This window comes from Janibacter zhangyanbonis, assembly GCF_050507325.1.
GTDB lineage: Bacteria > Actinomycetota > Actinomycetes > Actinomycetales > Dermatophilaceae > Janibacter.
Window position 1 is genome coordinate 2,193,709 of sequence record NZ_CP191481.1, and the last position, 55,794, is coordinate 2,249,502.

Below are 55,794 nucleotides of genomic sequence, written 5' to 3' on the forward strand. Positions count from 1 at the left end.
AAGGTGCAGGTGTTGTTGCAGCCGACCGAGATCGACGTCCAGCCCGAGTAGGCCGAGTCGCGGCGGGTGGGCAGCGTCGAGGGGAAGGTCTCGAGCGACTCGAGGATCTCGACCTGCGCCTCCTCGTTGTGCCGGGCGCGGTCGAGCAGCGCGGGCAGGCTGCCGATGTTGTGCGTGCCGAAGACGACGTCGACCCACGGGGCGCGCTCGACGATCGTCGCGCGGTCCTTCTGCGCCATGCAGCCGCCGACGGCGATCTGCAGGTCGGGGTTGCGCTGCTTGAGCGGGCGCAGCTGGCCGAGGTTGCCGTAGAGCTTGTTGTCCGCGTTTTCGCGCACCGCGCAGGTGTTGAAGACGACGACGTCGGCCACCTCACCGCGCTCGTCGGCGGGCAGGCTCGCGAGGTCGACGTACCCGGCGGTCTCGAGGAGGCCGGCGAGCCGCTCGGAGTCGTGCACGTTCATCTGGCACCCGTGGGTGCGCACGTCGTAGGTCTTGGCAGTCGCAGTCATGACCCGACAAGGGTACGTCGGGACGAAGGGGGTGCCCCACCCCCTTCGTCCGTCGTCACCCGATGCGGGTGTAGGTGATGTCGAGCTCGAGGTCGGTGACCTGCGGGCCGACGAACATGCCGCGGAAGGGCGCGACGTCGTCGTAGTCGCGGCCACGGCCGACGACGACGTGGTCGAGGCCGACCGGCCCGAGGTTCGTCGGGTCGAGCGGGTGCCAGCCGCCGTCCCACAGCTCGATCCACGCGTGGTTGCGCGCCGGCACCGTCGTGCCGCGCTCGATCTCGGCCTCGTCGACGGTGAGGTAGCCGCTGACGTAGCGGGCGGGCACGTCGATGGCCCGCAGCGCACCGAGGACGACGTGGGCGAAGTCCTGGCAGACGCCCCGGCGTCCCTCCCAGACGTCGGCCGCCGTCGCCTGCCACCCGGTGATGCCGCGCTCGTAGGTCATCGCGTCGTGGATCCGCTGGACGATGTCCATCGCCGCCTGGCGCGGGGTCGCGGCATCGGCGAACTCCTGCGCGAGGGCGACGACCTGCGCCGGCGGCTCGGTGCGGCCGGTCTGCGCGAGGTACTCGCTCAGCCGGTCACGGGTGGACTCCTCGCGCACGGCGTCCCAGCCGCTCGCCTCGACGTGCACGGGCAGCTCGGAGCGCTCGACCGTGCTCGTCGCCTCGATCTCGAGGACGTCGTGAGGGGTCTGCGACTCCATCGCCATGACCTGGGTGCCCCAGTGGTCCTCGTAGACATGGCTCCAGGTGAGCGGCTTGACCCGCACGCGCGCCTCGAGGGTCGCCTGGCCGGGCTCGGTGACCGGGATCATCCGCAGCTCGTTGTGCGCTGCGGTGACCTCGCCGTCGTAGCGCATCGTCGTGCGGTGGACGATGCGGTGTCGCCTGGTGCTCAAAGGATCTCTCCCGTCCACTCCTGGACCGGCGCCGACATGAAGTAGCGCGCGCCGATCGCATCGGATGCCTCCACCACTGCGTCCTGGACCTCCTGCATGCGCCCGTGGAGGTCCTGCAGCACCGAGTCGGGGTTGCTGAACTCCAGCGAGGTGCGGGCCTGCCCGAGGATGCGTCGGGCCTCGTCGGAGAAGCCGACCCGGTCGTCGTCGGGCGAGAGGACCGTCAGGCGTTCCTCCGCCTCGCGCAGGGCCGCGATGACCGAGCGCGGGAAGCGTCGGTCGAGGGTGAGGAAGGCCGCGGCCGTGCGATCGGTGACGACGCCGCGCATCGTGCGCAGCATCGCCTGCTGGGCGCCGCAGCTGGCGAGGACCGAGCCCCACCCGGGGCCGAAGTCGCTCGCGCCCGTCGCCACGAGCCGGGCCGTCATGTCGGCCCGCTCGAGAGCGCGACCGAGGACGAGGAAGTCCCAGGCGTCGTCGTGGCTCATCGTCGTGTCGGCCAGCCCGTCGACGAGGGCCGAGCGCTCGCGGACGTAGCCCAGGTGGTGCTGGGTGGCCGAGCCGCGGCGGAAGGAGTTGAACCGGTGGTAGGTCGTGTTGATGGCCTCCCACATCTCGGTGGAGACCGTCTCGCGGGCCCGCCGCGCGTTCTCGCGAGCCGCGTGCCACGAGCCGGTGACCGAGTTGGGGTTCGTCGCGTCGAAGACGAGCATGCGGCTCGTCCCCTCGTAGTCGACCTCGCCCACGTCGTCGTAGCCCATGATCCCGCGCAGCACCATGGTGCAGGCGGTCTGCTCATCGGCGGCCGGGTCCTCGAGCAGCTGCAGGCGCAGCACGTCGACGATCCGGGCCGTGCCGTCGGCGCGCTCGACGTAGCGACCGATCCAGAAGAGCGAGTCGGCGATCCGGCTGAGCATCAGATGCCCTCCTCGTCCTCGGGCTGGTCCTGCGTCTGGGTCTCGCTCTGCGTCTGGCCCTGGGTCTGCACGTCACCCCGCTCGTGCGAACCGGAGCCGGTGCCGAGGAAGATCACCTCGCGCTCCTCCATGTCGTGGGGCAGACGGTTGTAGCGGCCGGCGAGCACCCAGGTGTCCTTGGAGCCGCCGCCCTGGCTGGAGTTGACGACGAGCTGCCCCTCGGGCAGCGCGACCCGGGTCAGGCCACCGGGCAGGACCTCGACGTCCTGGCCGTCGTTGACGGCGAAGGGGCGCAGGTCGACGTGGCGCGGGCGCAGCTGACCGTCGATGAGCGTCGGCACCGTCGAGAGCTGGACGACCGGCTGGGCGATCCACCCACGCGGGTCGTCCTGCAGCTTGCCCCGCAGCTCGTCGAGCTCGGCTCCGGTGGCCTTGGGCCCGATGACCAGGCCCTTGCCCCCCGAGCCGTCGACGGGCTTGACGACCATCTCGTCGAGGCGAGCGAGCACCTCCTGCAGCGCGTCGGGCTCGTTGCACCGGTAGGTGTCGACGTTGGGCAGGATCGGGTCCTCGTCGAGGTAGTAGCGGGTCAGGTCCGGCACATAGGAGTAGACGAGCTTGTCGTCGGCCACGCCGTTGCCGACGGCATTGGCCAGGGTGACCCGGCCGGCCCGCACTGCCGAGATGAGCCCGGTGACGCCGAGCATCGAGTCGCGGCGGAAGTGCACCGGGTCGAGGAAGTCGTCGTCGATGCGTCGGTAGATGACGTCGACGCGCTCCTCGCCGTGGGTCGTGCGCATGCGCACCTCGCCGCCGCGCACGACGAGGTCACGTCCCTCGACGAGCTCGACTCCCATCATCCGGGCGATGAGGGTGTGCTCGAAGTAGGCGCTGTTGTAGACGCCCGGGGTGAGCACGACGACCGTGGGGTTGGCCCGGCCCTCGGGAGCCGAGGCCCGCAGCGCGCGCAGCAGCATGCGGGGGTAGTCGTGGACCGGCCGGATGCGCATCGTCGCGAAGGCCTCGGGGAAGACATTGGTCATCGCCCGGCGGTTGGCGATGACGTAGGAGACCCCCGAGGGCACGCGCACGTTGTCCTCGAGGACGCGGAAGGTGCCCTCCTCGTCGCGGATGAGGTCGATGCCGCTGACGTGGGCACGCACGCCGCCCGGCGGGCGCAGCCCCGTGACCGCGCGGTGGTAGTGGCTCGAGGTGGAGATCAGCTTCCACGGGACGATGCCGTCCTCGACCGCCCGCGGCAGCCCGCTCGGGCGGCTGTAGATGTCGTCGAGGAAGGCCTCGAGGACCTTGACCCGCTGGGCCACGCCCTCCTCGACCGTGTGCCAGGCCTCGGCGTCGATGACGCGCGGGACCGCATCGAGGGGGAAGGGCCGTTCCTCACCGGCGTGGTCGAAGGTCACGCCCTGCTCGAAGAACATGCGGGCCAACGCGTCGGCCCGCTCCTTGAGCTCGTCGGGCGCCATCGCGCGCAGCGTGTGGTGGATCGGCTTGTAGGGCTGTCTCGGGTCGCCCGCGTCGTCGAGCATCTCGTCCCACGCCGCACCGCGTGCGTATGTCCCGAAGAGAGAGTCGCTGTCAGTCACGACGCCCACCCTACGCACGCGACACCCCCTGCGGTGCGCACCCGAAGCCCCGGGCCGGGGCTGCTAGTCGCGCTGGTGCTCCGGCTGCGAGTCGAGGGCCTCGGTGATGACCACCCGGGCGACGTCGTGGCCATAGCCCTTGCGGGCGAGCAGGCCCGCCAGACGCCGGGTCTGGGTGGCGCGGTCCAGCCCGTGCATGGTGCGCAGCCTCTTCGCGACGAGCTCGTGCGCGCGGGCCCGCTCGGCCTCCGGGTCGACGTCCTCGAGCACCGAGGCGGCGAGCTCCTCGTCGACACCGCGCTTGCGCAGCTCGTGCGACAGGGCCCGTCGGGCGAGCCCGCGGCCGGCCTGCTGGGAGCGCACGAGCGCCTGGGCGTAGGCCTCGTCGTCGACGAGACCGACCTCCTCGAAGCGGTCGAGGACCTCGCTCGCGACATCGGGCGGGCAGCCCTTGCGGGTCAGGGCGTCCTGCAGCTGCTTGCGGCTCTTGGGCGCGCCGGTCAGCTGACGCAGGACGACGGCACGTGCGACCGCGTGCTCGTCGGCCTCGGGGTCAGCCTGCGGCCCCTGCGGGTCGGGCGGGGGGACCCTTCGAGACGGTCGCTGCGCGACCTCCTCAGGGGCCGTGGATCCGGACTCGATGGCGGAGACCGCCGCGCGCAAGCTCTCGAGCTGGCCCGCGGCGGTCTCGTCGTCGTGACGCTCCGGCATGACGATCAGAAGTCGACGGGGACCTCGGCCGGGGTCTCCTCCTCGACCTCCGGCTGCACGCCGATGCCGAGCTTCGTCTTGATCTTGGACTCGATCTCCTCGCCGAGCTGGGGGTTGTCCTTGAGGAACTTGCGGGCATTTTCCTTGCCCTGACCCAGCTGGTCGCCCTCGTAGGTGTACCAGGCCCCGGCCTTGCGGATGAAGCCGTGCTCGACGCCCATGTCGATCAGCCCGCCCTCGCGGGAGATGCCCTGGCCGTAGAGGATGTCGAACTCCGCCTGCTTGAAGGGCGGGGAGACCTTGTTCTTCACGACCTTGACGCGGGTGCGGTTGCCGACCGGCTCGGTGCCGTCCTTGAGCGTCTCGATGCGGCGGACGTCGAGACGGACCGAGGCGTAGAACTTCAGCGCCTTGCCACCGGTGGTCGTCTCGGGCGAGCCGAACATGACACCGATCTTTTCCCGGAGCTGGTTGATGAAGATCGCCGTCGTGCCCGAGGAGTTGAGCGCACCGGTGATCTTGCGCAGGGCCTGGCTCATCAGGCGGGCCTGCAGACCGACGTGGCTGTCACCCATCTCACCCTCGATCTCGGCGCGGGGCACGAGCGCCGCGACGGAGTCGATGACGATGATGTCGAGCGCGCCCGAGCGGATGAGCATGTCGGCGATCTCGAGCGCCTGCTCACCCGTGTCCGGCTGGCTGACGAGGAGGGCGTCGGTGTCGACACCCAGCTTCTTGGCGTACTCGGGGTCGAGCGCGTGCTCGGCGTCGATGAAGGCGGCGATGCCGCCGGCCCGCTGGGCGTTGGCCACCGCGTGCAGGGCGACGGTCGTCTTACCGGAGGACTCCGGGCCGTAGACCTCGACGACGCGGCCGCGGGGCAGGCCGCCGATGCCGAGCGCGACGTCGAGGGCGATCGCACCGGTCGGGATGACCGCGATCGGGGGACGCACGTCGTCACCCAGACGCATGACCGCGCCCTTGCCGTGGGCCTTCTCGATCTGGCCCATGACGTTGTCGAGGGACTTGAGCTTCTGCTCGTGGAGCTTGCTGTCGATGGCGGTGACCTCAGCCATGCCACACCTTCCTTGTCATCGTGTCGTGCGCGTCCACCGGCGACCAGGTCCCACACGGTCGGACGTGTCGTGCTGTCTGGTCAGACGCTAGGAGCCGCCACCGACAACCGTCCGCAGCTGCCGTGGGGCTGTGGACACCGGCGCTGTCGGTCGGGCACCTGTGGACGACACTACCGAACACCTGTTCGAGACATGGGAGGTGACGTGCCGACACGCCGCGCACTCCTCCCCCTTCGTCCCTGCGTCAGGACCGCAGGAGGGTCTCGATCCGCCTCGAGGTCGCCCAGATGCCCACCGCACCGAGGACGACGAGGTAGGCGATGTGCCACAGCAGGCCCCACCCGACCTCGCCGAGCATGAGCCCCCGCTCGAGCGCGACCCCGTGGTAGAGCGGCGTCGCCTGGACGATCGGCTGCGCCCACCCCGGGTAGGTCGCGAGCGGGAAGAAGGTCGCCGAGAGCAGGAAGAGCGGCTGGATGACGAGCATGATCCAGTCGAAGTCGACCCACGAGCGCATGAAGGTCGTCGCGAACATGCCGACGGCCGAGAAGGCCAGCCCGATGAAGACCGCCGCGGGCACCGCGAGGAGCGACCACCACGACTCGACGACGCCGACGGCGAGCGCCACGAGGTAGAAGACGAGCGCGTAGACCCCGCCCCGGATGAGCGACCAGACGACCTCGCCGACGGCGATGTCGCGCGGGCCGAGGGGTGTCGCGAGCATCGCGTCGTAGATGCGGGCGTAGCGCAGCTTGAAGAAGACGTTGAAGGTCGAGTCCATGATCGCGCCGTTCATCGCCGACGCAGCGAGCATGGCGGGCGCGACGAAGGCCGCGTAGCCGACCTCCTGCCCACCGTCGGTCACGACGACGGGCACGAGCGACCCGACCCCGATGCCGAGGGAGAGCAGGTAGAAGACCGGCTCGGCGAAGCCCGTGACGAAGGCGGCCCACTGGCGCCGGAAGCCGACGACATTGCGCTCGACGACCGAGCGCCACATCGCCAGGCCGGGCGTGAGGACACCGGTGCTCACGAGACGAGCCTGCGGGTCATGCCGGTGCGGGCGTAGACCCAGCCGGCGCCGACGAAGAGCACGAGCACCGCCAGGTGCACGAGGTCGAAGGGGGCGAAGCCGCCGTGGGCCGCGGCCCGGCACAGCTCCACGCCGTGCCACAGCGGGGTCACCCAGGCGAGTACCTCGAGGACGAGCGGCAGGCGCTCGACGGGGAAGAAGGCGCCGGAGAAGAGCATGAGGGGCGTGATGACGAGGCGGTAGACGACGTTGAAGGCGGAGTCCCCCTTCGCCCGGGCCGTGAAGCCGAAGAGCGGTACCGCGAAGGCCAGCGTCACGAGGACCCCGATCGGCACGGCGAGCAGCACCCACCACGACGTGAAGCTGCCGAAGAGCGCGGCGACGAGCACGAAGGCGGCCGCGGCGAACCCGCCCTGCGCGGCGATGACGCCGAGGTGACCGAGGAGGAGGTCGCTCACGGTGAGCGGGGTGGCGAGCATCGAGTGGTACATGCGGTTCCACGTGAAGAGCCCGTAGACCGGGTAGGTCGACTCGCTCACCGCGGTCATCATCGCCTGCACCGCGATCATCGCCGGCGCCACGAAGAGCAGGTAGGGCACGCCGTCGACCCCGCCGGACGCGTCGTCGACGAGCGAGCCGAGCCCGATCCCCATGGCCAGCAGGAAGAGCAGCGGCATGACGAAGCGGCTGAAGACCGACCCCATCCACGTACGCCGGTAGACGAGACCGAAGTAGCCGGCCACCGCCGCCACCCGCTCCGCCGGACGAAGGGGGGACCGCTCGCCGTGCACGTGGCGCCCGGTGACGGCCGTCGTCTCCACGGTCGCCATCAGTCGACGAGGGTGCGGCCGGTGAGGTGGAGGAAGACGTCCTCGAGGCTGGAGCGCCGCACGATCGAGGAGACCGGCTGCAGACCGCGGGCGTGGACCGCCTCGAGGGCACCGTCACCGTGGTCGGTGTAGACGAGCAGGCGGTCGGGCAGGGCCTCGACGCGCTCGCCGACGCCCTCGACGAGGTCGGCGGCGTGCAGGTGGTCGTCCACCGGCAGGCGCAGCTCGAGCACCTCTCGCGTGGAGTGGGTCTCGATGAGCGAGCGAGGTGAGCCCTCGGCGACGATCCGGCCACGGTCCATGACGACGAGGCGGTCGCACAGCTGCTCGGCCTCGTCCATGTAGTGCGTGGTGATGATGAGCGTGACGCCCTGGCGCTTGAGGCGGAAGAGCCGGTCCCAGAGCACGTGCCGGGCCTGCGGGTCGAGGCCGGTCGTCGGCTCGTCGAGCAGGAGGATCTCGGGGTTGTTGATGAGCGAGCGGGCGATCGTCAGGCGACGCTTCATGCCGCCGGAGAGCGGCTCGACCTTGTCCTTGCGCCGCTCGGTGAGCTGGGCGAAGTCGAGCAGCTCGTCGGCGCGCTCGCGGATCACCTTGCGCGGCAGGCCGAAGTAGCGGCCGTAGACGTGCAGGTTCTCCTCGACGGTGATCTCCTCGTCGAGGTTGTCCTGCTGGGGGCAGTTGCCCAGGCGGGCGCGCACGGCCGCGCCGTCGGTCACCGGGTCGAGGCCGAAGATGCGCAGGTCTCCCCCGGTCGGCGGCGAGGTGGCAGCGACCATCTTCATCGTCGAGGACTTGCCGGCGCCGTTGGGGCCGAGGAAGCCGAAGGACTCACCACGGGTGACCTCGACGTCGATGCCGCCGACCGCGGTGAAGTCGCCGAAGGTCTTGGTCAGGCCGGTGGCGCTCAGCAGGACCTCACTCACTCCGGCACCTCGTTGGCGATCTCGGGCGGGACGGGCATCGGCTCGCGGTCGACCCCGAGCCGGCGGTGCGTCGGGATGTCGAGGTCCTCGCACAGGGCCTCCCACACGAGGCGAGGGGACTCCCCTTCGTCCAGGGCGGCGGCGACCGTGCGGTCACCGAGCGCCTGGACCACGTGGCCTCGCGCCAGCGTGTGGGCATAGGCCTGCCCGAACTCGTCCTCCATGAGGGTCCAGAAGTGACTCAGCCGCACTCGGCGAGTGTAGGTGCCTGCCGGCAGGCATACTGCAGCCACGACGACGAGGAGGCGCTCGATGCGCGAGCAGACCCGGTGGCGCATGCCCGCCGAGTGGACCGGCCACGAGCGCACGTGGATGGCCTGGCCCAGCAACGGCTACACGCTGGGCGACACCCCCGAGGAGGTCGCCAGCGCGCGGCAGACGTGGGCGGCGGTGGCCCGGGCGGTCGCGCGCTTCGAGCCGGTGACCATGGTCGTCGCCCCGAGCGACATCCACCGGTGCCGCGAGCACCTGCGCAACGACACCGCCCACCCCATCGACATCGTCATCGCCGACCTCGACGACGCGTGGATGCGCGACATCGGGCCGAGCTTCGTCCTCTCCCCCGACGGCGGGCTCGGCGCGGTCGACTGGATCTTCAACGGCTGGGGAGCCCAGGCCTGGGCCACGTGGGACCTCGACGCGCGGATCGCGGCACAGGTCGCCGACGCGGCCGGAGCCCACCACCTGCCGTCGTCGATCGTCAACGAGGGCGGCGGGATCCACGTCGACGGCGAGGGCACCGTGCTGCTCACCGAGACCGTCCAGCTCGACCCCGGTCGCAACCCCTCGGCGACGAAGGGGGACATCGAGGCCGAGATCGGTCGGCAGCTCGGGGTCGACACCTTCGTCTGGCTGCCCCGTGGGCTGACCCGGGACTACGACGAGTTCGGCACCCGCGGGCACGTCGACATCGTCGCGACCTTCACCTCGCCCGGCCACGTGCTGCTGCACTGGCAGGAGGACGAGTCGCACCCCGACCACGCGGTGAGCCGCGAGATCGAGCAGGTCCTGCTCGCCGCGACCGACTCCGCCGGGCGGCGCCTCGAGGTGACGCGCATCCCGGCGCCGCAGACCCTCACCGACGACGAGGGGCCGGTCGACTGGTCCTACGTCAACCACCTCGTCTGCAACGGCGGCGTCGTGGCCTGCGTCTTCGACGACCCGCACGACGAGCGCGCGCTCGAGGTGCTGCGCTCGGTCTACCCGGGGCGCGAGGTCGTCGGCGTCGACGCCCGGCCGCTCTTCGACCGGGGCGGCGGCATCCACTGCATCACCCAGCAGCAACCGGAGTCCGCATGAGCTTCTCGTCCTTCGTCCGCGAGCGCGCGGACCTGCTCGCCTATGCCCCCCTTGCGCTGGCGACGACCGCCGCCGACGTGCTCGGTCGCGATCGGGCGCACGTCACGACCAAGGTGGCGCTCGCCCCGACGCTCGCTGCGGGTGTCCTGGCCACGCGCTCGCAGCGTGGTGCCGGACGCACCGGCACGCTGCTCGCGGCGCTCGCCGGGTCGACCGTGGGTGACTGGTTCATGTACCGATCCAGCCGCAGCGAGGGTGACGAGTCCCGACGGTTCATGCGGATCGGGGCGAGCGCCTTCGGGGTGCAGCAGGCCGGGCTCGTCGCGCTGCTGCTGCGCGACGGCGCGCGCCCGCACCGGCGGCCGGTGGCCGTCACCGCGGCGACCCTCGCCGGCCTCGCGGTGCTCGACACCGACGGCGGTGCGCCCGACCCGGTGCTCACCGGCTACGGCCTGCTCCTCGGATCGATGTCGGCGTTGGCCATGGGCGACGGTGAGCGTCCGCGCAACGGTCGGCCCGTCGCGCTGGGCGGTGCGCTCTTCCTCGTGTCCGACGCGGCGATCATCGTGGGCCAGCAGTACGCGAAGACCCCTCGGGCGCAGGCGATCTCGTCCGTCGTGATCCTCACGACCTACACGGCAGCGCTGGGCCTGCTCGTCCACGGGCTGCGCGACGAGGGCTGACGTCCACGGCTGCGTGGGGCTGTGGACAACCGACGGGCGGGATGACGGATTTCCGCATACGTTCGTGGACATGGGGACACCACGACACCTGACTGCGGCGATGGCCGCCCTGCTCACGCTCGGACTCGTCGGCTGCACCGACGACTCCCCCGACAAGGACGGGACCGGCACCTCCACCAAGGACGGCTCGCGGACCACGGTCGAGATGACCGAGGTCAAGGGGACCGAGGCCCTCCGGCCCAAGACCACGGTCGTCGGTGGCTGGACCACCGTCGTCTCCGGCAAGCGGTCGGCCGTCGTCGCCGAGCTGACGGGCTCCGACGGCAAACCCACGCAGGTGTACGCCGTGGACCCGCAGACCCGCAGCCGGACAGCCCTCGACGTCACCGCCCCCATCGACTGGGAGCAGGCAGCCAACGACAAGGCTGCGGTCGTCGCGGGTGACGTGTCCACAGACCACAAGCGCACGCCCTTCGTGCGCGTCTCGTCCGACCTGAAGACGTGGCGGGACGTGCCGATCAGCTACCCGGACGCGGGCTGGTCCTTCTCCGAGGTCGGGCTCGACGGTGACGATCCCCTCGTCATCGCGGAGAAGCCCGACGGCAGCGAGGTCCTCATGCGGCGGGACGGCAACGACTGGTCCGTCCACGACATCCCAGCCGCGAAGGGACAGGAGATCTCACCCATCGGTCTCGTCGAGCACCGGGCGGAGCTCGTGCTCCTGGCCTCTGAAGGAAAGCGCGGCGGCGAGTCGGTCACCCGAGTGCTCACCTCCGCGGACGGGGGGAAGACCTGGGATCGTGGTCCACAGCTGCCGGGACCGAAGGGGAGCTACGGCATCGCTGGAGTGGTGAGCACGGGCACGCACCTCGTCGCGACGGGGTGGGCGGACAGGAAGGCCCCGATCGGCACGAGTGGCATGGTCTGGAGCTCTGGGGACGGCAGGTCGTGGAGTCGACAGCGCACCACCCCGATCTCCTGGGCCGACAACGTCCCGGTCACCGAGGACTTCCACCTCTCGGCGCCCTCACTGGTGGGTGGCCGAGCAGTCTTCGACCAGACGTGCGACAGCTGCACGTGGACCACCCGCCACGAGATGTCGGGAGCTGGCAAGCCCGAGGTCACCGACAACCAGAAGCAGATCGAGGCAGCCGGGCCGGACACCGCACAGCTGCCGGGTCGCAGCGCAGGGATCCGTCAGGAGCACGGAACTCTGCGGATCTTCGACGGTGGCCGAGTCCGCGATCTCATCCGGGGTGAGATCCCCGGCGAGGTCCAGCCCGTCGAAAAGGTCGGCGACACGGTGCTCGTGCCCGTCGGCCGCTTCACCTTCACGGCCGAAGACGGCGACAACCAGTGGCACACAATGACCAAGACCACCCCCTTCGTCATCGACGGACGGCTGAAGAAGCAGGAATGGCGCCCGAAGGCCTTGGGGCAGTGGTCCGATCTGGCGACGGCCTCTGACCCCCGCGGCCGGACCACTGTCGCGGCCGGGACACGCTACGACAAGGACTTCTCGGCGGCCACGATGGCCGAGACCAACGGCAGCTGGACGTCGGGCAGCGGGCTGGGCCGCTTCTGGTACGAGTCGGCCCTCGGTGTCGAGTGGGCTGGCGACGCCTTCCGCCTGCGGCTCGAAATCGAGGAGGAAGAGACGAACACGCGCCACCGGCAGGCGCGGCTCTACTCGTCGACCGACGGAGCCTCCTGGACGCCCGACCGAGGCGACTGGACGCGTCACCCGGATTCTGCCTCTGCCATCGAGTCGGTCTGCGAGCTCCCGGACGGCACCCCCTTCGCCGTGGGGTCCAGCCAGAGCGACCCCAATGCCGAGAGCGACGCCACGACGTGGACTCACCGGGACGGTCGGTGGAACATCGACGTACCCCGACTCGGAGGCGAGGGCGCCTCCATCTACTCGTGCGCCACGACCGGCGACGTCACCGTCGTCAGCGGATCTGTCGATGGCGACGGCACCGAGTGGACCACCAAGGACGGCAAGACCTTCACCGCCGGCGACCACCTGCCCCGCGGGAGGTATCGCGGCGTCCCCGTCGAGGTCGACGGCGGGCTCGTCGCCCCCGGGTGGCTGGACACCGCCGAGCACACCGCACCCGTGGTGTGGTTCACCCGCGATGGCAAGGCATGGCAGTGGGCCGCCCTCGACATGGCCGACGCGTCCTCGTCCGTCCAGGTCAGGGCGGCGGGCGAGGACGTCTACGCGGTCGTCTCGCAGGCCAGCGGCGACCGGATCTGGACGATCGACGAGATCGCCACGACGAAGGTCACCGGCGACGAGGGCTGAGGGGTCGCGGGACCGGGTGATCATTGTTACCGTCGGGTAATGAGCCTCTCACCCCGCCCGAAGTACACCCCGGCCCTGCGTGGCCGTCGCGTCCTCATCACGGGTGCGGCGCGCGGCATCGGCGCCGGCCTCGCCGACCTGCTCACCGCCCACGGTGCCCGCGTGGCGCTGGCCGGCCTGGAGCCCGACCTGCTCGCCGAGGTGGCGCAGCGCAACCACGCCCCGTGGCGTGAGTGCGACGTCTCCGACCCCGACCAGGTCGACCGTGCCGTCGAGGAGCTCGTCACCGAGCTCGGTGGCCTCGACGTCGTCGTCGCCAATGCCGGCATCGCCAAGCAGCTGCCGATCATCGGCGGTCAGCCCGACGTCATGGAGGCCCACCTGCGGGTCAACACGCTCGGCGTCTTCTACACCCTGCGCGCCGCCGGCCCGCACATCACCCACCCGAGCGGCTACGCCCTGGCCACGGCCTCGCTCGCCGCCGCCGTGCACCTCCCGCTGCTCGGGGCCTACAGCGCGAGCAAGGCGGCCGTCGAGGCGATCGGCAACACCTTCCGCCAGGAGGTCAAGCCCAGCGGGGCCAAGGTCGGCGTCGCGTACTACTCCGAGCTCGCGACCGACATGACCAGCCGGGGCTTCGACACCGTCGCGGGCAAGAAGCTCACCGGCGGTGGCACGGTCAGCGGCGTCGCGCCGGTCGAGGCCGGCCTGCGCGCCCTCGAGCGCGGCATCGCCAAGCGGTCGCGACGCATCGCCGCGCCGGGCTGGGTGCCGCCGGTGGTCCCCCTTCGTCACATGGCCCAGCGGGTCATCGAGCTCAAGCCGATGCCCGACCTCGAGGAGTCGCTCGAGATCGCCCGCAGCGAGCAGGTCGCCTACACGACCGAGCAGCCGACCGGCACCACCCGGACGCTGGGCTCGTGACCGCGCGGATCGGTCCCGGCAACCTGCGCGAGCTCGGACCGCTGCGGTGGGGATTCGCCCGGGCCGCCGGCCGGGTCACCGGCACCGAGCCGCCGGCGATCTTCACCACGCTCGGGCGGACCAAGGGCCTCTTCACCGGCTGGCTGCACTTCGCCGGGCGCCTCATGCCCTTCGGCTCCCTGGAGCGAAGGGAGTCGGAGCTGGTGATCCTCACCGTCGCCACCGCACGGGGCTGCGACTACGAGCGCGAGCACCACCGGTTGCTGGGTCAGCGGGCCGGACTGACGTCGGACGAGATCGAGGGGATCCTCGCTGACACGGTCGTCGACTCGCTCTCCCCGCGCGAGCGGGTGCTGCGCGAGAGCGCCCAGACGCTCGTGGCGACGAAGGACCTCGACGATGCGCAGTGGGACCGCCTCAGGTCCGTGGCGAGCGAGCGCGAGTCCATCGAGCTGCTCCTGCTCGTCGGCCACTACGACATGCTGGCGACGACGCTGATGACCCTGCGGCTCGAGCCCGACAAGCACCGCTGAGGGTTGTCCACAGATGTGCGACAGGCCCTCGGCGTGTCGGTCCGGGACGCGTATCGTCGAGGGATGACGGCGATGGACCTCGAGCGCAAGGTGCGGCAGCACGACAACGACATCTCGGCGCTCTACACGATGATCGCCGACATCCAGAACACGCAGCGTCGTCACTCCAACCGCTTCGACGAGCTGACCGAGGACGTCGGTGCCCTCGCCGACCGAATGGGCTCGCTGGAGAGCAGGTTCGGCTCCCTGGAGACGAAGGTCGTCTCCCTGGAGACGAAGGTGGGCTCGCTCGAGACCAAGGTGGGCTCCTTGGACACGAAGGTCGGCTCCCTCGAGACGAAGGTGGGCTCGCTCGAGACCAAGGTGGGCTCCTTGGACACGAAGGTCGACTCCTTGGACACGAAGGTCGGCTCCCTCGAGACGAAGGTGGGCTCGCTCGAGACGAAGATCGACCGAGTGATCGACCTCCTGCAGCGCTGACCTGTCGGTGGTCGGTGGCAGGCTGATCCCGACATGGCCGACATCCTCGAGAGCTTCTCCCCCGCGACCGCGACGTGGTTCCGCGACAGCTTCGCGGCGCCCACCGACGCCCAGGCGGGCGCATGGCGGGCGATCAGCGCCGGTAGCCATGCGCTCGTCGTCGCGCCGACGGGCTCGGGCAAGACGCTCTCCGCCTTCCTCTGGGCGCTCGACCGGCTCGCGTCGAGCCCTCCCCCGGAGGACCCGCAGGCCCGCTGTCGTGTCCTCTACATCTCGCCGCTCAAGGCGCTGGCCGTCGACGTCGAGCGCAACCTGCGCGCTCCCCTCGTCGGCATCGGGCACGCGGCCGACCGGCTCGGGCTCCCCGCCCCCCAGGTGTCAGTCTCGGTCCGCTCCGGAGACACCCCCGCGAGCGAGCGGCGCGCCTTTGCCAAGGCGCCGACCGACGTCCTCATCACGACCCCCGAGTCGCTCTTCCTCATGCTCACCTCCGGGGTGCGCGATGCCCTGCGCGGGGTCGACACGATCATCATCGACGAGATCCACGCCCTGGCCGGGACCAAGCGGGGCGCCCACCTCGCCCTCTCGCTCGAGCGCCTCGACGCCCTGCTCGAGCAGCCCGCCCAGCGCGTCGGCCTCTCGGCGACGGTGCGTCCGGTCGACGAGGTCGCACGATTCCTCGCCGGTGGCCGACCGGTCGAGATCGTCCAGTCCGAGTCGACGAAGCAGTGGCAGCTCGACGTCGTCGTCCCGGTCGCCGACCTCACCGAGCTCGGCGAGCCGACGGGCGACCTCTCCGGCGCCGCGGCGGGCGAGGAGCGACGGGCGTCGATCTGGCCGCACGTCGAGGAGCGGGTCGTCGACCTCGTCGAGCAGCACCGCTCGACCCTCGTCTTCGTCAACAGCCGCCGCCTCGGCGAGCGGCTCACGGGCCGGCTCAACGAGATCCACGCCGAGCGGGTCGCGCCCCCGGACGCACCGGAGCCGACCGCACCGGCTCGTGCGCCCGCCGAGGTCATGGCCCAGTCGGGCGCCTCGGCCGGCGCACCTCCCGTGCTCGCCCGGGCCCATCACGGCTCGGTGAGCAAGGAGCAGCGGAGCCTCATCGAGGAGGACCTCAAGGCCGGCCGGCTCCCCTGCGTCGTCGCGACGAGCAGCCTCGAGCTCGGCATCGACATGGGGGCCATCGACCTCGTCGTCCAGATCGAGTCGCCGCCCTCGGTGGCCTCCGGCCTCCAGCGCGTCGGCCGCGCCGGCCACCAGGTCGGGGCCGTGAGCCACGGTGTCGTCCTGCCGAAGTTCCGCGGCGACCTCGTCCAGTCCGCCGTCGTCGTCGAGCGGATGCGCGCCGGTGACATCGAAGCCCTCCACGTCCCCGCCAACCCGCTCGACGTCCTCGCCCAGCAGGTCGTCGCGATGTGCGCGCTCGACGACTGGCAGGTCACGGAGGTGGAGGCGCTCGTGCGGCGAGCGGCCCCCTTCGCCTCCCTGCCGACCACCCTCCTGCACGCGACGCTCGACATGCTCGCCGGGCGCTACCCCTCCGAGGACTTCGCCGAGCTGCGGCCACGGATCACGTGGGACCGCGTCGCGGGCACCATCGTCGGGCGACGCGGCGCGCAGCGGCTCGCGGTGACGAGCGGCGGCACGATTCCCGACCGCGGACTCTACGGCGTCTTCCTCGCGGCCGGCGACGGGCCGGGCCGCCGGGTCGGCGAGCTCGACGAGGAGATGGTCTACGAGTCGCGCGTGGGCGACGTCTTCACGCTCGGCACGAGCAGCTGGCGGATCGAGGACATCACCCACGACCAGGTCCTTGTGACGCCCGCGCCCGGGCAACCCGGTCGGCTGCCCTTCTGGCACGGCGACCAGCTCGGCCGTCCGGCGGAGCTCGGCGCAGCCGTCGGCGCCTTCGTCCGTGAGATCGGTGGTCTCGACGCGAAGGGGGCCCGTGCCCGCCTCGCGCAGGCCGGCCTCGACGCGTGGGCGCGGGACAACCTGCTCGGCTACCTCGAGGAGCAGCGCACCGCCACCGGCCACCTGCCCGACGACCGCACGATCGTCGTCGAGCGCTTCCGCGACGAGATCGGCGACTGGCGTGTCGCGCTGCACTCCCCCTTCGGCGCGCAGGTGCACGCCCCGTGGGCGATGGCGATCGCGGGTCGGATGCGTGAGCGCTTCGGCGTGGACGTGCAGGCGATGCACGGCGACGACGGCATCGTGCTGCGCCTGCCCGACGTGGAGTTCGACGACCCGTCCGGGGTGGGCGGCCTGCTCCTCGACCTCATCACCTTCGACCCTGCGGACGTCGAGCGGGCGATCACCGACGAGATCGGCGGCTCGGCGCTCTTCGCGGCACGCTTCCGCGAGTGCGCCGCCCGCGCCCTGCTGCTCCCCCGGCGCCGCCCCGATCGCCGCCAGCCGCTGTGGCAGCAGCGGCAGCGGGCGGCAGCCCTGCTCGAGGTCGCGAGCGGGCATGCCGACTTCCCGATCGTCCTCGAGGCGGTGCGCGAGTGCCTCCAGGACGTCTTCGACGTGCCGGCCCTCACCGACCTCATGACCCACGTCGCGGGACGCCGCGTGCGGCTCGTCGACGTCGAGAGCCCGCGCCCCTCCCCCTTCGCCGCGTCGTTGATGTTCGGCTACGTCGCGCAGTTCCTCTACGAGGGCGACTCCCCGCTCGCCGAGCGCCGGGCCGCCGCGCTGACGCTCGACCCCAGCCTGCTCGCCGACCTGCTCGGCCGCGGCGAGCAGCTTGCCCTGGCCGACCTGCTCGACCCGGCCGCCGTCGAGCGCACGGCCGCGGAGCTGCAGTGCCTCACCCCCGAGCGGGCCGCACGGGACGGCGAGGACCTGCTCGACCTGCTGCGCGTCCTCGGGCCGCTGTCGGCCGAGGACCTGCGGGCCCGCAGCCGCCTCGACTCCGACGCCGTCCGCAGCGCCCTGGCCGATCTCGAGAGCAGCCGCCAGGTCATCCCGGTGCGCATGGCGGGCGGAGACTGCTGGGCGAGCACCGAGGACGCTGCCCGCCTGCGCGATGCCCTCGGGGTCAGCCTGCCGCCCGGGCTCGCCGAGGCGGCCCTGCAGCCGACGGACGACCCGCTCGGCGACCTCATCACGCGTTACGCCCGCACCCATGTCCCCTTCGCCGCCACCGACCTCGCCGCGCACTACGGCATCGGTCGCGCCGTGGCGACCGATGCCCTGCGCCGCCTCGTGCAGACCGGCCGGCTCGTCGAGGGCGACCTGCTGCCGGTCGAGTGCGGTGGACGAGGTGGCGAGTTCTGCGACGCCGAGGTGCTGCGCACCCTGCGCCGCCGCTCGCTCGCCGCGCTACGGCACGAGGTGGAGCCCGTCGAGCCGCGGCAGTACGCACGATTCCTGCCCGGGTGGCAGGGCGTGGGGCGCCGGATGCGGGGGCGCGACGGCGTGCTGCGGGCCGTGGAGCAGCTGAGCGGCGTCCCGGTCCCCGCGAGCGCCCTCGAGTCCCTCGTCCTGCCCGCGCGCGTCGACGACGCGATCGCGCCGATCATCGACGACCTCATGGCGACGGGCGAGGTCCTGTGGGCCGCTCACGGCAGCCTGCCCGGGGACGACGCGTGGGTCAGCCTGCACCTCGCCGACGGCGCCGCGACGACCCTGCCGGTGCCCGACGCAGCCGGGCTGGGTGAGATCGAGACCCGGGTGCGCCAAGCGCTCGCGGGTGGCGGCGCCTACTTCTTCCGCGACCTCGCCGACACACTCGCCCGCGAGCGGACCGAGGGCGAGGAGCGGATCGACGACGAGGAGCTCGCCGACGTGCTCTGGTCGCTCGCGCACCGCGGGCTGGTCACCGGCGACACCCTCGCCCCGGTGCGGGGGCTGCTCGCCGGTGGGCGCACGGCCCACAAGCCGCAGCACCGCCCGGCACCGCGCAGCCGCTACGGCGGCCGGCCACGTCTGGGTCGCCCCACCGCACCCCAGCGCAGCGGCCCGCCCCGCGCCGCCGGCCGCTGGTCCGCACTGCCCGCGGCCGAGACCGACCCGACGCTGCGCATCCACGCCGCCGCCGAGGGCCTGCTCGACCGCCACGGCGTCGTGACCCGCGGCGCCGTCGTCGCCGAGGAGGTCGAGGGTGGCTTCGCAGCGATCCACCGGGTGCTCGGCGTGGCCGAGGAGGCCGGCCAGGTGCGCCGCGGCTACTTCATCGAGGGCCTGGGGGCCTCCCAGTTCGCCGTGCCGGGCGCCGTCGACGAGGTCCGCTCCGCGACGTCACCCGACGGTGCGGTCGTGCTCGCCGCGACCGATCCGGCCAACCCGTGGGGTGCCGCCCTGCGCTGGCCGGAGCGGGCAGCGGGTGGGCACCAGCCCGGGCGCAAGGCCGGGGCGCTCGTCGTCGCCGTCGACGGGCAGCTGGTCCTCTACGTCGAGCGGGGCGGACGCACCCTGCTCTCCTGGGAGAGCGACGAGGAGGTCCTCGCCGAGGCCGCCCGCGGCCTGGCCGACGCCGTGCACCGTGGCGCGCTGGGCCGACTCACGGTGCAGCGCGCCGACGGGGCCGCCGTGCTCGGGTCCGAGGAGCCGCTGGCCCTCGCGCTCACGGGTGCGGGCTTCACCATGACTCCCCGAGGGCTGCGACTGCGGCCCGGCGGGCGGCGCTGAAGTGCCCGAGGGCGACACGGTCTGGCGGACCGCCCAGCGGCTGCACGCGGCGCTGGCCGGCCGTCCCGCAGGGCTCGTCGACCTGCGGTGGGGCGAGGTCGACGAGGCACCTCTGGCTGGCGCCGTCGTCGACGAGGTCGTGCCCCGCGGCAAGCACCTGCTCCACCGCTTCGCCTCCGGCTGGACCCTGCACACGCACCTGCGCATGGAGGGCTCCTGGCGGGTCGAGGCTGCGGGCTCGCAGGCGGCGGCACGCTCCCTTCGCCGACCCGACCTGCGCGCCGCGATCGGCAACGACGAGTGGACCACCCTGGGACTGCGTCTGGGCGAGCTCGACGTCGTGCCGCGCGCCGAGGAGCACCGGCTCGTCGGACACCTCGGGCCTGACGTCCTCGGCGCCGACTGGGAGCCAGAGGTCGTCGCCCGCCATCTGGGCGAGCAGCCGGCTGGCGTCTCGATCGCGGCGGCGCTGCTCGACCAGCGGGTGCTCGCCGGGGTGGGCACCTTCTGGGCCAGCGAGGCGCTCTTCGTCCAGCGGCTGCACCCGTGGCGGGCAGCTGCCGACCTGACCCCCGACGAGCGCGGGGCACTCGTGGCCCGGGTCCACGAGCTCATGGACCGGGGCAAGGAGCACGCGGTGCAGTCCTCGACGGGCGTGCCGCGGTCCGACCAGCGCAGCTGGGTCCACGGGCGCTCGGGGCGCCCCTGCCGCCGCTGCGGGAGCACGGTCCGGGTGGCTCCCCTCGGGCGCGCGGGGCCCGACCGGGTCTTCTTCTCCTGCCCGACCTGCCAGGGCGGGCTCGCCCCGACCGACGACGGGCGACCGCAGGGACCTCTGGGCTCGCGCCGACGCGCACGACCCTGAGAGACGTGCGGGGGTTAGGCGGCAAGGACGCCTCTGGGGTCAGGCGGCGGAGACGACCTCGTCGTCGCGGGAGGCGACGGGCAGGGTGACCGGGGCGGTGGAGCGCTCGGCGCGGTCGGCCCGCTGGGCGATCTCGGTGAAGACGTGCGACATCGGCATCTCGAGGGCCGCACAGATCGAGGCGAGCAGCTCGGAGCTGGCTTCCTTTTCCCCACGCTCGATCTCGCTCAGGTAGCCGAGGGAGACCGACGCCTTGGCCGAGATGTCTCGCAGGGTGCGACCCTGCGAGCGGCGCGCATCGCGCAGCACGTCACCGAGCTCTTCACGCAGCAGCACCACCATGGGTCACCTCCTCGACATCTCTCTCACGTCTGGGTCCACCGTACCCCGCCCGACCGTCAACGGTCAGGCGTGTCCCCGCCGACGGTCAGCAGGGCGTCACGCGCCAGGTCGAGCGCGGCCTGCACCGCGCCCGCCCGCACGGCGGGACGCTCCCCGGTCAACGCCAGCCGGCGCGTGCGTAGTCCCGACGGCGACGCGCAGGCGAGCCAGACGGTCCCGGCCGGGTGTCCCTCGCTCGGCCCCGGACCGGCGACCCCGGTCGTCGCGATGGCCAGGTCGACCCCGAGCGCCCGACGGGCACCCTGCGCCATCTGGGTCGCGACCTGCTCGTCGACGGTGCCGACGCGGTCCACGAGGGCCGCGTCGACGCCCAGGAGCGAGATCTTGACGGCGGGGTCGTAGGCGACGACCGAGCCGGCGAAGACCGACGACGCACCGGGGACCTCGACGACGGTCGCGGCGAGCAGCCCCCCGGTCAGCGACTCCGCGGTTCCCAGGGTCCAGCCGCGGTCGGCGAGGGCCGCGAGCAGCTCCGCGGTGTCGGCCGAGCCAGCACCGTCAGCGATCACGCGTCGCCTTGCGCTCCCGCTTCATCTGCGCGCGCTCGCTCGTGGAGCGCAGGGTGAGGGCCTTCATGACGTAGTCGACGGCCGTCGCGACGGTGACGACGAGCGCAGCCACGAGGATGACCCAGGCCAGGCCCCGCCACACCATCTCCAGGGGCAGGGTGCTCAGCGGGATGACGAAGAGGCCGATCGCCAGGGCCTGGAGGAAGGTCTTGATCTTCCCGCCGCGGCTGGCCGGCATGACGCCGTGCCGGATGACCCAGAAGCGCATGAGCGTGATGCCGAGCTCGCGGGCGAGGATGACGACGGTGATCCACCACGGGATCTCGCCGATCATCGACAGGGTGATGAAGCCGGCCCCGGTGAGCGCCTTGTCGGCGATCGGGTCGGCGACCTTGCCGAAGTCGGTCACGAGACCCTTGGCCCGGGCCAGGTCGCCGTCGATGCGGTCGGTGATGATGGCGATGGCGAAGACACCCCAGGCCCACCACCTCGTGCTGGTGTCGTCGCCGCCGTGGCTGAGCACCAGCCAGACGAAGACCGGCACGAGCAGGATGCGCATGACCGTCAGCGCATTGGGCAGGTTCCACGGGCTGGGAGCGGGAGTCGTCTGCTCGGTGGTCATGCGCGCACCTCCGCCACGAGATCGATGCCCTCGGTGCCCACGACTTCGGCCACGACGAGCGCCCCGACCTCGAGGCCCGCGACGTCGCCGGTGAGCAGGGTGACGCCGTCGACGTCGGGCCCCTGATGGGCGGCTCGTCCGACGACCTCGCCGCTCTCCTCGTCGACCTCCTCGACGAGGACGGTGACGGTCTCACCGATGCGCTCCTCCGCCCGCTGGGCGGTCAGCTCCTCGACGAGCCGGGTCAGCCGGTCGACCCGCTCGGCGATGACGTCGGGGTCGACCTTGTCGTCGAGCAGCTCGCCCTCGGTGCCGTCCTCGTCGGAGTAGCCGAAGACGCCGACGACGTCGAGACGAGCGGCGACGAGGAAGCGCTCCAGCTCGGCGACGTCCTCGTCGGTCTCGCCGGGGAAGCCGACGATGACGTTGGACCGGATGCCTGCCTCGGGCTGCCGCTCACGGATGCCCTCGATGAGGCCGAGGAAGGACTCGGTGTCGCCGAACCGGCGCATCCGCCGCAGCAGCGGCCCGGCCGCGTGCTGGAAGGAGATGTCGTACCAGGGCACGACGCCCGGGATGCCCGCCATCGCGCGCAGGAGGCCGGGGCGGATCTCGGCGGGCTGCAGGTAGGACACGCGCACCCGCTCGACGCCCTCGATGGCGACGAGCTCGGGCAGCAGCTGCTCGAGCAGGTCGAGGTCACCGAGGTCCTTGCCGTAGGACGTCGAGTTCTCGCTCACGAGGAAGAGTTCGCGCACCCCCTGGGAGGCGAGCCACCTCCCTTCGGCCACGACGTCGTTGGGGCGCCGGGACACGAAGGCCCCACGGAAGGTCGGGATCGCGCAGAAGGCGCAGCGGCGGTCGCAGCCGGAGGCGATCTTCAGCGGCGCCCACGGCCGGTCGTCGAGGCGGGCGCGCGGCAGGTCGGAGGCGTTGTGCCCCGGCAGGGCTACCTCGCTCGCGTCGCGGTCGACCGGGGAGATCGGCAGCAGCTTGCGGCGGTCACCGGGCACGTGGGCCTCGGGGGCGTGGCCGTCGAGGACCGCGCGCAGGTGGGCGCTCATGTCGGTGTAGGAGTCGAAGCCGAGCACCGCGTCGGCCTCGGGCAGCTCGTCGGCGAGCTCCTTGCCGTAGCGCTCGGCGAGGCAGCCGACGGCCACGACCTTCTGCGTCCGACCGTGCTCGCGCAGGTCATTGGCCTCGAGGATCGCGTCGATCGAGTCCTTCTTGGCCTGCTCGATGAAGCCACAGGTGTTGACCACCGCGACATCGGCCTGGGCGGCGTCGTCGACGAGGGTCCACCCCTCTGCGGACAGGCGGCCGGCGAGCTCCTCGGAATCGACGTCGTTGCGGGTGCACCCCAGGGTGACGAGGGCGACGCTACGGGCAGGGGTGGACATGGACCCCACTCTAGGCGGCCGGGAGTGGCTCGACCGAAACGACGCGATCGCTCAGCTGCGCGCGCGGCTGACCGTCAGGGCCACGAGACGCGAGATGACCATGGCGACGTAGAGCACCCCGCCCAGCTGCTCGATGATCGTCGCGGCCCGGGCGTGGGGCTGGATCGCCACGATGTCCGACAGGCCGACGCTCGTGAGGTTGGCCGCGGAGAAGTAGAGCAGCTCGAGGAAGGACTTCGGCCCGATGCCCGTGTGCCCGTCGAAGGACCCCGGCTCGAGCGTCTGGATCGCGACGAAGAGGTAGGTGAAGCCGAAGAGCAGGACGGTGAAGGCCGCCCCCACCGCGAAGAGCTCGTCCTTGGTCACCCACGTGTCGGCGAACATGTAGGCCACCAGGCCGTAGGCGACGTACATGTAGAAGACGGCCAGCATCAGGTGCGCGGCGAAGGTCACCGGCACGTTGCTCCGGTCGATGACCGACCACACCTCGAGCACGAAGGCCGGGAAGCCCATGCCCAGCGCCAGCCAGGTGAGCGCCGGGGTCGAGCGCACGACCCAGATGCCGAAGGTCACCGCGAAGAGCGACAGCGAGGTGATGACAGCGCGGCCCCAGTTCTCCGACTCCACCCACGGCAGCAGCACGATCGCGAGGAGCTGGATGCCGACGAGGATCGCCGACGGCTGCTTGCGGACGACAGCCGCCCAGTAGCGGACTCCCGTCGGGCGGCTGTCGAGCTCGTACCAGGCCTTCGTCATGGGGCAACCCTAGACTCGCGCTGTGCTCGACGCCCCGCTGCTGCTGCCCCCGCTCGTCGCTGCCCTCCTGCTGGTCGTGAGCGGCATCGCCAAGGTCCGTCACCCCGAGGAGACGCGCAGCGCCTTCGGCGAGCTGCAGATGCCGCGGGCACTCACCGGCTCCCCCGCGCCCACCCTGCTGCCGTGGGCCGAGATCGTCCTCGCGGTGGCGATCATCGTGACGCCGCCTCCCTTCGCCCTCGTCGTGGCGGTCGTCGCGCTCGTCCTCTTCGCCGTCTACCTCGCCGTCGTCGTGCGGGCCCTCGGCTTCGACCACCCGGTGACGTGCAGCTGCTTCGGCCGGCTCGGGCTGGGCGAGGTGACGCGCCGGACCGCGCTGCGCAATGTGCTGCTCGTCGTCGTCGCCGCCCTCGGGGTGTGGTCGGCGACGGCCGATGCCTCGGTCGCGGCCCGCCTGCTCGGCGCCTCGGCGCAGACCTGGGTCTGGCTGGGCCTGGTCGTGCTCACCGTCGCGGTCGTCGTAGTCACCTTCGGTGGGACGAAGGGGGTGACCTCCTCCGGCGTCATCGGCACCGGCGAGGTGGCCGGCGCGCAGGACGACGAGGACGCGGACTACGCCCGTCAGCCCATCCCCTTCGCCACGCTCGTCGAGGAGTCGGGCCACGAGACGACGATGCACGAGCTCACCGCCGGCGGCGCGGTGCTCCTGCTCTTCGTCTCCCCCACGTGCGGCTCGTGCCGACCCGTCATCGACGAGGTCGAGGCGTGGGACGAGGGGCTCGGTCCGGTGCGGGTGCGGGCGGTCGTCTACACCGCGCTCGAGGACGTCGTCGCGGCCGAGCCGACGCTCGCCGGCCGGGTGCTGCAGGACCCGTCGGCCATCACGTCCCGCATCTTCCGTGTCGGGACGCCCGGCGCGGTCCTCCTCGGAGCCGACGGCATGCTCGCCGGCGGCCCGGTCGAGGGCACGGCCGCCGTGCAGGCCTTCTACGACGACGTGCGCGCCGAGCTCGTCGAGGCGGGTGTCGTCAGCGACGAGCCCGCTGCCACGGACGAGACGGTCACCGACGGTCGGTGAGCGACCAGGCGTCCTCGTCGTCGTCCTCGGTCCACTCCTCGACGACCTCGGTGCCGATCGGGTCCTCCGCGTAGCGGTCCTGCGACGCGGCCGGTGAGCCCTCGCGCAGGTCGATGACGTCGGTGTCGGTGGAGACCTGCCCGGCGGGCTGGCCCACCGGGGTCGTGTCGCCCTCGAGGTCGTCTCCCTCGGCATCCGCGGGCGCGGCGCCCTCGGGAGCCGGGGGCTCCTCCCCCTTCATCAGGGCGAGGGTCGTCGGCAGGTCCTCGGGCGTGATGAGCACGTCGCGCGCCTTGGAGCCCTCGGAGGGGCCGACGACGCCGCGCGACTCGAGCAGGTCCATGAGCCGGCCGGCCTTGGCGAAGCCGACGCGCAGCTTGCGCTGGAGCATCGACGTCGAGCCGAACTGCGTCGTGACGACCAGCTCGGTCGCCTGCAGCAGCACGTCGAGGTCGTCGCCGATGTCCTCGTCGATCTGCTTCTTGGGCGTCTCGGGGGCGACGTCCTCGCGGTAGGTCGGCTTGAGCTGGCCGGTGACGTGGCCGACGACGTGCTCGATCTCCGACTCGGTGACCCAGGCGCCCTGGACTCGCATCGGCTTGGACTTGCCCATCGGCAGGAAGAGGGCGTCACCCTGGCCGAGCAGCTTCTCCGCGCCGGGCTGGTCGAGGACGACGCGCGAGTCGGCGAGCGACGAGGTGGCGAAGGCCATGCGCGAGGGGACGTTGGCCTTGATCAGGCCGGTCACGACGTCGACCGACGGGCGCTGGGTCGCCAGGACGAGGTGGATGCCGGCGGCGCGCGCGAGCTGGGTGATGCGCACGATCGAGTCCTCGACGTCGCGGGGCGCGACCATCATCAGGTCGGCGAGCTCGTCGACGATGACGAGGAGGTAGGGATAGGGCTGGATGACCCGCTCGCTGCCGGGGATCGGCTCGACCTTGCCCGCCTTGACAGCCTTGTTGTAGTCGTCGACGTGCTTGTAGCCGAAGGTCGCGAGGTCGTCGTAGCGCATGTCCATCTCGCGCACGACCCACTGGAGGGCCTCGGCGGCCTTCTTGGCGTTGGTGATGATCGGCGTGATGAGGTGCGGGATGCCCTCGTAGGCCGTCAGCTCCACCCGCTTGGGGTCGACGAGCACCATGCGCACCTCGTCGGGCGTCGCCCTCATGAGGATCGAGGTGATCATCGAGTTGACGAAGGACGACTTGCCGGAGCCGGTGGCGCCGGCGACGAGGATGTGCGGCATCTTCGCGAGGTTGGCGATGACGTAGCCGCCCTCGACGTCCTTGCCGACGCCCATGACCATCGGGTGCTCGTTGTTGCGGGCCACGTCGGAGCGCAGCACGTCGCCGAGGCAGACCATCTCCTTGTCGGCATTGGGGATCTCGATGCCGATGGCGGACTTGCCGGGGATGGGGCTGAGGATGCGCACGTCGGCGGAGGCGACGGCATAGGCGATGTTCTTCGACAGGGCCGTGACGCGCTCGACCTTGACGCCCGGGCCGAGCTCGACGACGTAGCGGGTGACGGTCGGGCCGCGGTGGAAGCCGGTGACCTGGGCGTCGATGCCGAACTCGTCGAGCACACCCGTGAGCGCCTCGACGACCTTGTCGTTGGCCGCCGAGCGCTCCTTGTGCGGCGCGCCGGGCTTGAGGTACTGGCTGTCGGGCAGCGTGTAGGTGACGTCGCCGGCGAGGGCCAGCTGCTCGACCCGCTGCGGCAGCTGGGTCGTCGGCGGGGGCTGCAGCTCGGTCTTGCCGCTCGCGATCGGCGCGACGGCAGGGTTCTTCGTCGGGCGCTTCTCGCCCGGGCGTGGGCCGCCGGCCTCGGCCTGCGGGGTCTCGGCCGTCTCCTCGGCCGCGACGGGTGCCGCCGGCTTCTTGCGGCGGCCCTTGCCGACCGGCTGGACGACGGCGGCCTGGTCGTAGGCGGTGTCGCCGTCGCGCTCGCCGGACTGCTCGTCCTCGGGGTCGATGGTGCGGCGGCGCCGGGCGCGGCTGACCGCCGCCTTGGGCGCGTCGTGGCGGGCGTCGACGTCGGCCGCGGTGACGTGGCTGGGCACCTCGCCGGTGAAGGCGGCGCGCACGTAGGCCAGTCGCTGCGGCACCTCGTGCAGCGGGGTGCCGGTGAGGAGCAGGAGGGCGAAGAGCCCGAGCAGGACGAGCAGGATCGTCGCCGGCCACTCGGTGACCGCCGTCGACAGCGGGTCGGAGGCGAGGAAGCCGACGATGCCGCCGGCGTCACGCATCGGTCCCGCGCCGTCCGGCGGCTGCGGGATGTCCTTGGCGATGTGGGTCAGGCCCGCCGCCGCGAAGAGCAGCATGACGGTGCCGAAGCCCAGCCTGGCGTCCGCGGCCGGCTCGCTCGCCGACCTCAGCAGGCGCACGCCGAGCAGGAGCAGGACGATCGGCAGCGCATAGGCGACCCGGCCGAAGGTGCCGGCCGCGACCGCGTGGACGATGTCGCCGAAGAGGCCGCTCAGGCCCCACCACTCGCGGACGGCGACGACGAGGGCCAGGGCGATCGCGAGGAAGCCCCAGCCGTCCCGACGGTGCTCCGGCTCGATCTGGCCGGCGCTCGTGCCGATCCGGCGCACGCCGGAGCCGGTCGCGTGAGCGACCCCCATCCAGGTGCGCTGCACCGCCGCGATGGGCAGCGGCAGACCGCCGCCGGAGGCGGGCTTGCGGGAGGAGGTCCTCCCCTTCGCGCTGCTCTTGGCGGGTGCCTTGCGACCCGACGGGCGGGTGGAGCCCTTGGGTCGGGAGCTGGCGCCCTTGCTGCGCGAGGTGGTCGACGGACGAGTGGCCATGATTCGCAGGGTAGGCGAAAGCCACCCCCGACACACGCGTCACACGCGCACCACGGGCCACGGATCGCAGCGGTTAGCCTCGCCCCGTGGACTCCCGGACCCTCCTCGTCGTGCTCCTCGCGGCCGCCTGCGGGGTGCTCGGGTGGCTCTGGCTGCGCACCGGTCGCTACCGCCGGCCGGACGAAGGGGGCCCCCTCCCCCGCCACCTCTGGGTCGCCGGAGTCGCTCCCTTCGTCGGGCTCGTCGTGGAGCGCGGGCTCGCCGACCGCCCCTGGCCGGTGCTGCTCGCGCCGCTCGCCCTGGCCCTCGCCGGCCTCGTCCTCGCCGCCGTCGACGCCGACGTCCACCGCCTGCCCAATGCGATCACCCTGCCGCTCGTGCCGGTCCAGGCCGTGCTGCTCACCGTCGCGTCGGCCGCGACCGGCGACTGGGGCGCCCTCGCCCGCGCGAGTCTGGCGGCGCTGCTCGTGGGCGGCGGGACGGTGCTGCTCGCCTTCGTCCTCTTCGGCAGGTCCATCGGCATGGGCGACGCCAAGCTCATGGTCTCCATCGCGCCGACGCTCGCCTGGCTGGGCTGGAGCACGCTCGCCGTGGGGGTCTGGCTCGGCTTCGTCATCGGCGGTCTCGTGGCCGCCGGGCTGCTCGTCACCCGCCGGGCGCAGCGCTCGACCCACCTCGCCTTCGGCCCCTATCTCGTCGCCGGGGCCGTGCTCGCCGTCGCCCTGGCCTGATGTCCACGGGGCGAGACGCGCCCCGTGGAGGGTCGACAGCAGGCGCGGTCGGTCGGTTATGGTCTGAGCCAAGGTCACGAGTACCAGCGACAAGCCCCGGCTAGCTGGTCGGCAACCCTCCTTCCGCGGTGGGGTGCTCCGGGTGACGACCTGGCCGGCGACAGACCGTCGCCCGGCAAGCGCGGACTCGCGGTCGACACCTCGGGTCCCAACGGACCAGGAGCACCGTCATGACCATCTCCGACCTGCACCGCACGACCACCGCCCTGCCCCAGCTCGTCTCCGCGGGCCTCGCCTACCGCGACGAGCACGGCGCGAGCATCGAGTACGCCCACCTCGACCACGGCGCGACCACCCCGGCCTTCGCCGCCGTGGTCGACGAGGTCGCCGCCGCGGCCGTCACCTACTCGTCCGTGCACCGCGGCGCGGGCTTCGCCTCCCGGGTCACGAGCTCGCGCTACGAGGCGGCCCGCGAGGCCGTCGCCGCCTTCGTCGGCGCCCGCGAGGACGACCACGTCGTCTTCACCCGCAACACCACCGACTCCTTCAACCTGCTGGCCCGGGCGCTGCCCGCTGGGACCAAGGTCTTCGTCTTCGCCTCGGAGCACCACGCGGCGCTGCTGCCGTGGGGCGACGTGCTGCGCCTGCCGGTGCCGCACAGCCACGACGAGGCGCTCGACCTGCTCGACCAGGCGCTGCGCAACCACCCGGCCGAGCACCGCCTCGTCGTGGCGACCGGCGCGTCCAACGTCACCGGCGAGCACTGGCCGATCGAGCGGATCGCCGCCCTGGCGCACGAGCACGACGCGCGCTTCGCGCTCGACGCGGCCCAGGTCGCGCCGCACCGCCGGGTCGACATCGACGCGACCGGGGTCGACTACGTCGCCTTCTCCGGGCACAAGGTCTACGCCCCCTTCGGCGCCGGCGTGCTCGTCGGGCGGGCCGACTGGCTCGACGAGGCGCAGCCCTACCTCGCCGGCGGCGGGGCCACCGCCCGCGTCGGCCTCGACGAGACCGAGTGGACCTGTGGCCCGGCGCGCCACGAGGCCGGCTCCCCCAATGTCCTGGGCGCCGTCGCCCTGGCCACCGCCTGCGAGCTCATCACCGAGCACGAGGCGGCGATCATCGACCACGAGCAGGCCCTGCGCATCCGCCTGCTCGCCGGCCTGCAGCAGATCCCCGGCGTGCGCGTGCACACCCTCTTCGGCGGCGTCGACGGCGCGCCGGTCGCGACGATCACCGTCGACGGCCACGACAGCAGCGAGGTCGCGCGCATCCTCGGCGACGACCACGGCATCGGGGTGCGCGACGGCAAGTTCTGCGCGCACCTGCTCGTCGACGACCTCCTCTCGGAGACCGAGCACGAGACCGCCGTCCGGATCAGCGCCGGCCTGGGCACGACGCCCGAGCACATCGACCGGCTCCTCGGCGCACTGCGCTCGCTCTGACCCTCCTCGGGTGGGGCGAAGGGGGGACCCGGCAGGCCCCCTTCGGCCCAACAAGAGAAACTGCCCCTTGGCAAGGGTTTGAAACCCTTGCCAAGGGGCAGTTTCTCGGGTGACCCGGAAATCGGGGGGCGTGTGAGGACCGGCAGGCCTCAGGCCTCGACGACGACGGGGATGATCATCGGGCGGCGGCGGATCTTGCCGCCGACCCAGCCGCCGACGGCGCGGCGCACGACCTGCTGCAGCTGGTGGGTGTCGGTCGTGCCCTTGCGAGCCGCCTCGTCGAGCGCGGCGATGATCTTGGGCTTGACCTGGGTGAAGATCTCGTCGTCCTCGGCGAAGCCGCGGGCGGTGATCTCCGGCCCGGCGACGACCTTGCCGGTCGAGGAGTCGACGACGACCATGACGGAGATGAAGCCCTCGTCGCGCAGGATGCGGCGGTCCTTGAGCAGCTCCTCGGTCGTCCCGCCGACGCTCGAGCCGTCGACGTAGACGTAGCCGCAGGGCACGGCGCCGGCGATCCGGGCACGGCCGTCGACGAGGTCGACGACGACCCCGTCCTCGGCGAGGACGACGTGGTCGGGGTCGACACCGGTCGCGATCGCCAGGTCGGCATTGGCCACGAGGTGGCGCCACTCGCCGTGGACCGGCATGACATTGCGCGGCTTGACGATGTTGTAGCAGTAGAGCAGCTCGCCGGCGCTGGCGTGACCCGAGACGTGCACCTTGGCATTGCCCTTGTGCACGACGTCGGCGCCCAGGCGCATGAGGCCGTTGATGACCCGGTAGACGGCATTCTCGTTGCCCGGGATCAGGCTCGAGGCGAGCAGGACGGTGTCGCCGTCACCGACGTCGATGCGGTGGTCGCGGTTGGCCATGCGCGAGAGGGCGGCCATCGGCTCCCCCTGGCTGCCCGTGCAGATGAGCACGACCTCGTCGTCGGGGAAGTTGTCGAGCTTCTTGACGTCGACGAGCACGCCGTCGGGCACGTGCAGGTAGCCCAGGTCGGCGGCGATGCCCATGTTGCGGACCATCGAGCGGCCGACCATCGCGACCTTGCGGCCGTTGCGCTCGGCGGCGTCGAGGACCTGCTGGACCCGGTGCACGTGGCTGGAGAAGCACGCGACGATGATCCGGCGCTGGGCCTTGCGGAAGACGGTGTCGATCGCCGGCCCGATCTCGCGCTCGGGGGTGGTGAAGCCGGGGACCTCGGCATTGGTCGAGTCGGTGAGGAAGAGGTCGACCCCCTCCTCGCCCACCCGGGCGAAGGCCCGCAGGTCGGTCAGGCGCCGGTCGAGCGGCAGCTGGTCCATCTTGAAGTCGCCCGTGTGCAGCAGGGTGCCGCCCGCGGTGCGCACGAAGACGGCGAGCGCGTCGGGGATCGAGTGGTTGACCGCGATGAACTCGCAGTCGAAGACGCCGAAGCTCTCGCGCCCGCCCTCGCGCACCCCGAGGGTGTAGGGCTTGATGCGGTGCTCCTTGAGCTTCGCCTCGACGAGGGCGAGGGTGAGCATCGAGCCGACGAGCGGGATGTCGGGCTTGTGCTTGAGCAGGTAGGGCACGGCGCCGATGTGGTCCTCGTGGCCGTGCGTGAGGACGATCGCCTGGACGTCGTCGAGGCGGTCGAGGATGTACTCGAAGTCCGGGAGGATCAGGTCGACGCCCGGCTGGTGGTCCTCGGGAAAGAGCACACCGCAGTCGATGATGAGCAGCTGACCGTCGTGCTCGACGACCGCCATGTTGCGGCCGACCTCGCCGAGACCGCCGAGCGGGACGACCCGCAGGGCGCCGTCGGCGAGCGGGGGCGGGAGCTGCAGGTCGGGGTGCGGGTGGCTCATGCGCCTCCTCCGATGCCGGACGCGGCCAGGCCCTTGCGCAGGACGTCGAGGTGCTCGGCCGGCCCCTCGACGTAGGGCAGGCGGACGGTCGCGTGGTCGATGACGCCGAGCTCGACGAGCGCGGCCTTGGCCATGATCGCGCCCTGCGAGGTCGACATCAGGGCATTGGTCACGGGGATGAGTCGGTGGTGGATCTCGCGGGCGGCCGCGAGGTCACCGGCGTCGACGGCGGCGATCATGTCCGCGTACTGCCGGCCGGCGACGTGGCCGACGACGGAGACGACACCGTGCGCCCCCTGGGCGAGGTGGGCGAGGTTGTACTCGTCGGCGCCGGAGTACCAGAGCAGGTCGGTCTCGGCCATGACCTGCGAGGAGGCCCACAGGTCCCCCTTCGCGTCCTTGACGGCGACGATGCGCTCGTGGTCGGCGAGCGCCACGAGGGTCTCCACGGCGAAGGGGACGGCGGTGCGCCCGGGGATGTCGTAGAGCATGATCGGCAGCTTCGCCGCGTCGGCGATGGCCCGCGTGTGGGCGAGCAGACCGGCCTGGGTGGGCTTGTTGTAGTAGGGCGAGACGACGAGCAGGCCGTCGGCGCCGGCCCGGGTCGCGGCCGTGGCCATCTCGATGGCGTGCGCGGTGTTGTTGGACCCGACACCCGCGGTCACGGCGAGGCGGTCGCCCGCGGCCTGCTTGACCGTCTCGACCATCGCGATGCTCTCCGCGGAGCTGAGGGTCGGGGACTCGCCGGTGGTGCCGTTGACGACGACACCGTCGTGTCCGCTGGCGACGAGGTGCTCGACGACGGCGGCGACGCCCTTCGCGTCGACGGCGCCGTCTGGGGTCATGGGCGTCACCATCGCGGTGACCACCCGTCCGAAGGGGGAAGTCGTCATGCGGCTCAGCGTAGCCGTCGGTGGTGGCGTCTATCGTGGCGCCATGCGTCAGTACCTCGACCTCCTCGAGCACGTCCGCGACCACGGCGTCGACAAGTCGGACCGGACCGGGACCGGCACCCGCAGCGTCTTCGGCCACCAGATGCGCTTCGACCTCTCGGAGGGCTTCCCGGTCCTGACGACGAAGAAGCTCCACCTGCGTTCGATCATCGGCGAGCTGCTGTGGTTCCTGCGCGGCGACACCAACGTGCGCTGGCTGCAGGAGCGCGGTATCAGCATCTGGGACGAGTGGGCCGACGAGCACGGCGACCTCGGCCCGGTCTACGGGCACCAGTGGCGCTCGTGGCCGACCCCCGAGGGCGGCACGATCGACCAGATCAGCAAGGTCATCGAGGGCCTGCGGACCAACCCCGACAGCCGCCGGCACATCGTCTCGGCGTGGAATGTCGCCGAGGTCGACTCGATGGCGCTGCCGCCCTGCCACACGATCTTCCAGTTCTACGTCACGCCGGCGAGCGAAGGGGGTCGCCCCCGGCTGTCGTGCCAGCTCTACCAGCGCAGCGCCGACATCTTCCTCGGCGTGCCCTTCAACATCGCCTCCTACGCGCTGCTGACGATGATGGTCGCCCAGCAGGTCGACAAGGAGCCGGGCGAGTTCGTCCACACCCTCGGCGACGCGCACCTCTACAGCAACCACCTCGACCAGGCCGACGAGCAGCTGACCCGCTCCCCCGGCCCGCTGCCACGCATGGAGATCACGCCGCGCGAGTCCATCGACGCCTACGAGATCGAGGACTTCACCCTCGTCGGCTACGAGGCCGCCCCGAGCATCAAGGCGCCGATCGCCGTATGAGCCTGCCGCGTCGCGTCCCCGACGACCTGCGCGGTCGGGTCCCGCTCGTCGCCGCGTCCTACGCGGTGATGACCCGCGAGGGCGGGCAGGGCACCGAGGTGCTGCTCCAGCTGCGCCGGGGCACCGGGTTCATGGACGGCTGGTGGGCCTGCGGCGCCGCCGGCCACGTCGAGGACGCGAGCGCGCCGAGCGAGGCGCTGCACCGCGAGGTCGGCGAGGAGCTCGGGGTGCGCGTCGAGACCGCCGCGCCGCTGACGACCGTGCAGCGCACGAGCCTGCTCGGTCCGATCGAGCAGCGGGCCGACTTCTTCTTCCACGTCACGGCGTGGTCGGGCGAGCCCTCGCTGCAGGAGCCCGACAAGGCGGCGGACCTGCGGTGGTGGCGACTCGACGACCTGCCGACGCAGGTCGTGCCGCACGAGCGGGTGGTGCTCGAGGGGCTGCGGGAGGGGACGCTGCCCCCCTTCGTCGAGCTCGGCCACGACCAGCGCCTGGTCCTCGTCGCCGCGCTCGGGGCCAACCGCGCCATCGGCGTCGACGGCGGCATGCCGTGGCACCTGCCCGAGGACCTGGCGCACTTCAAGGCCCTGACCATGGGCGGCACGATGGTCATGGGCCGCCGCACGTGGGACTCGATCGGGCGTGCCCTGCCCGGCCGCACGACCGTCGTCGTCACGTCCGACCACGCGTGGAGCGCGCCCGGGGCGGTCGTCGTCCACTCGCTGGCCGAGGCCCTCGTGGCGGCCGGTCCGGGCGAGGTCTTCGTCGTCGGGGGCGGTGAGATCTACCGGCAGACGATCGACCTGGCCTCGCGCCTGGAGCTGACCGAGATCGACGCCTCGCCGCAGGCCGAGGTCTTCTTCCCCGAGGTCGACGCCGGGTGGCGTGAGGTCGCCCGCAGCCCACGAGAGGGCTTCGCCTTCGTCACCTACGAGAGGTGACTCGATGGGTTCACTCACCTCTATATCAACCATATCGGTTCATTTTGGACTGAAGTGATCTATGGTGTTCACATGACCGCGATCGCGACCCTCATCGGCGACGTCGTCCGCAGCCGGGCGGCCGACGACCGACGTGCGCTGCATGCACGGCTCGAAGAGGTCATCGCGCTCGTCAACGCCAGGACCGATCCCCTCCAGCCGCTGCGCGTGACCGTGGGCGACGAGTTCCAGGGCGCCTGGGCCCGGCGGGGCGAGGCCGTGCACGCCGCCCTGCTGCTGCGGCTGAGCCTCCTGCCCGAGGTCGAGACCCGCTACGGACTCGGCCACGGCGAGGTCACCGCGCTCAGCGACGACGGCCTCGTCCAGGACGGCCCCGGGTGGTGGCAGGCCCGGGAGGCGATCACCCTGGCGAAGGGGGACGAGGAGTCGGCGGGCAGCCGGGGGCGCGTCGTGCGCACCCGGTGGGTCGAGGACTCCCCCGTCGGCCTGGCCCTCGACGCGGCGCTGCGGCACCGCGACCTGCTCGTCGCCGACCTCGACGAGCGCTCCCAGCGCCTCCTGCGCGGGCTGCTCGACGGCACGACCCAGCGCGAGCTCGCCGAGGTGGAGGAGATCAGCCCGACGGCCGTTTCCCGCCGGGTGCACCGCGACGCCCTCGACCAGCTGGTCGCCCTCGACGCCGAGCTCGGAGCCCTGCCATGAGCGTGCTCGCCGCCCTCCTCGTCACCATCGGGTCCGTCGACCTGCTGCGCAGCCTCGGCCCGCACCCGGCGACGGCCCGCGAGACCCGCGGGCTGCCCGCCCTCGGACTGCTCCTGCTGCTCGTCGTCACCGCCACCGCCGGCCTGCTCGGGACGTGGGGCGGGGTCGCGCTCACCGCACTGGCCGCCGCCGGCCTCCTCGCCTGGACCGTCGCCGCCGAGCGCGCCGACGCCGGGTCGGGTCACGGGCTGGCGCTGTCCACCTTCGCCGCCGCCCTGCTCGTCCAGCTCGCGGGCTCGGGCTGGGCCCCACCCGTCGGCGGCCTGCTCGCCGACTGGCTCGCGTGGAGCAACCTGCCGTGGCAGCCCACACCAGACCACGCGCTGCTGCTCGCCGGCCTGGTCCTCGTCCAGCTGGCGACGGGCAACCGCCTCGTGCGCCTCGTGCTCGTGACGACCGGCGCGCTCCCCGCGCGACCCGTGGCCGGCGGCGTCGACGGCGAGCTGCGCGGCGGGCGGCTGCTCGGGCCGCTCGAGCGACTCTTCATCCTCGGCCTCGGCCTCGCGGGCGAGCTCACCGCCGCCGGCCTCGTCATCGCGGCCAAGGGACTCATCCGCTGGCCCGAGCTGAGGTCGCACGCGAGCAGCGACGACAGCCGTCGCCCGTCCGACATCGACAAGGTCACCGAGTACTTCCTCGTCGGCAGCTTTGTCAGCTGGCTCGTCGCCCTCGGCGCCCTGCTGCTCGCCTCCTGAGGGCCACGGCCAGCGCCGCCGACAGCAGGGCCACGAGCCCCAGGTCCGCGACCGCACCCTGCTCCAGGGGCCACCGTCGGTCTGGACGGACCCCGGCGTCTCGGGTGGGTCCGCCGGGTTCGACGGAGTCCCCGGGTTCGACGGAGTCCCCGGGTTCGTCGGGTTCGTCGGCGCACCCGAGCAGGCGTCCGCGGCTCCCCCTTCGGTCAGGTGCAGCTGCAGCGGCACGGCCACCGATCGCCGCTCGCTGACCCGGCGCGAGGTGCTCGGCAGGGCCACGGACACCGGCACGCGGACCCGTTCCCCCGGATCGAGGGTCTGACGCACCACGACGACGCAGCGCCTCGCGGAGTCGCTCGTCAGCCCGGTCCCGCCGACCCGCACCCGGAAGTCGTCGAGCGGCGACACTCCCTCCGGCATCGTCGAGCGCACCGGCCCGGTCGCGACCGTCAAGGTCGTCGACCGACCCGAGGAGTTGCGCAGCCACAGGTCGGAGCGGGTCGCCCCGCCCGGGACGATGCGCACGTCCTCGTCAAGGAGCGGGGCGCTCAGCGCGCTGCTCCAGGACCGGCCGTCGCGAGAGAGCTCGATGCCGGGCCCGTCCGCGACGGCGGACGGCGCGAGGAGCACGAGGCCGACCGTCGCGAGCAGCAGCTCAGTCCGCATCGACACCCATCTCCTCGGTCGACTGGCGGCGCCGGTCGCGAACCGCGCCCGCGACGTTCCACGCCGCATAGCCGAAGAGCAGGACGGCCAGCCCCTTGCCGAGCTCCGCCTTGCGCTGCGCGCCGATGCTCGAGGCGACGTGGCCGACCCACGGCACGTCGTAGCGCACGACGCCGCGCAGCTGCTGGGTCCCGACCCGGGTCTCGTCGGGGGCGGAGTTGGCATCGCCCTGGGTCGTGTAGCGGGGCGCGCCGTCGGTGCCGTGCGACACCTTGACGACGCGGTGCGTCACGAGCGTCGGGTCGTCCGGGTAGGGCATGAAGGTGATGACCGAGCCGACCCCGATGCGCTCCTGTGCCTCGTCCGCGCCCTCGACCGGCTCGACGAAGACCTGCGTCCCGGGGGCGTAGGTCGGCTCCATCGAGCCGGTGAGGATCGTCAGTGGCACGTAGCCACGCAACCTCGGGTAGGCGACCGTGACGACGAGGACGAGCAGGAGCACGACGAGCACCCCGGCGAGCAGCCAGGTCGTGAGACGACGAAGGGTGGTGGTCATGGCAGGTTGGTCGGCCCGGCGTCGGGGTTCGGCAGCGGGCTGTCGCACGTCCACCGGTCGGTGAGCAGCGACCAGTCGTTGCGCGCCCGGGCGATCCAGGCGGACTCGACGTAGCGGGTCCGGTCTCCGGCGAAGGGGTAGCCCCGCAGCTTGAACTCGCGGACCTCGTCACGCTGGTCGCTGATGTCCCTGCTGTTGATCCCGGCGAGGCTGCGCTCGTTGCCGGAGGCGATGGACTTCCAGACCTCCCATGCGCCCGTCCGCGACCGGCGCATGATGTCCCACCCCCCGGCCATGGCGGGTGTGGCCGTCGCCGTGCTCGTCACCGGGTCGGGCCACCCCCAGAAGAACCCGCCGTAGTAGCCGACCGAGGACGGGGTCCCGTTGGACAGGGTGCGCTGGCAGACGTCCGAGCTCGGCGTGGCCGGGGGCGGCATCGCGATGCGGTACCTGCTGACGACGGTGCGGTCGGGCGAGCTCCACGTCGCCGGCGCCTCCGAGCGCTGGCCGACGACCGTGGTGATGTCGAGGGCGCGCCCGGCGTGGTTGAGCAGCGCCGTGCGCTGGCCGGCCGTCGTGCTCGGGTAGTCGAGGGTCACCACCGGGCACAGGGTCCGGCTCTGCCCCGGCGACATCGTGGCTCCCGCGACCTTCGACTGGCTGCGGGTGTAGGTCGTGCCGTCGACGACCTGGCCGGCGGCCCGCGCCGACCAGTAGCTGCCCTGACCTCCGGCGCTGCACGTGCCGGTGCCGTGGGTGTAGGCCAGCGCGGCCACGGAGACGACGGAGTTGGTGTCACCAGCGTCGACCTTCGCCAGCTTCGTGCTCTTGACGTTGGTCCACGACGAGTGCCGCGCGGACTGGTTGGTCAGGGTGATCTGCGGCGAGTTCGCCCAGCGGCCGTTTGGCCACGGCATCGCGGCAGAGTCAGTGACATTGGTCGCCGTCATGCCGAAGCCGTCCGAGCTCGCTGCCTTCGCCGTGGTCGACGCCGTCTCCCGCCACCTGGCCCGGCTGTCACCGGAGGGGGCGAGGGTCACGACGAGGGCAACCGTCACCGCCGCACCGGCGAGCGCCGTCGTGCGCCCTCGGGTGAGTGCCATCGTCGCCCTCCTCACGACTGGGTGAAGGTGTAGGTGTAGGCGCCGTCGTACAGGCGCTGTCCGGTGAGTGCGGTCCCCCAGTCACCGGTGGGGCCGCTCGGCGGCGTGGTGATCACCGTGCGGACGGTGTACTCGCCGAGTCCGGCGCCCGTCGAGCGGGAGACGGGGAAGCTGCCCGTCTCGCCCGTGACCGCGCTGCCCGTCGGCGGGGTGATCGTCGTCGTGGCGGTCGCCGTGCCGCTGAAGGCCGAGAGGGCCGACGACGTCAGGGGCCGCACCCGCACGTCGAGCGTGCCGGCGAGGTTGGCCCCCCGGGCCGCGACCGTCGCCCGGTCGACGACGACGACGCGGTCGCTGGGGATGAGCGCCTCCTGGGCCACGGTGTCGGTGATGACCCGGCACTCCGTGTACCCCGGGGCTGCGGTGCACGACGACGAGGACGCGTAGGTCCGTGAGCCCGCCGGCTGCCGCGAGTGCAGCTCGACCCGCTGCGCAGCCGGCGTCACCGACACCCCGCCGGCCGTGATCGCCCCGGGCTCGCGCTCCACGCGATGGACCCAGCTCGCCCCGGTCCCGCCCGCCCCGGTGAGGACGAGCAGACCCAGGGCGCAAGCCAATCCGGCGCGCGCGAGGCGGCCGGTGGGGGTCACGGGTTGGGCGTCTGGACCAGCGCGATCTCCATCGAGCTGAGGTCGAGGGAGGTGTCCTCACCACCGTCGGGGTCGGTCACCGTGCCCTCGCCGTAGGGCATCTCGACGCGCACGATCGCGTCGAAGCTCGTGCCGTTGTCGGCCGGGGTGAGCGTCTGGGTCGGTGCCCCGTCCAGCGTCGACTCGGTCGTGACGAAGTCGGCGAGATCGCCGGTGGCCGTCGACAGGTCGCTCGACAGCTCCGCCTCGAGGTTGTCACCGACGAGGTCGGGGGTGATCGTCGCGCGGTACTCGATGACGTCGCCGGGGACGATGCGGAAGCTGGCGGCGTCGAGCTCGGTGTCGTCGGAGGTGTCGTCCGGCGTCCCCTTCGTGTCGAACCACGTCCCGGGGGTCACCTCCATGTCGAGGTGGCCGGCGGTGACGGTCCCACCGTCGACGGTCTCCGACTCCTTCCACTGGGCGAAGGTGCCCCCCGCGGCGCCGAGGAGGAGGACGCCCGCGGCGACGGCGGCGACGGACGTGGTGAGGCGTGACATGGGCATGCTGGATCCCCTAACAGGCATGGGTGTGGCGGGTGTGTGGGAGGACGTCACCCGCACCAGATCCCTTGTCCTGCAGACCCCTACGGGTTGCTGCTGTCCCTGCCGTCGACCGTAGCAACGGCCGATCGATCCTGCAGGACGAGCGGGGGTCCGGGGAGCGATGACGCCCTCCGTATGCTGGCGACGTGCCCATCCTCAGCGAGACCCACGACGCCGTCACCGTCATCACCATCGACCGCACGCACCGGCGCAATGCGCTCGACCTGACCGCCCTCGAGGAGCTGCACGCCGCCGTCGTCGCCGCGGTCGACGCCGGGGCCCGCGCCCTCGTCCTCACAGGCGCCGAGGGGCACTTCTGCGCCGGCGCCGACCTCACCGAGCTCGAGGACGTCTCCTTCACCGAGCGTCTCGCCGAGGTCCTGCAGCACCTCGCCGCCGTGCCGATCACGACGATCGCCGCGATCTCCGGCTCGTGCATGGGTCTGGGCATGCAGCTCGCCGTCGCCTGCGACCTGCGCGTGGTCGGCGAGCGCGCCCGCTTCGCGGTGCCGGTGGCCAAGCTCGGCCTCATGGTCGACAGATGGACGCTCGACCGGGTCGCCCGATTCTGGGGCGAGGGCGCCGCCCGCCACATGGTGCTCACGGCGGCCGTGCTCGACGGCGAGGACGCCTGGCGGCTCGGCTTCGCCCAGCGGCGGGGCGACCTCGACGCGGCCCTCGACCTCGCCCGCACCGCCGCGCCGCTCGCGCCCCTCTCGCAGGCCGGGTCCAAGCTCGGGATGAACTCCACCCCCGACGCCGACCACGCCTATGCCGAGGCCTTCGCCCGGGCCTGGGCGAGCGAGGACCTCGCCGAGGGTCAGCGCGCCTTCGGCGAGCGCCGCTCCCCGCAGTTCGTGGGGCGCTGATGACCTCCGCCGACGCCAGCGTGCGCACCGCCGCTGCCGACGACGCGGCCGCCGTCGGCCGGGTGCAGGCCCTCGTGTGGCAGGAGGCCTACGACGGCATCGTCCCGCCCGAGGTCCATGCCGCCTTCGACCCGCGGGCCTTCGAGGCCGCCTGGCGCGACTCCCTTCGCACTCCTCCCGCGGGGGTGCACCGACTGCTCGTCTCGTGCGCCGGCGACGAGGTCGTCGGCTTCGCTGCGATCGGCCCGAGCCAGGACCCCGACGCCGGGCAGACCACGGGCGAGATCACCGCGCTCGGCGTGCACCCCGGCCACCGGCGCCAGGGCCACGGCTCGCGCCTGGTCAACGCCGCGGTCGACATCCTGCGCGAGGCCGGCGCCGAGCACGTCGCGGTCTGGTGCCTCGTCGAGCACGAGGCGCTGCGCTCCTTCCTCACCGGCGCCGGGCTGGCGCCCGACGGCGCCTACCGCGACCGCGTCGTCGCCCCTGACGGCGCGACCGCACGCGAGGTGCGCCTGACCGCGGCGGTGAGCCAGCCCCCTTCGGCCCGATGAGCCTCGTCGAGCGCGAGATCGCGGAGGCCCGCAAGCAGGGGCTGTCGATCGGCATCGCGAGCGGCACCTACGGCATCAGCTTCGGCGCGCTGTCCATCGCCGCCGGGCTCGACCTGTGGCAGACGATGGCGATGTCCCTGCTCCTCTTCACCGGGGGCTCGCAGTTCGCCCTCGTCGGCATCATCGGCTCCGGCGGCAACCCCGTCACCGCCGTCGCGACGTCGACCCTGCTCGGCATCCGCAACGGGCTCTACGGCCTGCAGCTCGCCCGCATCCTGCGCCTCACCGGGTGGCGGCGGGCCACGGCCGCGCACCTGACGATCGACGAGTCGACCGCCATCTCCCTCGCCCAGACCACTCCGGAGGGACGCCGGGCCGGCTTCTGGGCCGGCGGGATCGGCGTCTTCGCCTTCTGGAACCTCTCGACGCTCCTCGGCGCGGTCCTCGGCAATGCCCTGGGTGACCCGCGGGTGTGGGGCCTCGACGCGGCGGCCGCCGCGGCCTTCGTCGCCCTCATCTGGCCCCGGCTGAAGGACCGCACCGGCAGGGTCACCGCACTGCTGGCGGCGGCGATCGCGCTCATCACGCTCGTGCCCACCCCCGCCGGCGTGCCGGTGCTGCTCGGTGCGATCGCGGCCGTGGTCGTCGGACTGATCGGCGGCACCCCGAGCGGCGCGCACGACATCGAGCAGCCCGAAGGAGACCTGCTGTGAGCGCCACCGCCCTGTGGGTCACCGTGCTCGCCGCGTGCGCGCTCGGGTTCGCCGCGAAGTACGCCGGCTACCTCGCCCCCGAGTCGCTCGTCGACGGGCCACGCCGCTCGCGCATCATCGGCCTGCTGCCGGTCGCGCTGCTCGCCGGCCTCCTCGTGACCCAGACCGTCGGCGGTGGGGACGGGATCGTGCTCGACGCGCGGCTGGCTGCGGTCGCCCTGGCCGTCGTCCTCATGTGGCTCCGGGCCAACTTCGTCGTCGTGATCTTCGGCGCGGCCGCCCTCGCGGCCGTGCTGCGCACCCTGGGCTGGGCCGCCTGAGGCGACCTCGAGGTCAGAGCCCGAGCACGTGCTCCAGACCGACGGTGACGCCGGGATGCTTGGCGACCTCGCGCACGCCGGCGAGGACACCGGGCATGAAGGAGACGCGGTCGAAGGAGTCGTGGCGGATCGTCAGCATCTCGCCCTCGTTGCCGAGGAGCACCTCCTGGTGGGCGACGAGGCCGCGCAGCCGCACGGCGTGCACCGGGATCCCCTCGACGCTCGCACCGCGCGCACCGTCCGGGTCGTCGGTCGTCGCGTCGGGCACGGCACCCAGCCCGGCCTCCTCCCGGGCGGCCGCGATGAGCTCGGCGGTGCGGGTGGCGGTGCCGCTGGGGGCGTCGACCTTGCGCGGGTGGTGCAGCTCGACGACCTCGACCGACTCGTAGAAGCGGGCGGCCTGCTTGGCGAACTGCATCATGAGCACCGCGCCGATGGCGAAGTTCGGGGCGATGAGCACGCCCACTCCCCCCTTCGCCTCGACCTCGGTGCGCAGCCGGGCCGCGCGCTCGTCGGTCCACCCCGACGTGCCGACGACGACGTGGACGCCGCGCTCGACGCAGTGGCGCACATTCGACTCGCTCGCGGCCAGGACGGTGAAGTCGACGACGACCTCGGCGCCGCCGAGGTCACCCAGCTCGTCACCCTCGTCGAAGCGCCCGACGAGCTCGAGGTCGTCGGCCCCCTCGACCGCCTCGCACGCCGTCGCACCCATGCGCCCCTTGGCGCCGATCACTGCCACCTTCGTCGTCATGGGGCCAGCCTACGAAGCCCCTTCCGGTGAGGCACCACCGGCGCGTCGTTCACCTTCCGTTCACTTTGCTGCTAAAGTCGTAGGTGAACAGAACGTGAACAGGAGGTGTCCGAGATGACCGTTTCACCGATGAAGACCGCGCGTCCCGCGCCCAAGCTGACCTGCATCTGGGTCCCCGTGCGCGGCGCGGACGGCCGGACCCGCATGGAGATGCGCTGGATCGACGAGTCCCGTCGCAGCGCCCGCCGCGCGGCCTGACCGCCCGCCCCTGCACCACGAAGCCCCCGGCACCGCACGGTGCCGGGGGCTTCGTCATGGGGTCACGACCCCGAGGTGAGCGTCAGCGGGGGAAGCCGAGCACCCGGGGAGCCCGAGCGCCCAGCACACGAGCGTCGCCCGAGTCGGGGACGAGGATCGCGGCGCTCAGGGCGAAGTCGCGGCCGTAGACATTGGTCTCGTCCTGCTGCGGGAAGACCTTCTTGTCCGTCGCATCCAGCCTCCACTGGAAGTCGGCCTCGAGGTACCCGCGGTTCTCCCACTCCTGATCCGTGAGCACGAGCAGGCCCTCCTTGACGCGCACGGCCCGAACCGATCCCCCGGGTGCGGTGCGATCCTCGGCACCACCCCACGGATCGGACGAGTTGGCGAAGCGGCTCACGCCCCGGCTCGTCGTGTTCATCTCGGCGCGGTGGTCAGCCAGCTCCTTGGTCACCTGCAGCCCGGGGGCCTCCCCCTCCTCCACCCAGGTCGCCAGGAGGTCGTCGACCTCCTCGGCGCGCTCGAGGTCGTCGGCGCTCGGCGCGGCCTGCGCGGGCGGCAGCGGCGTCGGCGCGCCCTCGTCCACCCAGACCGACGAGTAGCCGCGCCACGGCTCCGTGACGTGGTCTCTGGTCTGGAGGGACAGCCCGACGCCCTTCGACTCGGGGTCGGGGGAGCTCGTGTAGGAGACGACGAACCACTGCGGGTAGGCCGACTGCGGCGCGGCGAAGGTCTCCTCGACCTCGTGGGTGAAGGTCACCGCCTTGGTCGTGGGCCGGTCGACGGCATTGGTCTTGGCCTCGACCAGGTCCTTGGCGAGGACGGGCCCCGCATCCGCGGCCCTCCACCGGCTGCCGTCACCCGTGTGCGAGGCCTTGATCGCCGCGTTGTTGCGCACGTCGTAGTCGTCGAGCGCCGCCTGCGCGTCCGCCGCCTCGAGCGGGACGACCCCGGGCGCCTTGCCGTGGTCGACCTGCTGCGGGATCGAGCACCCGGCGGCCAGCACGGCGACCACGCCGACGGCGGCGACGCGGGTCGCTCCCCGCGTCACGGTGGTGGCCTGCGCCGGGGCGGACTCGGCAAGCGCCTCGGGGGCGGTGGCGGGTGCCGTGCGACGGGCTCGCTTCGCGCGGCGGCCCCAGACGACGGTGCCGACGAGCAGGAGCAGACCGACGACGGCCGCGACGAGACCCGCGACGAAGGCTCCGGGCAGGCCGTAGCCGATGCCCACCTCGGGAGCGGCTCCCCCGGCCTTCGCGGGCAGGGCGACGACCTGCACCGGCGCCTCCTCGGTGAGCGGGACGGCCACGGTCACGTCCTGCGCCACCTGCTGCTCCTCCCAGACGTCCAGGTCTGCGGGCGGGGCCGCCGGGTAGGCGCGGTCACCGTCACGCGGCTGGCTCCCCCCGACACCGTCGGCCGACAGCTCGTCGATCTCGGTGTGCGTGACGCCGTCGAGGTAGTCCTGCACGTGCACCGGGTGCCCGGCCCCGACGAAGACCTCCCCCGTGCTCGCACGTGCCGAGACGACCAGGTCGATGCCCGCGACGTTGAGCAGCTGCGGCGCCGTCGCGATGACCGGCGCGCTGTCGGGCAGTGCTGCGGGCTCACCTCTCCACGTGTCGTCCGGTCCGAGCAGGATGGCGACGGCGACCCCTCCGAGCAGGAGCAGGGTCGCGACGAGTCCGGTGAGCAGGCGCAGTGCCTTCATGGGTCCCCTTGGTGTGGCGTGATCAGGTCACCGCCCGTGGGCGGCTGCGCCCACGCTAGGCGAGGTCCGCCCCCTTCGCCCGTCGGTTGTCCACAGGCATGACGAAGGGGGCCGACCCTCCCGTGTGGGAGAGCCGGCCCGCTGCGTCAGGGACCTGTGGTCAGTCGTCCTGCGACTCGCCACCGTCGGCCGGGGCCGACTCGGTCTCGGAGGACTCGCCGGAGTCGTTGTCGCTGCGGCGACGGCGACGACGACCGCCGTCGCGGCCACCCTCACGACCGCCGTCGCGACCGCCCTCACGGCGACCGCCACGACCACCCTCGTCGTCACCCTTCGAGCCGGAGGCCAGCTCGGCCTCCTGCTCCGGGGTGAGGACCGCGGCGAGGCTGAGCTTGCCGCGCGGGTCGATCTCCTTGAGCTCGACCTGGACCTTCTGGCCCACGCCGAGGACGTCCTCGACGGCGTCGATGCGCTTGCCGCCGACGAGCTTGCGCACCTCGGAGATGTGCAGCAGGCCGTCCTTGCCCGGCGTCAGGGAGATGAAGGCGCCGAAGGTCGTCGTCTTGACGACGGTGCCGAGGAAGCGCTCGCCGACCTCGGGCATCTGCGGGTTGGCGATCGCGTTGATCGCATTGCGCGCAGCGTCCGCGGACGGGCCGTCGACCGCACCGATGAAGACGGTGCCGTCGTCCTCGATGCTGATGTCGGCGCCGGTGTCGTCCTGGATCTGGTTGATCATCTTGCCCTTGGGGCCGATGACCTCACCGATCTTGTCGACCGGCACCTGGACGGTGATGATCCGCGGCGCGGTCGGCGCCATCTCGTCGGGCGCGTCGATGGCCTCGTTCATGACGTCGAGGATGTGCATCCGCGCGTCACGGGCCTGGGTCAGCGCGCCGGCGAGCACGGAGGCCGGGATGCCGTCGAGCTTGGTGTCCAGCTGGATCGCCGTGACGAACTCGCGGGTACCGGCGACCTTGAAGTCCATGTCGCCGAAGGCGTCCTCGGCGCCGAGGATGTCGGTCAGGGCCGCGTACTGCGTCTGGCCGTCGACCTCGTCGGAGACCAGACCCATGGCGATGCCGGCGACGGCGGCGCGCAGCGGCACACCGGCGTTGAGCAGCGACATCGTCGAGGCGCAGACCGAGCCCATCGACGTCGAACCGTTGGACCCGAGAGCCTCGGAGACCTGACGGATCGCGTAGGGGAACTCCTCGCGCGGGGGCAGCACCGGCAGGAGCGCACGCTCGGCGAGCGCACCGTGGCCGATCTCGCGGCGCTTCGGGCTGCCGACCCGGCCGGTCTCACCGGTCGAGTAGGGCGGGAAGTTGTAGTTGTGCATGTAGCGCTTCTTGGTGACCGGCCCGAGCGAGTCGATCTGCTGCTCCATCTTGAGCATGTTGAGCGTGGTGACACCCATGATCTGGGTCTCGCCGCGCTCGAAGAGCGCCGAGCCGTGCACGCGCGGCAGCACCTCGACCTCCGCGCCGAGGGCGCGGATGTCGGCGAGGCCACGGCCGTCGATGCGGACCTTGTCGCGCAGGATGCGCTGGCGGACCTGCGCCTTCTGCACCGAGCGGTAGGCCGCGGAGAGCTCCTTCTCGCGACCGAAGAACTCACCGGGAGCCTCCTCGGAGCCCGCGAGGGAGGCCTTCATGGCGTCCTTGATCTCGTCGAGACGGTCCTCGCGCTCCTGCTTGCCGGCGATCGTCAGCGCGGTCGCGAGGTCGGCCGAGGTGGCCTTCTCGACGGCGGCGTAGGCGTCGTCCTGGTAGTCGAGGAAGATCGGGAAGTCCTCGACCGGCTTCGCGGCCTGCTGGGCCAGCTCGGCCTGGGCGTCGCACAGGACCTTGATGAAGGTCTTGCTGGCCTCGAGGCCCTCGGCGACGACCTCCTCGGTCGGCGCGGTCTTGGCCTCGTTCTTCACGAGGTTCCACGTCGACTCGGTGGACTCGGCCTCGACCATCATGATCGCGACGTCACCACCATCGACGACGCGGCCGGCGACGACCATGTCGAAGGTCGAGCGCTCGATGTCGCTGAAGTTGGGGAAGGCGACCCACTGGCCGTCGATGAGCGAGACGCGGACGGCACCGATCGGGCCCGAGAAGGGCAGACCGGAGATCTGCGTCGAGGCCGACGCGGCGTTGATCGCGAGGACGTCGTACTGGTGGTCCGGGTGGACCGACAGCACGGAGATGACGACCTGGACCTCGTTGCGCAGACCCTTCTTGAAGGTCGGGCGCAGCGGGCGGTCGATGAGGCGGCAGGTGAGGATCGCGTCCGTGCCGGGACGACCCTCACGGCGGAAGAAGCTGCCGGGGATGCGACCGGCGGCGTACATGCGCTCCTCGACGTCCACCGTCAGGGGGAAGAAGTCGAAGTGGTCCTTCGGGGTCTTGCCGGCCGTGGTGGTCGACAGGAGCATGGTCTCGCCGTCGAGGTAGGCGCTGACCGCGCCTCCAGCCTGCTTGGCGAGGCGACCGGTCTCGAACCGGATGGTGCGGGTGCCGAACGAGCCGTTGTCAATGGTGGCTTCGGTGGCGGTGATCTCAGGACCCTCCATCGGGTCCTCCTTTTCTCTCTGCGAACCGGGAGCATCGTCGTTGTGCCCCGGTAGGTCTTCTGCTGTGACGATCTTCAGTTGTCGATCTCTTCAGTTGTGCCGAAGGGAGAATCCCCCCGGATACGCGAAGAAGCGGTCCCCTTGGGCGGGAACCGCTCTCCACGAAGCTGTTATCGGCGAAGGCCGAGGCGCTTGATCAGCGCACGGTAGCGCTCGATGTCGGTGCTCTCCAGGTAACGCAGGAGGCGGCGGCGACGACCGACGAGCAGCAGCAGGCCGCGGCGGCTGTGGTGGTCGTGCTTGTGCTCACGAGCGTGCTCGGTGAGGTCCTTGATGCGCTGGGTGAGCAGCGCGACCTGCACCTCGGGGGAGCCGGTGTCGCCCTCGACGGTGGCGTACTCGGCCATGATCTGCTTCTTGACGTCAGCGGTCAGCGGCATGCTGCGACACTGCTCCTTCTCTGGGTTGTTGCGCGGCGCGCCCGGGCTGGTTCACCGGGGCTCTGTGGATCCGCGGCCGATTTTCACGGCAACCCGTGAAGGTTAGCAGCGGCGCCCCCTTCGCCCATAATCCGGGCGAAGGGGGCGCCGTGGCTGCTCGACGCGTCGGTCGTCAGAGGTTGATCATGTGCCCCGCGATGCCCTCGACGGCCTCCTTGACCGCCTCGGACAGCGTCGGGTGCGCGAAGACGTTGCGGGCGACCTCGTCGGCCGTCAGGTCCCACTTCTGCGCGAGGGTGAGGACCGGGAGCAGCTCGGTCACGTCGGGGCCGATCATGTGGGCGCCGATGATCTCGTTGTGCTCCGCGTCGGCGACGACCTTGACGAAGCCGACCGCGTCGCCCAGGCCCATGGCCTTGCCGTTGGCGGTGAAGGGGAAGGTCGCCGTCTTGACGTCGAAGCCCTTCTCCTTGGCCTGCTCCTCGGAGTAGCCGAAGGAGCCGATCTGCGGGTGGCAGTAGGTCGCGCGCGGGATGAAGTCGTAGTCGACCGGCATCGTCTCGGCGCCGTTCATGTGCTCGGCGGCGACGACGCCCTGCGCCTCGGCGACGTGGGCGAGCATGAGCTTCGCCGTGCAGTCACCGATGGCGTAGACGTTGTCGACGTTGGTCCGGCAGTACTCGTCGATCGCGATGGCACCGCGCTCGGTGAGCTCGACCCCGATCGACTCCAGGCCGTAGCCCTGGGTGCGCGGGGCGAAGCCGATCGCGGAGAGGAGGCGGTCGGCCTCAAGGACCTGCGCGTCGCCCCCCTTCGCCGGGGTGACGGTGACCTTGACGCCGGAGCCGGTGTCCTCGACGGACTCGACCTTGGTGCCCGTCATGACCTTGACGCCGAGCTTCTTGTAGTGCTTGGCCAGCTCCTTGGACACGTCGGCGTCCTCGGTCGGGACCATGCGGTCGAGGAACTCGACGATCGTGACGTCGACGCCGAAGTTCTTGAGCACGTAGGCGAACTCGACGCCGATGGCGCCGGAGCCGGCGATGATGATCGAGCCCGGCAGGTCGTCGTCGAGGATCTGCTCCTCGTAGGTGACGACGTTCTTGCTGACCTCGACGCCCGGGAGCATGCGGGTGGTGGCGCCGGCGGCGATGATCAGCTTGTCGAAGGAGACGGTCTTGGTCTCGCCGTCGTTGAGGGCGACGTCGACGGTGTTGGCGGAGGTGATCGTGCCCCAGCCGTCGATCTCGGTGATCTTGTTCTTCTTCATGAGGAAGTGGACGCCCTTGACGATGCCGGCGCTCACCTGGCGGGAGCGGGCGTGCGTCGGGCCGAAGGACATCGTGGCGTCGCCCTCGATGCCGAACTTCTTCTTGTCATGGGTCAGCGTGTGCGCCAGCTCGGCGTTCTTGATGAGCGCCTTGCTGGGGATGCAGCCCACGTTGAGGCAGACACCGCCCCAGTACTTCTTCTCGATCACCGCGACCTTGTTGCCGAGCTGCGCGGCGCGGATCGCCGCCACATAGCCACCGGGTCCAGCACCGAGCACAACGACGTCGAAATCAGCCATGTCCGACAGCCTAGTCATGACTGCGTTACGTTCGACACACAGCCCTGATCACGACGACGTGGACGAAGGACGAGATGAGCCGAGAGAGTGGGTCGAGCACCCTCATGGAGGAGCGGGACGGCGTGACGACGGTGCGGACCGACCCGGACCGGCCGCCGGTCGCGGTGCGCACCCCGCACACCGTGAGCGGAAGGGAGAAGCTCGGCTTCGCGCTCGTCGCCCTGCTCGGGGCGGTCGGCTGGACGATGATCGCCGTGGTCCGTGGCGAGCACGTCAATGCCGTCTGGTTCGTCTTCGCGGCGGTGTGCACCTACATCATCGGCTTCCGCTTCTACGCGCGCCTGATCGAGTACAAGGTGCTCAAGCCGCGCGACGAGCGCGCCACTCCCGCAGAGGAGTTCGAGAACGGCAAGGACTTCATGCCGACGGACCGGCGGGTGCTCTTCGGGCACCACTTCGCCGCGATCGCCGGTGCCGGCCCGCTCGTCGGGCCGGTCCTGGCCGCCCAGATGGGCTACCTGCCCGGCACGCTGTGGATCGTCGTCGGCGTCGTCTTCGCCGGGGCCGTGCAGGACTACATGGTCCTGCACCTGTCGATCCGCCGCGGGGGCCGCAGCCTCGGGCAGATGGCCCGTGACGAGCTCGGCCGGGTCGGCGGCACCGCCGCGATCGTCGGCGTGCTCGCCATCATGCTCATCCTCATCGCCGTCCTGGGCATCGTCGTCATCGGCGCCTTGGCCCACTCCCCCTGGGGTGTCTTCTCGATCGCGATGACCATCCCCATCGCGCTCTTCATGGGCCTGTACCTGCGCTACCTGCGGCCCGGCGCGGTCGGCGAGGTCTCGCTCATCGGCGTGGCCCTGCTCGTCGCGGCCATCATCGGTGGCGGCTGGGTCGCCGAGCACCCGACGCTGTCGCAGACCTTCACCCTCGAGCCGATCACGCTGGCCTGGCTGCTCATCGGCTACGGCTTCGCCGCGTCGGTGCTCCCGGTCTGGCTGCTCCTCGCCCCCCGCGACTACCTGTCGACCTACATGAAGGTCGGCACGATCGCGCTGCTCGCGATCGGCATCCTCGTCGCGCGCCCCGAGGTGAAGATGCCGGCGGTCACCGAGTTCGCGTCGACGGGCACCGGTCCCGCCTTCGCCGGGTCGCTCTTCCCCTTCCTCTTCATCACCATCGCCTGCGGCGCCCTCTCCGGCTTCCACGCGCTGATCTCCTCGGGCACGACCCCCAAGCTCATCGAGAAGGAGAGCCAGGCCCGCTTCATCGGCTACGGCTCGATGCTCACCGAGTCCTTCGTCGCCGTCATGGCGATGGTCGCGGCCGTGAGCATCGACCAGCACATCTACTTCGCGATGAACGCCCCGGTCGCGCTCACCGGTGGCGAGCCGGGCAGCGCCGCCGACTACGTCAACGGCCTGCCGCTCAGCACCCCGTCGGGTGGGCCCGTGCCGCCGGTCGACGCGGCCACCCTCCAGCAGGCCGCGGACAGTGTCGGCGAGGAGACGATCATCTCCCGCACCGGCGGCGCCCCGACGCTCGCCTTCGGCATGAGCGAGGTCATGAGCGTCTTCGGTGGCGAGTCGCTGAAGTCCTTCTGGTACCACTTCGCGGTGATGTTCGAGGCGCTCTTCATCCTCACCACGGTCGACGCCGGCACCCGCGTCGCGCGCTTCATGTTCTCCGACGCCCTGGGCAATGTCCCCGGCATGGCCCGCTTCAAGGACCCGTCGTGGCGCCCGGGCGCCTGGCTGTGCAGCCTCATCGTCGTCGCCGGGTGGGGGTCGATCCTCGTCATGGGCATCCTCGACCCGCTCGGCGGGATCTACACCCTCTTCCCGCTCTTCGGCATCGCCAACCAGCTCCTGGCGGCGATCGCGCTGGCGGTCGTCACGACGATCATCGTCAAGCAGGGCAACCTGCGCTGGGCGTGGATCCCGGGCGTCGCGCTCGTGTGGGACCTGCTCATCACCCTGTGGGCATCCGCGCTGAAGATCTTCAGCAGCAACCCCAAGATCGGCTACTTCGCGCAGCGTGACGCCTTCGTGGAGGCGCGCGACAAGGGCGAGCTGCTCACCGGCGCCGCGTCGCCGGCCGACATGGACAAGATCATCTTCAACTCGCTCGTCCAGGGCACCCTGTCGATCGTCTTCGCCGTGCTCGTCATCATCGTCGTCGCCGCGGCCGTCGTCGTCATGGTGCGCGCCGTGCGCCACGGCGGGCTGCCGACGAGCGAGACCGAGGGCGTCCCGTCGCGGATCTTCGCGCCTTCGGGCCCGATGGCCACCCCCGAGGAGAAGCAGGTCCTCGCCGAGTGGCGGGAGGTGGGCCTGGAGCCCTCGCCCGCCGCCAAGGGCGGCCACTGATGAGCGCGGCGACGGGCACCCCCTTCGACGTGGTGCGGCGGATCGGCCGCTTCGTGTCGGGGGTGACCGGGGCCGACCGCTACGAGCGCTACGTCGAGCACCTGCGCCGGGTACACCCGGAGCGGACGGTGCCGGCACGGGCCGACTTCTGGCGGGAGCACTACGCGCAGCAGGAGCGCAACCCCGGGACCCGCTGCTGCTGACGCGGACCCCGGGTGCGCTCAGCGGACGTGCGCCCGGGGGCCCCGGCCGCGGCCCGGTCCGCCCCGGCGGTCGTCCTGCAGGTCGAAGATCTCGTCAGCCGATCCCAGGTCGAGGAAGACCGTCTCCCCGCTCGCGTCCTTGACACCGTCGTTGTCGGTGACGGAGTAGAGGTGGCCGTTGCCCGCGATCGTCAGGCCCTCGAGCTTTTCCTGGGTCCAGCCGTTGAGCCCCCGCAGCTGCGGCAGGACGTCCACCGCGAGCTCCTTGTCGAGGACGGGCAGGCGCGCACGGTCGGCCTTCGCCCCCTTGCGCTTCGGCAGGTCGACGGCGTAGACCGCCTTGAGCTTCGCGTCCGGGCCGCCCAGCTTGTCGCGCTCGATGACCGCGAGGGTGTCCTCGTCGACCGCCGTGATCTCGCTCAGGCCGATCCAGTCGCCCTCGGTCTCGGTGGACTCGAGCTCGTATCCGAACCACTCCCACCTGCCGGTGGCGACCGTGTAGCGGCCGATGCGGGTGACCCCCTTCGGGTCGGTGGACGAGGCGCGCTGGACCGCGGCGTAGAGGACCGCATCGTCGCCGGTGCCGTAGCCGGTCACGCCCTCGAAGCCCTGGCCACCCAGCCCGGCGGCCACGCCGACGGGCAGGTCGACCTCCTCGGTCACCGCGCCCTGCGCGTCGACGTGGACCAGTCGGTTGCCCTCGGACCCGCCGCCCTTGACGGCCGTGCCCTCGACGGCCAGCCAGAAGCTGCCGTCCGCGTCAGCCCACAGGCCCTCGACGTCGTAGCCGACGGGCTCGCCGTCCTTGCTGAGGACGAGCTGGTCGGTGATCGTCGCCGGCCCGCCCTCGCGCTGCGAGGCGGTGTCGACGGTGTAGATCCGCGACGGGGAGAGGAAATTGTCCGGGGCCGCGTAGACCTCGTCGTCCGTGCCCGGGACCGCGGACAGGGCGCCGAGCGCCGACCAGGTGATGGGCGCTCCTTCACGGCCGCCGGAGTCGGCGGGGCGCGCGTCGGCGGACTTCAGCGTCGGCGAGGCCGCCGGGCCGTCCTGCAGCCGGTGCACCTGGATCGTGCCGCGGACGAGGTCCTCGGCGCTGTCCTCCTCGGAGGAGATGACGAGCAGGTCGCGACTCGGGATCGGCAGGATGCCCTCCGGGCCGACCGTCGACGGGACGAGCTGGGTGAAGACCGGCTGCGCGGGGTCGCTCACGTCGTAGACCGCGACGTAGTTGCCGCGCTCCGACCCGACGAAGGCGTAGGGCGTGCCGTCGTAGGTGGCCACGGCGATGCCCTCGGGCTCGGTGCCCTTCTTGCCGGCCCGGTGCTCCGGGTACTGGCCGTAGCGGTGGGCGAGGTCCTCGAAGCTCGTCCCCGCGTCCCACGTCACGTCACCGGACGCAGCGTCGAAGACGGTCCAGCCGCGGGTGCCGCCCTTCCAGTCGCCCTCGTTGGCCGTCGCGACGTGCTCGTCGTCGACCCATGCGATGGCGTCGGGCTCGCGGGGCGCCGCCTCGGTGGATCCGTCGAGGCGCAGGTCCCCGTCCTCCTCGTCGTCGACGCCCGTGAGGGCCACCGAGCCGGCGGAGAAGTGGTTGCGGAACTCGCCGGTCTCGGCGTCGAGGATGACGACCGCGTTGTTCTCCTGCAGGGTGAGCGCGACCCGGCTGCCGTCGGGCGAGATCTTCACGTACTCAGGCTCTGGGTCCTGCGAGGTGTCGATGCCCGACAGGCCGGTGAGGTCGACGTGCTCAACAGCGAGGTCGGCGACGTCCTGCGTCAGGTCGATCATCGCCAGGTCGCCCGCCGGCTCCTGGGGCAGACCACCGTCGCCGGCCTCCTCGTCACGCTGGTTCTCCATCGCGATGAAGGCGCGCTCTCCCCCCTTCGTCACGTCGACGGAGTCGGGCTGGCCGCCGAGGTCGAGACGGCCGAGCTCCTCGCGCGTCTGCGGGTCGAGGACGATGACGACGCCCGAGGGGTCGGTGAAGCTCTCGGAGGTGTCGACGACGACGAGCAGCCGGTCGTCGGTGGCGAAGACGCTCGTGGGCTCACCCGGGACCTCGACGAAGCCATCGGGCGCCGGGTGCTCCGGGTCGGTGATGTCGACGAAGCCGATGCCCTCGGACGCGGCGTCGGTGTAGACGACGGTGTTGCCGTCGGCGGTCACGGTCGAGATCTCGGCGACCGACTGCTGGTCCTTCGACGTGTTGGCATAGGCCGGGACCGTGGCCAGCCGGTGGAAGGACCGGCCGTCCGCGCGCTCACCCCCCGGCTGCGGCGAGGGCGCTGCCGTCGAGGACGGGAGCATCACGGTGGTCAGGGTCGCGGAGAGTCCGAGCGCGAGGAGGCTCGTCAGGCGTGGCGTGGGCACGGGGAGGAGGACACCCTGCGCACCCGGCGGGCCGGTGGCGTGGTGGGGACGACCAGGTGATGCCCGGGTGAACGACCGGGGCCGCTCAGTGCCGGCGCAGCTCCTCGTGGATCTCGCGGGCGATCGGCGCCGCCGTCGCGCCGCCCGTGCCGCCCTGCGAGACCGAGACCGCGACGACATAGCGCGGCCGGCTCGTCGGCGCCCACGAGACGAACCACGCGGTGTCCTGCTTGCCGTAGACCTCGGCCGTGCCGGTCTTGCCCGCCACGGGCCACTGACGAAGCGGGAAGCCGACGAAGGCGGAGTGGGCGGTGCCGCCGGGGGCGCTGACGACGTCGCCGAGCGCGGTCCGCAGCAGGGTCCCGGCTCCCTTCGGCAGCTCGACCTCGCGGCTGTCGGCCACGTCGATGCGGCTGCGGGTGCCGTCGGGCGCGACCGTCGCGCGTCCGAGGTGCGGGCTGGGCTCGTCGCCATCGGTGGCGATGGTGCCGTAGACCCGAGCCATCTGGAGCAGCGTCGCGGTCACATCGCCCTGGCCGATCGAGAGGTTGGCCTCGTCGCCGGGGCGGAACTGGTAGCCGCTCTCGCAGTTCTCCTCGGCCAGGGCCGTGAGGTAGGCACGCCGGGTGCGATCGGCGATCTCGGGGTGACCGCGCTTCGCCTCGCGGCAGGACGCGTCCTTCGTCGACTCCCACCACTCGCGCTTCCACGCGCGCCCGGGGATGCGGCCGGTGGCCTCGGCCGGCAGGTCGATGCCGGTCGCCTCGCCGAGCCCGAGGTCGCGGGCGGTGTCGATGAGGGGGTCGCCGGCGTCGTCCCGCGCGGAGAGGCCACCCTGGTCACGCCACACGTCCTCGGCGACCCGGTAGAAGACGGTGTCGCAGGAGACCTTGAGCGCCTCGCGCCAGGTGATCCAGCCGTAGGCCCGCGACTCGAAGTTGTTGAAGACCCGGTCGCCGATGCGGTGCGAGGCGGAGCAGTTGACCTCGTCGTCGAGGTCGGTGCCGGCCGCGACCGCCCCGGGCAGCGTGACCGCCTTGAAGGTCGAGGCCGGCGGCTGCGCCACCCCGGTGACCCGGTCGATGAGCGGGCTGCGCTCCCCCGTCGTCAGCCGCTCGTACTCCCGCTGCGAGACCCCCTCGGACCACACCGAGGGGTCATAGGTCGGGACGCTCGCGGAGGCGACGATCCCGCCGTCCCGCAGGTCGAGCACGACGGCCGCGGCCGTGTCGGCGCGGTGGCCGCGGTCACGGGCCTCGCGCACGCCGTCGGCGAGCGCGCGCTCGGTGGTGCGCTGGACGGGTAGGTCGAGGGTCGTGACGAGATCGGCCCCCGGGACCGGGTCGGTGCTCGAGACCTCCTCGACCGCCACGCCGCGCCCGTCGACCCGCACGACCCGCTCCCCCGGCGTGCCCCGCAGCTGCGCGTCGTACTGCCGCTCCAGACCGGTGACGCCGACGAGGTCGTCGGCCGTGATCGCACCGTCGGACTC

General features: G+C 72.0%; 51 protein-coding genes and 1 riboswitch (2 of these 52 cut by a window edge). Of the genes, 22 read left to right on the forward strand and 29 right to left on the reverse strand.

Annotation, left to right across the window (positions count from 1 at the left end):
- From miaB to ACQBJO_RS10725, 10 genes are all read right to left on the reverse strand, one after another.
- A protein-coding gene (miaB, locus tag ACQBJO_RS10680; RefSeq protein ID WP_421007281.1) for a tRNA (N6-isopentenyl adenosine(37)-C2)-methylthiotransferase MiaB crosses the window boundary here: on the reverse strand, window positions 1–512 show its beginning. Its footprint begins 1,027 nt before the window's first position; only the first 512 of its 1,539 coding nucleotides appear in the window; the start codon lies at window positions 510–512; the stop codon falls past the left edge of the window.
- A 55-nt stretch (window positions 513–567) separates the two neighbouring features.
- On the reverse strand, window positions 568–1,416 hold the full coding sequence (locus tag ACQBJO_RS10685; protein ID WP_421007282.1) for a transglutaminase family protein: 849 nt from the start codon (window positions 1,414–1,416) through the stop codon (window positions 568–570).
- Complete coding sequence (locus tag ACQBJO_RS10690) at window positions 1,413–2,333, reverse strand: alpha-E domain-containing protein (protein WP_421007283.1); 921 nt, start codon at window positions 2,331–2,333, stop codon at window positions 1,413–1,415. The genes ACQBJO_RS10685 and ACQBJO_RS10690 overlap by 4 nt, the downstream gene beginning before the upstream one ends.
- A complete protein-coding gene (locus ACQBJO_RS10695) occupies window positions 2,333–3,880 on the reverse strand; it encodes a circularly permuted type 2 ATP-grasp protein (RefSeq protein WP_421007628.1) in 1,548 nt (515 codons plus the stop codon). The genes ACQBJO_RS10690 and ACQBJO_RS10695 overlap by 1 nt, the downstream gene beginning before the upstream one ends.
- 120 nt (window positions 3,881–4,000) lie before the next feature.
- A complete protein-coding gene (locus ACQBJO_RS10700) occupies window positions 4,001–4,648 on the reverse strand; it encodes a regulatory protein RecX (protein ID WP_421007284.1) in 648 nt (215 codons plus the stop codon).
- 5 nt (window positions 4,649–4,653) lie between these two features.
- Window positions 4,654–5,658 carry a recombinase RecA gene (gene recA, locus ACQBJO_RS10705; protein ID WP_430407179.1) on the reverse strand — a complete coding sequence of 335 codons (1,005 nt, stop codon included), beginning with the start codon at window positions 5,656–5,658 and terminating at the stop codon, window positions 4,654–4,656.
- Between the two features lie 310 nt (window positions 5,659–5,968).
- Window positions 5,969–6,757: an ABC transporter permease gene (locus ACQBJO_RS10710; RefSeq protein ID WP_421007286.1), complete on the reverse strand. Its 789-nt coding sequence runs from the start codon at window positions 6,755–6,757 to the stop codon at window positions 5,969–5,971.
- Window positions 6,754–7,587, reverse strand: coding sequence for an ABC transporter permease (locus ACQBJO_RS10715; protein ID WP_421007287.1), 834 nt, complete (start codon window positions 7,585–7,587; stop codon window positions 6,754–6,756). Before ACQBJO_RS10715 ends, ACQBJO_RS10710 begins: the two co-directional genes overlap by 4 nt.
- Entirely contained in the window at window positions 7,587–8,513 is a 927-nt protein-coding gene (locus ACQBJO_RS10720; protein WP_421007288.1) for an ABC transporter ATP-binding protein, read from the reverse strand. The genes ACQBJO_RS10715 and ACQBJO_RS10720 overlap by 1 nt, the downstream gene beginning before the upstream one ends.
- Window positions 8,510–8,764, reverse strand: coding sequence for a DUF3046 domain-containing protein (locus ACQBJO_RS10725; RefSeq protein ID WP_255183793.1), 255 nt, complete (start codon window positions 8,762–8,764; stop codon window positions 8,510–8,512). The genes ACQBJO_RS10720 and ACQBJO_RS10725 overlap by 4 nt, the downstream gene beginning before the upstream one ends.
- 61 nt (window positions 8,765–8,825) lie before the next feature.
- Here ACQBJO_RS10725 and ACQBJO_RS10730 point away from each other — a divergent pair, with 61 nt between their 5' ends.
- The 8 genes from ACQBJO_RS10730 (at window position 8,826) to ACQBJO_RS10765 (ending at window position 20,306) form a co-directional block, all read left to right on the forward strand.
- Complete coding sequence (locus ACQBJO_RS10730; RefSeq protein WP_255183794.1) at window positions 8,826–9,872, forward strand: agmatine deiminase family protein; 1,047 nt, start codon at window positions 8,826–8,828, stop codon at window positions 9,870–9,872.
- Entirely contained in the window at window positions 9,869–10,555 is a 687-nt protein-coding gene (locus ACQBJO_RS10735; protein WP_421007289.1) for a lysoplasmalogenase, read from the forward strand. The genes ACQBJO_RS10730 and ACQBJO_RS10735 overlap by 4 nt, the downstream gene beginning before the upstream one ends.
- 70 nt (window positions 10,556–10,625) lie before the next feature.
- Entirely contained in the window at window positions 10,626–12,863 is a 2,238-nt protein-coding gene (locus tag ACQBJO_RS10740) for a hypothetical protein (RefSeq protein ID WP_421007290.1), read from the forward strand.
- Between the two features lie 39 nt (window positions 12,864–12,902).
- Window positions 12,903–13,787: an SDR family NAD(P)-dependent oxidoreductase gene (locus tag ACQBJO_RS10745; protein WP_421007291.1), complete on the forward strand. Its 885-nt coding sequence runs from the start codon at window positions 12,903–12,905 to the stop codon at window positions 13,785–13,787.
- Complete coding sequence (locus tag ACQBJO_RS10750; RefSeq protein WP_421007292.1) at window positions 13,784–14,320, forward strand: carboxymuconolactone decarboxylase family protein; 537 nt, start codon at window positions 13,784–13,786, stop codon at window positions 14,318–14,320. The genes ACQBJO_RS10745 and ACQBJO_RS10750 overlap by 4 nt, the downstream gene beginning before the upstream one ends.
- A 63-nt stretch (window positions 14,321–14,383) precedes the next feature.
- Entirely contained in the window at window positions 14,384–14,800 is a 417-nt protein-coding gene (locus tag ACQBJO_RS10755; RefSeq protein ID WP_421007293.1) for a hypothetical protein, read from the forward strand.
- Between the two features lie 33 nt (window positions 14,801–14,833).
- The gene (locus ACQBJO_RS10760) at window positions 14,834–19,441 is read left to right on the forward strand and encodes an ATP-dependent helicase (RefSeq protein WP_421007294.1); all 4,608 of its coding nucleotides are present in this window, start codon (window positions 14,834–14,836) and stop codon (window positions 19,439–19,441) included.
- Between the two features lies 1 nt (window position 19,442).
- The gene (locus ACQBJO_RS10765; protein WP_421007295.1) at window positions 19,443–20,306 is read left to right on the forward strand and encodes an Fpg/Nei family DNA glycosylase; all 864 of its coding nucleotides are present in this window, start codon (window positions 19,443–19,445) and stop codon (window positions 20,304–20,306) included.
- Between the two features lie 39 nt (window positions 20,307–20,345).
- Here the strand turns inward: ACQBJO_RS10765 and ACQBJO_RS10770 are convergent, their stop codons facing one another.
- The 5 genes from ACQBJO_RS10770 to ACQBJO_RS10790 are packed head-to-tail and all read right to left on the reverse strand — an operon-like array spanning window position 20,346 to window position 23,995.
- Window positions 20,346–20,645, reverse strand: a complete 300-nt coding sequence (locus ACQBJO_RS10770; protein ID WP_303708388.1) for a helix-turn-helix domain-containing protein — start codon at window positions 20,643–20,645, stop codon at window positions 20,346–20,348.
- A 59-nt stretch (window positions 20,646–20,704) separates the two neighbouring features.
- Window positions 20,705–21,217, reverse strand: coding sequence for a CinA family protein (locus ACQBJO_RS10775; protein ID WP_421007296.1), 513 nt, complete (start codon window positions 21,215–21,217; stop codon window positions 20,705–20,707).
- Complete coding sequence (gene pgsA, locus ACQBJO_RS10780; protein ID WP_255183804.1) at window positions 21,207–21,839, reverse strand: CDP-diacylglycerol--glycerol-3-phosphate 3-phosphatidyltransferase; 633 nt, start codon at window positions 21,837–21,839, stop codon at window positions 21,207–21,209. The genes ACQBJO_RS10775 and pgsA overlap by 11 nt, the downstream gene beginning before the upstream one ends.
- Window positions 21,836–23,239, reverse strand: a complete 1,404-nt coding sequence (gene rimO, locus ACQBJO_RS10785; RefSeq protein ID WP_421007297.1) for a 30S ribosomal protein S12 methylthiotransferase RimO — start codon at window positions 23,237–23,239, stop codon at window positions 21,836–21,838. Before rimO ends, pgsA begins: the two co-directional genes overlap by 4 nt.
- A 51-nt stretch (window positions 23,240–23,290) precedes the next feature.
- Window positions 23,291–23,995, reverse strand: coding sequence for an ion channel (locus tag ACQBJO_RS10790; RefSeq protein WP_421007298.1), 705 nt, complete (start codon window positions 23,993–23,995; stop codon window positions 23,291–23,293).
- Between the two features lie 22 nt (window positions 23,996–24,017).
- Here ACQBJO_RS10790 and ACQBJO_RS10795 point away from each other — a divergent pair, with 22 nt between their 5' ends.
- Window positions 24,018–25,073 (forward strand): TlpA family protein disulfide reductase, encoded by a 1,056-nt coding sequence (locus ACQBJO_RS10795; RefSeq protein WP_421007299.1) that lies wholly within the window; start codon window positions 24,018–24,020, stop codon window positions 25,071–25,073.
- Here the strand turns inward: ACQBJO_RS10795 and ACQBJO_RS10800 are convergent.
- Window positions 25,057–27,885, reverse strand: coding sequence for a DNA translocase FtsK (locus tag ACQBJO_RS10800; protein WP_421007300.1), 2,829 nt, complete (start codon window positions 27,883–27,885; stop codon window positions 25,057–25,059). The genes ACQBJO_RS10795 and ACQBJO_RS10800 overlap by 17 nt on opposite strands.
- An 86-nt stretch (window positions 27,886–27,971) precedes the next feature.
- Here ACQBJO_RS10800 and ACQBJO_RS10805 point away from each other — a divergent pair, with 86 nt between their 5' ends.
- Both ACQBJO_RS10805 and ACQBJO_RS10810 read left to right on the forward strand, forming a co-directional pair.
- Window positions 27,972–28,616: a prepilin peptidase gene (locus ACQBJO_RS10805; protein ID WP_421007301.1), complete on the forward strand. Its 645-nt coding sequence runs from the start codon at window positions 27,972–27,974 to the stop codon at window positions 28,614–28,616.
- Window positions 28,617–28,688: 72 nt separating this feature from the next.
- A riboswitch (SAM riboswitch) is annotated at window positions 28,689–28,804 on the forward strand.
- 42 nt (window positions 28,805–28,846) lie between these two features.
- A complete protein-coding gene (locus ACQBJO_RS10810; protein ID WP_421007302.1) occupies window positions 28,847–30,064 on the forward strand; it encodes an aminotransferase class V-fold PLP-dependent enzyme in 1,218 nt (405 codons plus the stop codon).
- Between the two features lie 149 nt (window positions 30,065–30,213).
- On the opposite strand, the gene ACQBJO_RS10815 is transcribed toward ACQBJO_RS10810, so the two are convergent.
- Window positions 30,214–31,899 carry a ribonuclease J gene (locus ACQBJO_RS10815; RefSeq protein WP_255183811.1) on the reverse strand — a complete coding sequence of 562 codons (1,686 nt, stop codon included), beginning with the start codon at window positions 31,897–31,899 and terminating at the stop codon, window positions 30,214–30,216.
- The gene (gene dapA, locus ACQBJO_RS10820; RefSeq protein WP_255183812.1) at window positions 31,896–32,792 is read right to left on the reverse strand and encodes a 4-hydroxy-tetrahydrodipicolinate synthase; all 897 of its coding nucleotides are present in this window, start codon (window positions 32,790–32,792) and stop codon (window positions 31,896–31,898) included. Before dapA ends, ACQBJO_RS10815 begins: the two co-directional genes overlap by 4 nt.
- A 43-nt stretch (window positions 32,793–32,835) precedes the next feature.
- Here dapA and ACQBJO_RS10825 point away from each other — a divergent pair, with 43 nt between their 5' ends.
- The 4 genes from ACQBJO_RS10825 to ACQBJO_RS10840 all read left to right on the forward strand — a co-directional run bounded on the left by ACQBJO_RS10825 (window position 32,836) and on the right by ACQBJO_RS10840 (window position 36,043).
- On the forward strand, window positions 32,836–33,645 hold the full coding sequence (locus tag ACQBJO_RS10825; RefSeq protein WP_421007303.1) for a thymidylate synthase: 810 nt from the start codon (window positions 32,836–32,838) through the stop codon (window positions 33,643–33,645).
- Window positions 33,642–34,586, forward strand: a complete 945-nt coding sequence (locus ACQBJO_RS10830; RefSeq protein WP_421007304.1) for a dihydrofolate reductase — start codon at window positions 33,642–33,644, stop codon at window positions 34,584–34,586. Before ACQBJO_RS10825 ends, ACQBJO_RS10830 begins: the two co-directional genes overlap by 4 nt.
- 72 nt (window positions 34,587–34,658) lie before the next feature.
- Window positions 34,659–35,288, forward strand: a complete 630-nt coding sequence (locus tag ACQBJO_RS10835; RefSeq protein ID WP_421007305.1) for a SatD family protein — start codon at window positions 34,659–34,661, stop codon at window positions 35,286–35,288.
- Window positions 35,285–36,043: a hypothetical protein gene (locus tag ACQBJO_RS10840; RefSeq protein ID WP_421007306.1), complete on the forward strand. Its 759-nt coding sequence runs from the start codon at window positions 35,285–35,287 to the stop codon at window positions 36,041–36,043. The genes ACQBJO_RS10835 and ACQBJO_RS10840 overlap by 4 nt, the downstream gene beginning before the upstream one ends.
- Before the next feature lie 655 nt (window positions 36,044–36,698).
- Here the strand turns inward: ACQBJO_RS10840 and ACQBJO_RS10845 are convergent.
- The 4 genes from ACQBJO_RS10845 to ACQBJO_RS10860 are packed head-to-tail and all read right to left on the reverse strand — an operon-like array spanning window position 36,699 to window position 39,563.
- Window positions 36,699–37,265 (reverse strand): signal peptidase I, encoded by a 567-nt coding sequence (locus ACQBJO_RS10845; RefSeq protein ID WP_421007307.1) that lies wholly within the window; start codon window positions 37,263–37,265, stop codon window positions 36,699–36,701.
- Window positions 37,262–38,368 (reverse strand): hypothetical protein, encoded by a 1,107-nt coding sequence (locus ACQBJO_RS10850; RefSeq protein ID WP_421007308.1) that lies wholly within the window; start codon window positions 38,366–38,368, stop codon window positions 37,262–37,264. The genes ACQBJO_RS10845 and ACQBJO_RS10850 overlap by 4 nt, the downstream gene beginning before the upstream one ends.
- An 11-nt stretch (window positions 38,369–38,379) precedes the next feature.
- Complete coding sequence (locus ACQBJO_RS10855; protein ID WP_421007309.1) at window positions 38,380–39,018, reverse strand: hypothetical protein; 639 nt, start codon at window positions 39,016–39,018, stop codon at window positions 38,380–38,382.
- Window positions 39,015–39,563: an alternate-type signal peptide domain-containing protein gene (locus tag ACQBJO_RS10860; RefSeq protein WP_421007310.1), complete on the reverse strand. Its 549-nt coding sequence runs from the start codon at window positions 39,561–39,563 to the stop codon at window positions 39,015–39,017. The genes ACQBJO_RS10855 and ACQBJO_RS10860 overlap by 4 nt, the downstream gene beginning before the upstream one ends.
- 185 nt (window positions 39,564–39,748) lie before the next feature.
- Between ACQBJO_RS10860 and ACQBJO_RS10865 the strand changes: the two genes are divergently transcribed.
- The 4 genes from ACQBJO_RS10865 to ACQBJO_RS10880 are packed head-to-tail and all read left to right on the forward strand — an operon-like array spanning window position 39,749 to window position 42,058.
- A complete protein-coding gene (locus tag ACQBJO_RS10865) occupies window positions 39,749–40,471 on the forward strand; it encodes an enoyl-CoA hydratase-related protein (RefSeq protein ID WP_421007311.1) in 723 nt (240 codons plus the stop codon).
- Window positions 40,471–41,025 (forward strand): GNAT family N-acetyltransferase, encoded by a 555-nt coding sequence (locus ACQBJO_RS10870; RefSeq protein WP_421007312.1) that lies wholly within the window; start codon window positions 40,471–40,473, stop codon window positions 41,023–41,025. Before ACQBJO_RS10865 ends, ACQBJO_RS10870 begins: the two co-directional genes overlap by 1 nt.
- Window positions 41,022–41,738, forward strand: a complete 717-nt coding sequence (locus ACQBJO_RS10875) for an AzlC family ABC transporter permease (RefSeq protein ID WP_421007313.1) — start codon at window positions 41,022–41,024, stop codon at window positions 41,736–41,738. Before ACQBJO_RS10870 ends, ACQBJO_RS10875 begins: the two co-directional genes overlap by 4 nt.
- Window positions 41,735–42,058: an AzlD domain-containing protein gene (locus ACQBJO_RS10880; RefSeq protein ID WP_421007314.1), complete on the forward strand. Its 324-nt coding sequence runs from the start codon at window positions 41,735–41,737 to the stop codon at window positions 42,056–42,058. Before ACQBJO_RS10875 ends, ACQBJO_RS10880 begins: the two co-directional genes overlap by 4 nt.
- A gap of 13 nt (window positions 42,059–42,071) precedes the next feature.
- On the opposite strand, the gene dapB is transcribed toward ACQBJO_RS10880, so the two are convergent.
- The gene (dapB, locus tag ACQBJO_RS10885; protein WP_421007315.1) at window positions 42,072–42,812 is read right to left on the reverse strand and encodes a 4-hydroxy-tetrahydrodipicolinate reductase; all 741 of its coding nucleotides are present in this window, start codon (window positions 42,810–42,812) and stop codon (window positions 42,072–42,074) included.
- 114 nt (window positions 42,813–42,926) lie between these two features.
- On the opposite strand from dapB, the gene ACQBJO_RS10890 reads away from it, so the two are divergent.
- Entirely contained in the window at window positions 42,927–43,070 is a 144-nt protein-coding gene (locus tag ACQBJO_RS10890) for a hypothetical protein (protein WP_421007316.1), read from the forward strand.
- 82 nt (window positions 43,071–43,152) lie between these two features.
- Here ACQBJO_RS10890 and ACQBJO_RS10895 read toward each other — a convergent pair whose 3' ends face one another.
- From ACQBJO_RS10895 to lpdA, 4 genes are all read right to left on the reverse strand, one after another.
- Window positions 43,153–44,781: a hypothetical protein gene (locus tag ACQBJO_RS10895; protein WP_421007317.1), complete on the reverse strand. Its 1,629-nt coding sequence runs from the start codon at window positions 44,779–44,781 to the stop codon at window positions 43,153–43,155.
- A gap of 160 nt (window positions 44,782–44,941) precedes the next feature.
- Window positions 44,942–47,347, reverse strand: coding sequence for a polyribonucleotide nucleotidyltransferase (locus ACQBJO_RS10900; protein ID WP_421007318.1), 2,406 nt, complete (start codon window positions 47,345–47,347; stop codon window positions 44,942–44,944).
- Window positions 47,348–47,517: 170 nt separating this feature from the next.
- Window positions 47,518–47,787 (reverse strand): 30S ribosomal protein S15, encoded by a 270-nt coding sequence (rpsO, locus tag ACQBJO_RS10905; protein ID WP_255183830.1) that lies wholly within the window; start codon window positions 47,785–47,787, stop codon window positions 47,518–47,520.
- 172 nt (window positions 47,788–47,959) lie between these two features.
- On the reverse strand, window positions 47,960–49,357 hold the full coding sequence (gene lpdA / locus ACQBJO_RS10910; RefSeq protein ID WP_421007319.1) for a dihydrolipoyl dehydrogenase: 1,398 nt from the start codon (window positions 49,355–49,357) through the stop codon (window positions 47,960–47,962).
- A 74-nt stretch (window positions 49,358–49,431) separates the two neighbouring features.
- Between lpdA and ACQBJO_RS10915 the strand changes: the two genes are divergently transcribed.
- Together ACQBJO_RS10915 and ACQBJO_RS10920 are read left to right on the forward strand one after the other, a co-directional pair.
- A complete protein-coding gene (locus ACQBJO_RS10915; RefSeq protein WP_421007320.1) occupies window positions 49,432–51,726 on the forward strand; it encodes a carbon starvation CstA family protein in 2,295 nt (764 codons plus the stop codon).
- Window positions 51,726–51,929 carry a YbdD/YjiX family protein gene (locus ACQBJO_RS10920; protein WP_421007321.1) on the forward strand — a complete coding sequence of 68 codons (204 nt, stop codon included), beginning with the start codon at window positions 51,726–51,728 and terminating at the stop codon, window positions 51,927–51,929. Before ACQBJO_RS10915 ends, ACQBJO_RS10920 begins: the two co-directional genes overlap by 1 nt.
- Window positions 51,930–51,947: 18 nt before the next feature.
- On the opposite strand, the gene ACQBJO_RS10925 is transcribed toward ACQBJO_RS10920, so the two are convergent.
- Both ACQBJO_RS10925 and ACQBJO_RS10930 read right to left on the reverse strand, forming a co-directional pair.
- Complete coding sequence (locus ACQBJO_RS10925) at window positions 51,948–54,302, reverse strand: esterase-like activity of phytase family protein (protein WP_421007322.1); 2,355 nt, start codon at window positions 54,300–54,302, stop codon at window positions 51,948–51,950.
- Between the two features lie 85 nt (window positions 54,303–54,387).
- Window positions 54,388–55,794: the 3' portion of a peptidoglycan D,D-transpeptidase FtsI family protein gene (locus ACQBJO_RS10930; protein WP_430407103.1), read on the reverse strand. 555 nt of this gene lie beyond the right edge of the window; the window shows 1,407 of its 1,962 coding nt (coding positions 556–1,962); its start codon lies off the right edge, out of view; its stop codon occupies window positions 54,388–54,390.

What these genes read in the sequence shown, in the direction of transcription:
- ACQBJO_RS10800 (WP_421007300.1), bottom strand. Translation starts at nt 27,885, where the DNA reads ATGGCCACTCGTCCGTCGACCACCTCGCGCAGCAAGGGCGCCAGCTCC.
- ACQBJO_RS10790 (WP_421007298.1), bottom strand. Translation starts at nt 23,995, where the DNA reads ATGACGAAGGCCTGGTACGAGCTCGACAGCCGCCCGACGGGAGTCCGC.
- ACQBJO_RS10845 (WP_421007307.1), bottom strand. Translation starts at nt 37,265, where the DNA reads ATGACCACCACCCTTCGTCGTCTCACGACCTGGCTGCTCGCCGGGGTG.
- ACQBJO_RS10700 (WP_421007284.1), bottom strand. Translation starts at nt 4,648, where the DNA reads ATGCCGGAGCGTCACGACGACGAGACCGCCGCGGGCCAGCTCGAGAGC.
- ACQBJO_RS10715 (WP_421007287.1), bottom strand. Translation starts at nt 7,587, where the DNA reads ATGGCGACCGTGGAGACGACGGCCGTCACCGGGCGCCACGTGCACGGC.
- ACQBJO_RS10760 (WP_421007294.1), top strand. Translation starts at nt 14,834, where the DNA reads ATGGCCGACATCCTCGAGAGCTTCTCCCCCGCGACCGCGACGTGGTTC.
- ACQBJO_RS10695 (WP_421007628.1), bottom strand. Translation starts at nt 3,880, where the DNA reads ATGCTCGACGACGCGGGCGACCCGAGACAGCCCTACAAGCCGATCCAC.
- ACQBJO_RS10915 (WP_421007320.1), top strand. Translation starts at nt 49,432, where the DNA reads ATGAGCCGAGAGAGTGGGTCGAGCACCCTCATGGAGGAGCGGGACGGC.
- ACQBJO_RS10745 (WP_421007291.1), top strand. Translation starts at nt 12,903, where the DNA reads ATGAGCCTCTCACCCCGCCCGAAGTACACCCCGGCCCTGCGTGGCCGT.
- ACQBJO_RS10900 (WP_421007318.1), bottom strand. Translation starts at nt 47,347, where the DNA reads ATGGAGGGTCCTGAGATCACCGCCACCGAAGCCACCATTGACAACGGC.
- dapB (WP_421007315.1), bottom strand. Translation starts at nt 42,812, where the DNA reads ATGACGACGAAGGTGGCAGTGATCGGCGCCAAGGGGCGCATGGGTGCG.
- ACQBJO_RS10850 (WP_421007308.1), bottom strand. Translation starts at nt 38,368, where the DNA reads ATGGCACTCACCCGAGGGCGCACGACGGCGCTCGCCGGTGCGGCGGTG.
- ACQBJO_RS10875 (WP_421007313.1), top strand. Translation starts at nt 41,022, where the DNA reads ATGAGCCTCGTCGAGCGCGAGATCGCGGAGGCCCGCAAGCAGGGGCTG.
- pgsA (WP_255183804.1), bottom strand. Translation starts at nt 21,839, where the DNA reads ATGACCACCGAGCAGACGACTCCCGCTCCCAGCCCGTGGAACCTGCCC.
- ACQBJO_RS10840 (WP_421007306.1), top strand. Translation starts at nt 35,285, where the DNA reads ATGAGCGTGCTCGCCGCCCTCCTCGTCACCATCGGGTCCGTCGACCTG.
- ACQBJO_RS10895 (WP_421007317.1), bottom strand. Translation starts at nt 44,781, where the DNA reads ATGAAGGCACTGCGCCTGCTCACCGGACTCGTCGCGACCCTGCTCCTG.
- ACQBJO_RS10870 (WP_421007312.1), top strand. Translation starts at nt 40,471, where the DNA reads ATGACCTCCGCCGACGCCAGCGTGCGCACCGCCGCTGCCGACGACGCG.
- rimO (WP_421007297.1), bottom strand. Translation starts at nt 23,239, where the DNA reads ATGTCCACCCCTGCCCGTAGCGTCGCCCTCGTCACCCTGGGGTGCACC.
- ACQBJO_RS10740 (WP_421007290.1), top strand. Translation starts at nt 10,626, where the DNA reads ATGGGGACACCACGACACCTGACTGCGGCGATGGCCGCCCTGCTCACG.
- ACQBJO_RS10920 (WP_421007321.1), top strand. Translation starts at nt 51,726, where the DNA reads ATGAGCGCGGCGACGGGCACCCCCTTCGACGTGGTGCGGCGGATCGGC.
- ACQBJO_RS10860 (WP_421007310.1), bottom strand. Translation starts at nt 39,563, where the DNA reads ATGCCCATGTCACGCCTCACCACGTCCGTCGCCGCCGTCGCCGCGGGC.
- recA (WP_430407179.1), bottom strand. Translation starts at nt 5,658, where the DNA reads ATGGGCCAGATCGAGAAGGCCCACGGCAAGGGCGCGGTCATGCGTCTG.
- ACQBJO_RS10690 (WP_421007283.1), bottom strand. Translation starts at nt 2,333, where the DNA reads ATGCTCAGCCGGATCGCCGACTCGCTCTTCTGGATCGGTCGCTACGTC.
- ACQBJO_RS10735 (WP_421007289.1), top strand. Translation starts at nt 9,869, where the DNA reads ATGAGCTTCTCGTCCTTCGTCCGCGAGCGCGCGGACCTGCTCGCCTAT.
- ACQBJO_RS10830 (WP_421007304.1), top strand. Translation starts at nt 33,642, where the DNA reads ATGAGCCTGCCGCGTCGCGTCCCCGACGACCTGCGCGGTCGGGTCCCG.
- ACQBJO_RS10835 (WP_421007305.1), top strand. Translation starts at nt 34,659, where the DNA reads ATGACCGCGATCGCGACCCTCATCGGCGACGTCGTCCGCAGCCGGGCG.
- ACQBJO_RS10825 (WP_421007303.1), top strand. Translation starts at nt 32,836, where the DNA reads ATGCGTCAGTACCTCGACCTCCTCGAGCACGTCCGCGACCACGGCGTC.
- ACQBJO_RS10810 (WP_421007302.1), top strand. Translation starts at nt 28,847, where the DNA reads ATGACCATCTCCGACCTGCACCGCACGACCACCGCCCTGCCCCAGCTC.
- rpsO (WP_255183830.1), bottom strand. Translation starts at nt 47,787, where the DNA reads ATGCCGCTGACCGCTGACGTCAAGAAGCAGATCATGGCCGAGTACGCC.
- ACQBJO_RS10890 (WP_421007316.1), top strand. Translation starts at nt 42,927, where the DNA reads ATGACCGTTTCACCGATGAAGACCGCGCGTCCCGCGCCCAAGCTGACC.
- ACQBJO_RS10730 (WP_255183794.1), top strand. Translation starts at nt 8,826, where the DNA reads ATGCGCGAGCAGACCCGGTGGCGCATGCCCGCCGAGTGGACCGGCCAC.
- dapA (WP_255183812.1), bottom strand. Translation starts at nt 32,792, where the DNA reads ATGACGACTTCCCCCTTCGGACGGGTGGTCACCGCGATGGTGACGCCC.
- lpdA (WP_421007319.1), bottom strand. Translation starts at nt 49,357, where the DNA reads ATGGCTGATTTCGACGTCGTTGTGCTCGGTGCTGGACCCGGTGGCTAT.
- ACQBJO_RS10755 (WP_421007293.1), top strand. Translation starts at nt 14,384, where the DNA reads ATGACGGCGATGGACCTCGAGCGCAAGGTGCGGCAGCACGACAACGAC.
- ACQBJO_RS10815 (WP_255183811.1), bottom strand. Translation starts at nt 31,899, where the DNA reads ATGAGCCACCCGCACCCCGACCTGCAGCTCCCGCCCCCGCTCGCCGAC.